The following is a 57,671-nucleotide window of genomic DNA, read 5'->3' on the forward strand; positions in this document are numbered from 1 at the left end:
GGACAACATTGTCCATCGGGTACAGGCAACCCTTGAAAAGTTTAGGGCTGATCCGAATGAAAAACTGATGCATGCTTTTCTGGCCATGCGGGTTGATGATCACACTGCCCATCACACACTGGAAGACATGCACCAACCCGCCAATGCCCTCTTACATCAGAAAAGCCTGAAGCAGCTGATACATTCCCTGGCACCCATTTTGGCTGACGTGATTCAGGAAGGGATCGACCAACAAATCTGGCGGTGTTCCCAACCTTTGCAGTGCATGCAGATTTTTCTGGCGGCAGCCCTATCGCTGACAGACGAAGGTATTTTTGAAATGGATGCCGATTCTCAAATGCTGATCATGACAGCACTTATTGGCACTCTGGAGAAAATGCTGGGAGTTCGTGAGAATGAGTTTCTGAAGCAGTATGGCGCCCACTGGGCCACTGAATAATGACCCTGTCGCTTTACCGCGCTTTTGAGAATGCTTTTGAGAGAAGGGTGGATAAATGCAAAGAAAGACGGATACCTATGGAGGAAGATCGATGAACTGGATCATCATTAAAAATGATTTTAAAAGAAACAAAGTGATTCATGCCGGCCTGCTGTTGTTCATTATTTTTTCAGCAAGCCTGGCTGTTTTGTCTGTGATGGTGGCGTCCCAAACCCTGACAGGTATTTCAGACCTCTATCGCATCGCCCAGCCCCCCCATTTTCTTCAAATGCATAAAGGAGAACTGGACCAGAGCGCCATCGATACCTTTATGACCAGCCAAGATAATGTCATTGACTGGCAAACCGTGACCATGCTGAACGTCTACGGCGACCATCTGACCATTGTGGGCACGGGTGATACCACCACCCTTTCTGATTTGCGGCTGGACATTGGTCTGGTGAGACAAAATGAAACCAGGGATCTGCTGCTGGATGCCGCCCATGAAAAGGTGGTTCTTGGCGAAGGCGAGGTGGGCATACCTGTTCTTCTCAGGGAAATGTACGGCATGGAAATCGGCGACCGACTGGTGTTTTTCAATGGAGATGTGATGAAAGAACTGGTGATTGCCACCTTTGTGCTGGACTCTCAGATGAATTCACCCATGACTTCTTCCACCCGAATCCTGCTGAGTGATCATGATTTTGAAGCCCTGTCAACTCATATCAGCGAACATGAGTATCTCATTGAAGCCTATCTCAATGATCCAAAGGAGGCTTCCGGATTAAAAACCGCCTATGAAAATGCTGGGCTCCCCCAAAACGGCCCCACCATTACCTATGCCATGATCTTTATTTTAAGCGCTCTGACAGATCTGGTAACCGTATTTGTCCTCCTTCTGGTGAGCCTTCTGTTGATCATGGTGGCTTTCATCTGCATCAGATTTACCATTCTGGCAACTCTCGAAGAGGAGATTGTTGAAATTGGTATTATGAAAGCCATTGGTCTTTCCTTTAAAGATCAGCGAAATCTTTACCTCCATAAATATCGATTGCTGGCTGCGGCAGGCATTTTATCCGGTTATGGCCTCGCCCTTTTGGCCAGTGGTTTCTTCACCCGGCACATCAGCACCACCTTTGGGAAAAACACACTCGCAGTATCCGCCATTGCCCTGTCCCTTGCCACAGCCTGGCTCCTGTATCTATTAATTATCCTCTACGCCAAAAGGATTCTGAAGCGAATCCGAAGGCTGACGGTTGTGGAAGCCCTGGTCAGCGGTAAGGGTTTTGGGAAAGAAAAGCAGTTTGAGAAACAGGGACTTTATCGTTCCAGAAAGTTGTCTGTCAACTGGCTCCTTGCCCTCCGGGAGGTTTATCATCATTTCAAGGACTGGAGCGTTCTCTTTGCTGTTGTGATGGTGACTGTACTCATGATGCTCATCCCCACCCATTTGATGAACACCTTTGAATCCCCGGTATTTATCACCTACATGGGCAGTTCTCTGAAAGATATTCTCATTGAGGTGGAAAGCGGCGAGCACCTTGCAACGGGCTATGCAAAAGTCAGGAATGTACTGGATGGCGATCCGGCCATTGCCAGTTATGATGCGTTCCGAAGGGTGCGTGTTCAGACGATTGATGGCGACCATCAGCCCTTCAATATTGATATTGACGTCGGCCTGCACGCCGGCAGCGGACTTCAGTACCTCACCGGCCAACAGCCTGAGGCTGCTCATGAAATTGCCCTGTCTTATCTGAATGCCAGTGAAATGAAGAAGGCACCGGGGGATACCGTCATTATTTTCCTTCACGGCGAATCCCGTGAGTTCATTGTTTCCGGAGTCTATCAGGATGTCACCAGCGGCGGTTTTACGGCAAAATCAGCCGATGTTTTCCCGGAACTGGCCAGTACCAAGTACGCTTTCTCTGTAAGCCTGAAGGATGGTGTTCACGCCGAGAGCAAGGCAGATGAGTGGTCGGCCATCATTGGCACCGGTGTCGAGGTGGATCCCATGGATCAGTTTATCAACCAGACACTGGGCGGCGTAGTCAGTCAGCTCAGGCTCATGGTTCTCGCCATCATTCTCATGAGCGCCTGCCTGGTGATGCTTCTCACCGCTTTGTTCATGAAATTGCGTATGGCCAAGGATATATGGGAAGTTGCCATCTTTAAAGCGGTGGGGTTTTCTGAAAAGGATATTCAAAAGCAGTACCTTATCAAAACAGGCGGCGTGGCCCTCATGGGCATTGTCACGGGAATCTTGCTGACCCGTGCACTGGGAAGCCGTATCATCAATGGGGCCCTCAGCTTTGCGGGCATCGGCATCAAACAGGTTGAACTCATTGCAGACCCGCTGGTCACCTATCTCATATGCCCCCTGTTGCTGCTGGCTCTGGTTCTTGTTGTCACAGGCATTTCAACAGGAGCTGCCAAAAGACACAGCATTATTTCGATGATGAGCCAATAGACATTTACCCGCACAGAATCGTCCCTTTATCGGAAAAACCAAACAATTATTCGAGGAGATTTGAGATGAAAACACTACTGGAAGTCACAGGGTTGGCAAAAGACTTTGATGGGGCACAGGTTTTAAAAGGGATCCATCTCACCGTTTATAAAGGAGAGCTGGTGGCCATCATGGGAAGATCGGGATCAGGAAAATCCACCTTGCTGTATGGGATCAGCGGTATGGACAAACCATCTTCCGGCAGCGTTTCATTATTTGACCGGGAGATCACATCCCTGGATGATGACCAGATGAGCGAGCTGCGCCTGAGGCACATGGGCTTTGTTTTCCAGCATGCCTACCTGCTTCACAAGCTTTCTGTGATGGATAACATTGTGCTGCCAGGGTTTAAGGCCGGGGTCCTCTCCCGGGACGAGGTGAATCAGCGGGGAAAGGATTTAATGGAAAAAACCGGCATTTCTTCTGTGGCGGCTCATGACCCGGGAAAGGTTTCCGGCGGCCAGCTGCAACGCGCAGCCATTTGCAGAGCATTGATTAATGATCCTGATATTCTGTTTGCCGACGAGCCCACCGGCGCATTGAACAGCCGCGCCACACAGGAAATCATGGATATCTTCAACCTCATCAACCGCGAGGGCACCACTGTTGTGCTGGTGACCCATGATGCCAAAGTGGCTGCCCGGGCAGACCGGATTATTTTCCTGGTTGATGGATTAATTCAGGATGAACTGGCTCTGGGAAAGTATGCGACGGATGATCAGGCACAGACTGCCCGGGAGAAGAAAATCTTTGAATGGTTGGAAAATCAAGGATTTTAGAAGCATTGCAGAAAATGATTCAAAAAAAAGATCCGAATTACCCCGGATCTTTTTTCTTCAGTTTAACGCAGGTATTTCTTCCGTTATCGCTTCGCTTTTCAGCGCTTCTTCGTACATACGGGAAACATGGTCGTCATCCAGCAGTGCAAGATACCCTTTGTTTCCCAAAAAACGGCGAACAAAGTCATTGGCCGGTTTCAACACCAGTTCCCGGGGGGTGCCGGTTTGTTCAATCACGCCCTGGTTCATCAGCACCACCCGGGTACCCAGCTTCATGGCTTCCTGAATGTCATGGGTCACAAACAAAATCGTATTGTTCATTTGCCGGTGGATGGCCCCCATTTCTTCCTGCAGTTGATTTCGGGTGCGTTCATCCACTGCTCCAAAGGGTTCATCCATCAGAATAATTTCCGGTTCAGCCGCCAGTGCCCTGGCTACTCCCACCCGCTGCTTTTGACCACCGCTGAGTTCACGGGGATAGCGGGGCATGAACTCCCGGGGCAGGCCCACCAGGTCCATGAGCATTTCTGCCTTTTGCTGCTGCAGTGTTTTGGGAGATTTCTGAAGCGACAGGACATAGGCGATGTTTTCCGCCACCGTCATGTGGGGAAACAGGCCAATGTGCTGAATCACATAGCCGATTTGCCGCCGCAGCTCCACAATATTCCACTCACTCAACAGTTTGCCGCCAATTTTCACATAGCCGGTGTCAAAGGGAATCATCCCGTTGATGATTTTCAGCAGGGTGGTTTTTCCGCAGCCGGATTCACCCAGCAATGTGATAAACTCTCCTTTTTCAACCTGCAGGTCAAGCCCTTTGAGCACGTCTCCTTCACCATAGGATTTCGTCACCTTCTGAAACTCAATGACAGCCATTATGGCAGCAGTCCCTTCTCTCTCAGAAAGTTTTCAGCCACTTCTCTGGGGTCTTTGTTTTCCACTTCCACCGCGTAATTCATGGCAATCATATCTTCATTGGTAATTTGACCTGTCAGCTTTTCCAGAACAGCTTCCAGCTCAGGATACTTGTCAAGCGTCTCCATGCGCACCAGAGTGGCGGCATGATAGGCGGGGAAAAAGTGCCGGTCATCCTCCAGCACCACCACATCGACTTCCTGCAGCTGGCCGTCGGTGGTGAACACTGCCAGGGCGTCCGTTTGGTTGTTGCGCACCACATCATAACGAAGACCAATGTCAATTTCCTTCAATGATCCAAACGCCAGCCCATACACCTCTTGCAGGCCTGGATAGCCATCTTCCCTTTCGAAGAAATCGGCGTTGGTGGCGAAGGTGAGCGTCGGGCTGACTGCCACCAAATCAGTAATGCTGTGCAGCTGGTGAGCCGCCGCCACTTCCCGGGTCACGGCAATGCCATAGGTGTTTTCAAAACCATACAACCCTGTCCAGTGAATCTGGTATGCTGCTGCATAGGCTTCTTTGGTGGCCTGGTACAGTGTCTGGGGATCAGCGATCAGATCTTCCTTTAGAACAAACAGCCATCCGGTACCGGTATACTCCGGGTAGATATCGATATCCCCCCGCTCCATGGCCGGGTGAATGTTGGAGGTGCCTCCGCCGATGCCATGGTTCAGCTCAACTTCAATATCTGTTTCTGCTTCAATGAGCAACCCCAGCATTTCAGCCAGCACATACTGTTCCGGCATGGGTTTACTGGCAATCACCACTTTGTTTGCTTCCCGGCTGCCGCAGCCGGCCAGAAGAACGGCCGTTACCAGCAGCGTCAACAGAAGGAATACACCTCTGAAACCAGGTCTGTGAACAGGGTGGTGGCTATGGTTGGGACTGTGGCTTTGGCGATGGTGATCCCGCTGGCCATCTTCAGGTTTTGACTCTCTCATGGTGCAGCTGCGTTTTTTCATGTTTTCCTCCTTCTCCCAGATAATGGGTTCGCAAGTATTGTTCGACTTTCTCCAGCATCATATCGGTGATAATGGCAAAAAGGGCGATGAGCAGACTGCCTGCAATGGTCATTTCCGCATAGTTGGTGGAAATCCCCCGCCAGATGGCACGCCCCAAACCACCTGCTCCAATAAATGAAGCAATGCCCCCCAGGGCAATGGTCATCACCACCATGGTGCGAAATCCGCTGAAAATCACCGGCAGCGCCAGGGGCAGCTGAATGCGCAGCAGCAACTGTCCAGGGGTACTGCCCATTCCCTCGGCCGCTTCCATAATCTCTGGGTCGACTTCTATGAGGCCGGTATAGGTGTTGCGAATCATAGGAAGCAGCCCATAGAGAATAATGGCGATGAGGGCACTGCGCAACCCAATGCCGGTGATGGATACCAGAACGCCAAAAAGTGCAATGGAAGGAATGGTGAATAAAAAACTGGTGAGCCGCAACAGCAACCCGGCCATCCATTTGTTTTTTGTCATGGCGATTCCCAACACCAGCCCCAGCACTGTGATAATTCCCACGGCGATCAGGGTGATATACACATGCTGAACAAAAAGCTCCCAAAAAAAATCGGAACGGTCACGATATAACTGCAGAATTCGAATGGGCATGTCATCAACTCCTTTAACCTGAACGTTCCCATTTTTACATCATACCCGAACCTCCAAAAAATAAGCAATTGCCACCCGCCTGTTCCCGGGAAGATTTCAACTGCACGATGAAAAAAACTTGACAGAAAACACGGAGGCGCGTATATTAATATTACTAGCTTACTAATTTACTAAATTAGTAAGCTAGTAATATTTTCTATTGCTTGCTTGGCACCTGATGAAGTCGACCCCTGGCAATGTGCCTGTTCCGTGAATGATTGGACTGGCAAGTTAGATGTTTCCTGGTTTCTGTGTTTTCCAAAGGAGGAAAATAAAATGAAGATCCCAACCAACTTAAAGCACAAACCCGTAATTGTTTCTGAGAACTATGGCAATGTGGATGGGCATTATGCCTACAATACCGATGCCCAGGGTTTATCACTGGGCCTGGCTCAATGGAATGACCGGGGCAAGGTGGATATCTCTGCCAAGGTGTGGCGCCACACCGGTGGTAAATGGTCACGGCAGTCGGAAGAGCTTCCCCTGCACCGGGTGCTGGATCTGGCGATTTTAGTATGCCGCACCAACCAGTATTTTCGGGATGCCTACCGGTTCGAAAAGCTGTATGACCCGGAAAACCCCACGCTGGATCGCGTGGGGCTTCAGGGAGATGCCATGACGGTGGCTGTATGCACCGATAATGAAAGAATTGACGAAGACATTCAACTGTTCAGCCAGGCATTGACGGAGGACGGTGAACTGATTGGTGAACGCCTCAGCACCCTGGCCCGGATTCTGCGGGAAATGGGGTATTAGCATGGACAGACAATGCCATTAGTCAATATTGATGGACTTCAACTCTTTGGATGAAGAGGACTCCCTGTCTTTGCGGACAGGGTTATCCCTGTATTCTGTCACTGCTTCCAGAATGGTGTTCCCCAGCTTTCGCACTTCGGCAGCCTCGTCTTCCGGCAGGTGGTCGATCACATTGTCCATCATGCCCAGTTTCAACTTCACCAGTCCTTTGATCAGGTTTTCATTCATTTGTTTCACCTCCAAACTCAATGCGAAGACTACTTTCCTCAAATTTTGCTTTCTGAATGGTATAGTTCAGCAGGGTGCGGGGTAATGTGATATTCCGTTTTCGGCTGCCCACCCTGATGAGCAGTTCATCACCCTTTTGGTTCAGGTTGATTTCACCCTTGTCGGCAAAGGGCATGTGAATCGTCAGGCGGTAACCCTGTTCCGTTTTTTCGATGACCTGAGACCTGCCGGTGTACATGATGGCTTCAGGTGTTTCGTCACCAAAGACGGCCTCTGCCATACGGTTCAGCATGTGCATCCCCACCACCTCTGTTTCGAAAAGGGGGGCGTAATAGATGGGCAGCGGACTGAAGCTGTCGATGATTTCTTTTCTGTATTTGTGCTGGATGTCCTTCCACACCATGAAATAATCGTCGGTGACTGTATCGGGAATCACCCGGTTGACCACAATGGCATCCACATTGAAGTCATAAAGATTCAAATAAGTGAAGCTGCGCTGGGCCTCCTTGATCACCATTTTCTCCGGATTCACCACCACCCGGATGCTGGTGATCTCTTTGTTTGAGAAGAGCTGTTTCATTTCGTCAAGATGATAATACAGGTTGTCGATTTCATTCATCACGTCACTGGAAGGCATGGGAATCCCCAGGAGTGGCTGCATCACAGGACCAAATACCTTAATGGCCTTTTTTTTAAGCGGAAACAGTTTTTCCATCCACCACCGGAACATATCGGGAAAACTTAAAAGGGCCAGGCTTTCACCCGTGGGGGCACAGTCAATGATAATCACCTCAAAGCGGCCTTCCTTATAGTATTGCAGTACCCGCAGCAGGCTGAGCAAATCTTCCATGCCGGGGAACATGGTCAGCTCTTCGGTGGTGATATCTTTCACTGCCTTGGCGGTGAACAGTTCGGTGAGGTAGTGCTGCACCTTTCCCCATCCCTGCTCCATTTCATGAATGCTGTCAATTTCCTGGGCCCACAGGTTGGGAGCCACTTCTTCCGGCTCAGGGGTCAACTTTATATCCAATGAGTCGCCCAAACTGTGGGCCGGATCTGTGCTGACCACCAGGGTTTTCAGGCCCTTTGCAGCACATTTTGCCGCCGTTGCCGCTGCTACACTGGTTTTTCCCACGCCGCCCTTGCCTGTGTACAAAATAATTCTCATGTGATCCTTCCTCTCTTTTCGCCTGTTTTTGATCAGTAGTTCGGGGTAATTGTTTCTTGTTGCGAATACTTCGTACCTCGTAATATTCAGGTAAAAAAAAGTCATTGTCATCTTATGAGCCGTTTCGCTGTCCCTTTTTCTTCGCCCATTGATTCATTAATTGATTGATTGATGAACATGGCATGTTTCTATTCAATCTCGATTCGTTTGATCCCGGTTTCCTGAACCACTTGTTCCTCTTCGGATTCTTTTCTTTGCTTCAGTTTCCGGAATACTTTAAGGGCAATGCGCATTAATAATTGGTGTTCTTCAACTGTCAGGTCATCCATGATCATGGCAAAGTATTCTGACATCACTTTTTTAAAGTTATCCACCAACTCCTGGCCAGCCTCTGTCAGCACCAGCACCACGATTCGCCGGTCTTCCTCACTTCGTCCCCGTCTGACATACTGCTGGCGCACCAGGCGATCCATCAGACCGGTGGCGGTGCTCATGGGAAGACCCATGGTTGCTGCCAGTTCTGTCATGGTGGTATTCTCTTTTCGGGAAAGATACAACAACGCAAACAGCTCTGTTTTGGACACTTTCATGTCCAGCTCAAGCCATTCTTCCGGGAAAAAGATTTTTTTCAGGTTGTCTGTCACAAATTGCAGAAATTCGTCTGATGGGTTCACTGTTTCTTCCTCCGAACATTTCGTTAACCGAAGTATTTATTTCAGTATATGCCTGTTTAATCTGAATGTCAATGGTTTTGTCAAAAATAGTTGACCCGCCCTTTTATTTCCCCAGTTTGAAGGGAATGGTACGCAAAGCTGCACCGATGAGAATGAGCATATAGAGGGCTATGTCCAGCATAAGTCCCACCTTCAGCCCCCAGGAAACCAGCGAGTATAAGGCGAATAGACCTGTTGCCTGGAGGAAGGTGCGCAGGTGCTGACTGGCAAAGCGAAGGCGTTCTTCTTCTGTTGCCGCCACTGCTTCTTTATACGAAACATAGTTGATGTAGTAAACTCGCTGGGTTTTTAAAATCATGTAAAACAGCCCTGCCAAAAGCAGATTCATCAGATTGAGCCACACCAGTGTAACTGCCTTAGCGCCCAGTACTTCTCCCCACCTGGGAGTAACGATGGAGAAAATACCGGCACATACGAAAAATACCAGAAACCACAGTCCCAGCATACCGTATGCCTTCACCGGGTATTGGTTTCGGTTCCCGCTTTTCTGAAAGACCTGCTGCTCATTCGATTGACGTTCCATGGTGATTTCCTCCCTGACTGTCGACAAAACAAAACGAGGATATGGGATACGCTTCGTCATCTTAACCACTTACCCAATATGCCACCGATGCCTGATGACCACGGGGTTTTATCATATCCTTCATCCGGCTTCTACTTGATCTTTTCCAGCCTGAAAATCACGTGGTGATACTGCTCTTGTCCCTCTTTGGGAATTGACCTAACGCCCACCTGGTCAAACCCACTGCGGGTCACTTCGTTGGTGATGCGCACGCCGGCAATTTCACGGGCATAGCTGTCCCGCTGACTCAGCATTTCCTGTAATCCGGACCCGAAGATCAACCCATAACCGCTCACGTTCTTCTGGGCACCTACAAAAGCCATCACCATCAGTTCTTTCTGGTGACTGTAGGTGGGCTGCCAGAAATCTGTGTCGGTTCGTTCCACCTCAAAGCTGACACCTGTCACCACTCCGTTTTCAACGGTAAGCTCATGCTTGGGAGGCGGCCCGTCAAAGTCAAAATCAAAATAGTAGCGGTTGGGGCGATGATCCTCAATTTCCACCCACTCCCCTGTGGCTGTCATGCGACGACTCCAGGCGCCTCTGTTGGGACGGGTTAACATGTCGTTTACATTGGCTGCATAGGTTTCCGGTGTCAAGTCTCCCCGGTGCACCGGCAGCTGGGCCTGCATGATGATCCAGAAGGCCGAGGCCAACACTGTCACATAGGCAATCGCCATGATCCAGCCCCGTAGTTGCCGGGTATCTTTCAACTGATAGCTCAGCCCTTCATCCCATTCCAGAACCTCCCCCTGCAGGGTGGCTTCGCTGCTGCGCCAGCACCTCACCAGATTATAGATGGGAATGCCATAACCCAACCCCTTGGCGAATACGCCCAGCATCCGGCTGAACCCCTGCTTGTAAGTAAGCAGGGACCCATCGGTATTGCGAATCTCCAGCCCGAATATGAACTTCCCCGGAGTGGTTCCCCAGAAAGCCAGCAGGGCCGGTTCGATCACCATCATCATGCCCAATATAATGTAGCTGTCCAACAGATTGATGAGAAAATGGTTTGGCGGATGCCACCGGATGATAAAATAATGTATGGCGGCCCACAAGATACCGTACAGAGACTGATCAAAAGACCGGGCGATCAGCCGCCGCCAGGGGTGTCCCACAACGGTTGATTCAACTTCTTTCACAGGTTTCCCATCATCAGCCATGATCTGTGTTGTTGTCGCTTCTGTCATTGTTATTCATTCCCTTCTTGTTGTCTTCACATGTCAGCTGTTCTCCATACAGTCATTTAACCCGCTCATCTCAGGAATTTTTCCCACCCATTTCCATTTCATGAGACAACTCTCAACATGACCCATTCTACGCGTTGGATACAGGCGCGTCAAGTCAACCGGGCTTTTGGAGAGTCTTTTAAATTGCGCTCTCAAAACCGTTCGCAAATTGTCGTGCTATCATGAATGACGCAAAAAGAGAACTTCTTGTTACCATCCAAAGAAGTTCTCTTATAGGATCACCACTTTCAACACGTCATGCTTTTACAAGTGAGCAACAATCATCTCCATTTCCCCTGCCATTTTCATTGAACCAAATTGTTGGGGCACTATAAAATGATCGCCTTTATTTACCTCTATCCCAGCAACGTGCCCGCTGCCTTTGATGACACTCACCAGTTTAAATATTTCATCATGCTCAAAAATTTGATTTCCGCTTACCGCCAGCTTCCACACCGTAAAATGTTCCGTTGCCACTAAACGTGTCTGACAACCACCTGCCACATGCACCATCTGCGGTATCGACTCATGGTCCTGATGGGGTATGCTGATCACATCCAAGCTCTTATGTATATCCAACTTCCTTGGCTTGCCTTCTTCCAGCCGGTTAAAATCAAATACACGATACGTCACATCACTGGATTGCTGAATCTCCAGCAGCAGGGTGCCTTTTCCGATGGAGTGGATCGTCCCTGCAGGAATGTACAAAAAGTCCCCTGGTTTAATTCTCTTTTTTTTCAGCAGCTCTTCCCATCGTTCTTCCCTGATCATGGTTTCCATTTCATTTTTGTTTGCCGCACGATGACCCAGAATGAGCTCAGCGCCTTCTTCGCAATCCAGGATATACCAGCACTCTGTTTTTCCCCGTTCACCATTCTCGTAGTGGTGGGCATAGTGGTCATTTGGGTGCACCTGAACGCTTAAGTCCTCTTTTGCATCAATGATTTTTATCAGCAACGGAAAAGTGGCTCCTTTTAAATTTCCAAAGATAGACTTTTCATGTTGCCACAGCCAGCTGAGTGTTCGACCTTCATGCATGCCATTGATGATGGTGCTGTCTCCATTTGGATGTCCGCTGACCGTCCAGCATTCACCGATCTTATCGCTTGCAAGGGTCGTATCAAAGTACTTTGCAAGCCGGTTTCCACCCCATATTTTTTCATAAAACAGTTTATCTAAAAAGAGCAGCTCCATCAGATTCTCCTTTTATATCCTTTTTGTGTTATATAAGTTGATGCGCCAGTATCAGTCCGCCTGTAATCCCTGCATTGTTCCCCAGTGACGGCAGCACGATATACTCATCTACCGCTGGTATCTCCACATAGTCTGCCAGCATCAGAGAGAACTCTTTTTTGACAAACTCCAATACCTTGCTTTGGCTCATGACGCCTCCTCCCAGGACTATTTTTTCCGGCCGAAGTATGAGGGTGTAATTCACCAAGGCCTGGGCCAAGTAATAGCCAATCATCTCCCATATGGGATGATTTTTGTCCAGTTCTTCCGCTTTTACTCCACATCTTTTCTCAATGGCAGGGCCCGAAGCGAGTCCTTCCAGGCAGTTTCCATGGTAAGGGCAACTTCCTTGAAACGGGTCTTTGGAATGATTTCTTAAGAGGATATGTCCCATCTCTGCATGGCCGAAACCTTCTAGAAATCTGCCGTTAAAAATGGCACCACCTCCCACTCCAGTTCCAACAGTGAGGTAGAGGCAGCTGTTTTTATCTGTCGCACTGCCTAAATGGTATTCTCCCAGACAAGCCGCGTTCACGTCGGTGGTCCAGCCAATGGGGCACTGATAATGCTTTTTCATTTCGCCCAGGAAGTTGTAATTTCTCCACTTTGTTTTGGGGGTAGAAGTAATGTACCCGTAGTTAGGCGCCTGATGATTAATGCCAATGGGTCCAAATGAACCAATCCCCATGGCTTGAATGTCTTCGCAGGCATCAAAAAAACCAATGATCTTTGCCATGGTTTCCTCTGGACAAGTTGTTGGAAAGGAAGTTCTGTCTATGATATTAAACTGGTGATCCCCTACTGCACACACAAATTTAGTTCCACCTGCTTCAATGGACGCCAACATATTGATCGCTCCTTCGTGGTATCTCTCATACCCCCGGCAAGCCCATGTTATCACATCTCTATGGGCGATGGATACTTCGCTAAGTTTCACAAGCATCGCGGCCTGTCTCTTAGAAATGAAAACCCAGCAACCACAGACTGTACCATGTGTCAGGTTGCCGGGTTTTCTATGAAAAAAGAGAAGGCATTTTAACAGCCCTGTTTATTACAGGGATGACTTGTCAATCACCGACACACCTGTGTCAACTAATTCGTCTGCAATCGTCTCTCCTTTAAGTGCTTTAACTGCAGTTTTCATGCCTTCGTAACCCATCACATCAGGATTTTGTGCCATTGTCGCCAGTAATTGTCCTTCTGAAATCAACTGCAGGATGGTGTCTGATTTGTCAAAACCAACACCTACAACGCCGCCGCCAGCTTCTTTAATGGCATTTCCTGCGCCCACTGTTGAACCTTCATTGGCGCCAAAGATTCCCACGACCCCTTCAGTAATGTAGTTGGCCGCAATGTCTTGTGATCTCGCCGCGTCCCCTTCGCCATACTGTGTCTGCAAAAGCTCAAAGGCTGTGCCTTCAAATGCTGCTCTAAATCCATTTTCTCTTGCCACGACTGATGAAGTGGATGCATTCACATTCACGATACCAATTTTTCCTTCTGTGATGCTTTGTGCTTCCAATGCTGCCAGCATTTCCATGCCGGCTGTTTTTCCAGCCGCTTCGTTGTCTGTGGCCAGTGTCTGCACCGCAGGAAAATCTGCCGGCGAATCAACGTAAACGATTTTGATGCCTTCATTTTCCGCTTCCCTCAATGCCGAAGTAACCGCATTGGGTCCGTTGGCTGCCAACAGAATGGCTTGTGCACCGCCAGCAATCGCATTGTTGATACTCTCAATTTGCTTTGCATCATCTTTCACGTCAGGCGCCAGCCACGTGTAGCTCACATTGCCCAGTTCCTCAGCCGCCTTTTTTGCCCCTGCATCCACTGTCACCCAGTGCTGATCCATTTGATCCATGGTGATCAGGTACACCTTGAAGCTCTCCTCCGCTGCTGCCTGCCCTGCCGGTTCGCTTGTGCTGGTGGATCCAGTATCATTGGAGCATCCAACCATGGTCATCAGAAGCATCAAAACAAGAACTGCTGTCACTAACTTTCTCATCATGTTAATCCCCCTTGATTTTATTTTAAAGCTTTCGCTTTAAAGACAGTTTCAGGTGCATCGAAAAGAGCCGGGTTGTCTTCACGCTGCCGCTTTCCCTTTTTTGTTTTTTCTGTTATTGGCTCTTAAGACAATGTCTAAAAGAACAGATATAATGACGATGACCCCAATCACGATGTTTCTGATGGCCACCGGTGCACCTGCGAATTGAAGCCCGTTCTGCAACACGCCCCATATGGATGCGCCAACGATTGTACCCAGGAGTATGCCCTGACCACCCAGGGTACTGACACCACCAATCACCGATGCTGCAACAGCGTATAATTCATAGGTGGTCCCCGCATCCATGGTGCCCATACCGCTGATGGCCGTCATGATCAGGCCCACGGTTGCTGCACAAACAGCACTGACAAGATATGCTTTTGTAACGGTCTGTGCAATATTCACGCCAGATAAGTGTGCTGCATGGGCATTGCTGCCGACCGCATAAATATGCCTGCCTGTTCTGGTTTTGCTCAGGATAAAGTTAAACACCAGCCATAATCCAAGGGCAATCCAGATGGTATTAAAGAGCCCCGCTGTTTTCCCATAATAAAAGAGTTCTCTAAACCCTTCAGCCCCTGCTCCAATCGAGTCTGTATTGTAATTGTTGTTCACAATTTGGGCGATCCCCCGGGCAATGGTCATTGTTCCCAATGTGGCAATAAATGGTGGCAGTTTTGCTTTTGACACCAACTGACCATTGAGGATTCCCATGGCCAGTGCCGCCACATAGGTGAACCCAACTGCCAACCAGGGGCTCATGCCTTTGGTCATTAATGTGGCCGAAATCATACAACTCATCCCCACCACTGATCCAATTGACAAATCAATATTCCCGGTGATAAGTACATAAGATTGTCCTATGCCAATCAATATGATGGGGGCGATTTGTCTAAGCAGATTGGAAACGTTTCTGCTGGAAAAGAAGTTGGGATTTAAGATGCCGAATACAACAACCAGCACCACCAACCCCACAGAAGCCGTAATCACCTGCCCCATCCCTCTTTTCGAAAACACTTTTAGCATTTTTTTGCCGAGATCCTTATTTCCCATACCCAGTCTCCTCTGCTTTTTTTACGCGATGTCATGATGAATCTTTTTATCAAACTGCGTTGCATACGCCAGAATGGAATCCTGTGTTGCCTCTTCGATATCCAGCTCTTTTGTAATTCTTCCATCTGCCATTACCAATATTCTGTCGCTAATTCCAAGTATTTCCGGCATTTCCGACGAAACAAAAATGACACCGATTCCCTGGCTTTTTAACGCATTCATGATATTGTAGATTTCCACTTTGGAACCAACATCGATGCCCCGAGTCGGCTCATCGAATATCACCACTCTTGAGTTTCTTGCAAGCCATTTTCCCACCACTACTTTTTGCTGATTACCACCCGACAGGCTCTCTGCATCCACATCTGAGTTAGCCAGTCGTATATCTAAATTCTTAATCGCTTTCACGGTCATTTCTTCTTCTTTTGTTGTGTTCACAATCCCCATTTGGTTAACCATCATATCCAAATTGGGTAAAGCGATATTATCCTTAATGCTGAGCTTGGTGCACAATCCATCTTTTTTTCTGTTTTCAGGAGCCAGAACGATCCCCGCATTGATGGCATCGATGGGCTTGTTGATTTCCACCACTTCACCATCTATGAGAATGGTGCCTGAATCCTTTGGGTCTGCTCCAAAAATCGCCCGGGTCGTTTCTGTTCTGCCCGCTCCCATGAGCCCTGCAATGCCCACAATTTCCCCTTCGTAAAGCGAAAAGCTGATATCCTTCACCAGTTTACCCGCATTTAAATGCTGTACTTCAAAAATCTTGCGTCCCACACTTCGGTTAACCCTTGGGAACTTTTCTGTAATTTCTCTGCCAACCATATGGGCGATCACTTCTTGAATGCTGGTATCCTGAAAATCCATGGAAGTGATGTATTGCCCATCACGTAAAATCATCACGCGATCAACAATATGTTGCAGTTCTTCCAACCGGTGAGAAATATACACAATGCCACAACCTTCATTCTTTAAGCGATTGATGATGGCAAAGAGCTCGTCGATCTCCTGAGAGGTTAATGCTGAGGTTGGTTCGTCCATGATGAGTATTCTTGCATTGGTGGACAGTGCTTTTGCTATTTCCACCATTTGTTGCTTTGAGACAGACAGATCTCCCAGTACTGTGTCTGGATCAATATCCATGCTCAAGCTGCTGAGAATTTCCGACGCTTTCCGATTCATTTCCGCATCTGATAGAACACCGTTTTTAGTCACTTCCCGCCCAAGAAAAATATTTTGTGCCACAGTGAGGTGGTCGCACATATTCAGTTCCTGATGAATAATGGCTATTCCAAGTTCTTGTGCCGCGACAGGATTCATTTCTGTCACCATTTCACCAAAGATCTTCATTGTCCCTTCATCCATTGTATAGACACCTGACAGAATTTTCATGAGGGTTGATTTGCCGGCACCATTTTCTCCCAGCAATGCCAGCACCTCACCAGCTCTTAGCTGAAGCGACACCTGATCCAGTGCCTTCACACCCGGAAAACCCTTGGAAACGTTTTCCAATTCCACAATAAAATTGCCCATAAGAAACCCCCTCGTCCTGCTTCCGTCACATTGTCTTAAAAAGATACCATACTTTTTAAAAAAATGAGGTAGGAATTCTTTTGAAATAGGGGGACATTTTTTAGATATTTCGTTTTATGACTGCTTTTGATATGATTCTTCACCTTTATGTTGTTCTTCATCTCTATACTGCCTTGCAAGACCCGGTTCACTGTTGAACTGACATTCTATCATCTGACATGGGACAGTTCACTTTTGTCATAGTTTTTCATGAATACGCCGTTCTCCATCCTTAGCAGCCTGTCCGACACCGTTAAGGTATCTGCAATATTCACCGCCAGTATAATGACAGCACTTCCCTTATTTTTCAGCATATTGATGAGTTTGACAATACTGCCGCGCAAATACATGTCGGCATCAGCAAAGGGCTGCATAATAAACACCACTTTAGGATTAAATAATTCAACTCGATAATATGCCAGCTGATACAAGGATTTTGCATCCAGCGTTCTGATGTCTTTGACATCAATATCGTTTCCCATCAATAGATGGTATTCTTCTTTTATGCTTTTTAGAACTCTTTTGGGGATCACATATGTTTTCAGCTTGTAGTCCATCAGAAACGTCAGGTTTTCCAGGTATGACATATGATAAAACAGCATATTTTTGACAGGATTCTCCGGAATAAACACCACTTTGTTTTCCAGCAGGTTGCCTACGCTGATGGGATCAATGCGTTGACCGTCCAACAACCATTCGCCGCTGATCGGTTGATAAGACCCCTGAAGAATTTCGGCGATATCTTGAATGCCCTTATTATTCACATCAAGCAGCGTCACACACTCCCCTCTTCTGACTGAGAAGCTGATGTCGTCAAGATGTTCTGTCTTAAAGTGATGACATTCAAAAATGCCTTGATGCAGCTTACTTTCTCGGGTGTTGCTGTGACGGTCAAAGGCGATGATATATGGCTGCATCGTTTCCACAGAAAAATCTTTTTGATCAATCACCTTGATGACGCTGCCATTTTCCAGAAGACATACCCGATCACAAATTTCAAATGCCTCTTCGTGATGATTCGCAATATAGATGAAAGCGGTTCCTTTGCGGGCATAGGGGAGCATCAGCTCTTGAAACACGCCCAACTCTTCAATGCTTAGAAAGCTTGCCAGCTCATTAAGTATAATCAGCTGGGCGCCGGTGATCAATGCCTTGATTAACTCAATAATCGTTTTTTCAAACATGGATAACGCTGAAATGTATTCGTTGGCTCGAATCTTAACGCCCATTTCTTTTAGCAATTGATCGGTTTTCTCCTGAAGTTTTTTTTCATGAATAATGTGCTCATTAAACTGATTGTTGAGGACATTAATATTATCCGTTACTTTCAAGCTTTCGATCAGTTTTGTCTCTTTATCAATGACATACACTTTGTTGTTGGTCATATTGCTATGTTCATAGTAGTTGACTAATGTTTCGTTAAAGTAGATTCTGCCAAACTTGATGGATTTGTTTTGAGCGATCAGTTCTATCAACTGTTTCTTGCCATGATTGTTCAAGGGGATTAATCCCATTATTTCGCCTTTGAAGACATGAAAGTTAATATTGTCCAAATAAGTAATCCCGTCAATTCGACTGGTGACATTTTCCACTCTCAGAATTTCTTCCTTTATCATTGGCACCACACAACACCTCACCTTATTGGGACTCCTTCATCAGCGGCATGGTTATTTCCACATCTGTTCCTGCCCCCACACGGCTATAGATGTAAACCCCGTACTCATCGCCAAAAATTAGTTTGATTCGATTGTTGACATTCAGCAAGGCAATCCCTGCCTGGCTTTTATCTTCTTTCATGTACTCCAGCGAAGCTCCTCGAAGTTTTTTGTTCAGACTTCGCACTCGGTTCTCTTCAATGCCCACCCCATTATCCGAAATGACAATCATCAATCGTTTCTGGGTGGCTTGAATTTTTAATGCCAGCATTCCCACTCCCATTTTTCGCTCTACTCCGTGGAAAATGGCATTTTCAAAAACTGGTTGCAATGTAAGCTTTGGTATTTTTGCTTTCAAAATTTCTTTTTCTTCCCCTTGTTCCACTTGATACTCCGTATGAAAATTCAGTTTCTCTCCAAACCTGAACTTTTGGATAAGATAATAGTTCTCCACATTTGCAATCTCATCTTCAAGGCTGACAAGCTTATCGACGTTGGAAATGGTATACCTGAAGAAAGTGGCCAAAGCTTCTGTCATATTGGCAATGCTATCCACCCCTTCAATCAATGCCTCACTGCGAATTCCTTCCAACGTGTTATACAGAAAATGTGGGTTAATCTGATTTTGAAGCGCCAGGTATTCAGCATGTTTTTTAGAGCCTTCAATGAGTTCTTTTGTGTCAATGATTTCCTGAAATTTTTGAAAGGCAAGGTGAGAAGCTTCGTTAAAGTGTACCCTCACGTCAAAGACACCTTTGAAAATGTACCCTTCCTGAAACAATCTAAGTACCTTGCTTGTTTCTTTGTACGGTCTGTAAATCCATTGATATGAGAGGTAAATTCCTCCAATGATCAACGATGCATACAGCGCCAGCCACGCATAACTGCTCCGGTTTGTTGACATAAAAATCAACCGAAGACACACGAGTGTCAACAGCGAACCCATCACAAACAACAGCACTACAACTCTGGTCAATAGGTATGGTCCCCGGTTATCTCTCATTTTTTTCTCCTAAGCAAATATTTTTCGGTATTCATTGGGCTGCAAACCCGTGTGCTTCTTAAATGACTTGGTAAAATATTTCACATCGTTATATCCCACCATCAAAGACACGTCTAAAATCCTTAAATCAGATTCTTTAAGCAGTACCTTTGCTTTTTCGATTCGGGTCTTTGACAGATACTCAATGAAAGAGCTGCCTGTCTCTTTCTTGAACACACTGCTAAAATAGCAGGAGTTAAACCCGATATGTGTGCCTACTTCTTCCAGTGTCAGCGGGTTCATATAGTTCTCTTCAATATATTTCTTCGCCTGTCTGATTGATTTTAAACCGCTGCGAGATCCATCTTCGATAAACGCGCTGATGGAAGATGTGATATGGAAACTGAGGGCCTCAAATAGTTCATCCATAGAGCCTGCTTGTTCCAGACGGCGAATCAAAACGTTTTCCTTTTCTGAAACAATACTGAAATGCGTATGACTGCTCTTCATTGTCCGATGGAATAGTTGAATTGTTTCATGAATCATCTGTTTGAGATAAGCACCGCCGATGGGAATCTGTGCGATTTCATTCTTAAACCCTTCAATGGCCCTTTCAACACCTTCCATATCCAAGTGTTCTATTTGGAGAGTGAGTGCTTTAGAAAAACCATGGTACAGATGATCCACTACAGCCTGATCCATCATCTGATGGTTTGGCATAATAACGCTGCCGCTTCCCGTCACGATTCGGTCTTCCGCTAACAGACTTGCCGACCCCAGGGATTCCACCAAACCATTCAGGCTCTGCTTTTCTTCCCCTATGGCGATGGTCACAACAAACCCTTGCTTTCTTCCTTCCATTTGATTGCTCTGTTTCAAGATCTGATGTAGCGTCTCTTTCATGTTGCTTTTCTGATCTGAAGAATAGTTCATGATCAAGTAGAGCGTTCTCTGTTTTCTGACAACCTCCCCTTCATGCACTAAGTTTTGAATAGAGGCTGTCAGACGGGCAGTCATTTCATCCATCAACTGCTGAAGGCTTGGTGAATCAATCTTTGCTGCCTGATCAATCTTAATACAGGCCACGCTAAACAACCCTTCTCGAAATTCGAAGTGATACGTCTCGTTTATGTCACACAACCGATGCTCGTGATAACTTCGCGCATTTATAAACATAAGATCATTTAAGAACCATTGCCTTGTCTTACTCACATCGTCTTTAAGCATCATTACGTAGTCTTTTTCCAAATCAATTTGGTCATTTTTCCTGTTAACACACGCGATCACCTTCATCAATGATTTAAGCAGTTCGTTTTGATTAATGGGTTTAAGCAAATACTCCTGCACACCTAAAGCGATTGCTTTTTTAGCATATTCAAACTCACCATAGCCACTGATGATAATAAACTCGACATCATTTCTGATTCTTTTTATTTTCTCGATCATTTCCAGCCCGTCACAACCAGGCATCCTAATATCTGTAATGACAATATCCGGCTTTTCTTTTTCTGCCAGAGCCAAAGCTTCCACGCCATTATGCGCAGTCCCCACCAGGCACATCTCAAGCTTCTCCCAGTCAATTAACTTGATAATCAATTGACAAATCCGCACTTCATCATCCGCAATGATCACGCGCACCATTTACTTCAGCTCCCCCATCATCAGGCTTCAGTTGCAACCACCTCTATTAGCTTGAACCAGACTATGTCACATGTCCACAGGCTGATTATACCATTACCACTACGCATCACAAAATATTCTGTCTCATCCGCACGTGCTGACAGATGAATTTCCCCTTGGAACACCGCAAGATTTCATTGCCAGCATGACTGCTTTTTGCCGCCACGTTTTTTTGACAACGCGTTATTTCTTTTATCTCTTCCTGCTTTTTGATAGAATGGATATCGAGTTGTTTCATCAACTATTTCTGGCACCTATTTCAAACAAACTTTCCGCCATAGGAGGCGTCAAGCATGCAGAAAAAAGACATTTTGGAACTAAAGAAACGGTTTAAGAAAAACGACTGCACCTTCACCAAGGTGTGTGGCTGTTATGTAAGTAATGACCAGCGCATCCTGCTGCAGTTTCGGGAAACTTTTCTCACCCTGGAAGAAGAGGATGCTTTCAAATATCTGGAAATTGCAGGAAAAGTCATGTCCGGTGGTATTGATAATCAAATTTTAGCATTGCAGTTTCCTTTGGATGATACCCTTGAAAATCAGCACCAGGCTTTTCTTTATCAGCTGAAAAAAAGTCAGCTGAAAGACGATGAGCTATTACACACCTTCTATCAGTCGGTGATTGATCAGTATGATCACGATAACAGCAATTATCTGATTTTGTTGTTCCATGATGCCTACGATGTCATCACCAAAACCAGCGACAAGGCCAAGTTGGATGAATCGGAAGAGGTGTATGAGTACCTTTTGTGCGCCATCTGCCCCGTCACCCTTTCTGAGCCAGGCCTGCGTTATGATGAGCAGGTGCAGAAAATCAAGGCGCGGGCACGGGACTGGGTGGTGGAAAAGCCTGTGGTGGGCTTTGTTTTCCCCGCCTTTATTGAGCGCAGCCCCGATGTGAACACAGTGATGTACTACACCAAGAACCCCAAAGCACCTCACCCGGAAGTGATGGCCGGTGTACTGGGCTGTCTTCCCAGGCAAACAGCCACTTTGCAGCGGGAATCCTTTCAGATGATTGTGCATGACTGCCTGGGACCAGACGAGGAAAAGGGCGAGCGTGCCCTGCTGGAAATTCATGAAAACCTGCGCACCATGGTGGAAGACCATGAGTTTCAATACGAAGGAATGGAAGAGCCTCCTTTTCATTTGAATCAGGAACAGGTACAGCGTTTAATGCAGGAAAGCGGCATTCCCGAAGAGGCGGCTGCCAAAATTGAACTTTCTTATCGCCAGTGTTTTGAGGAAGATCTGCCTCTGGCCAAGCATATGATGGACCCCAAAATTCTGAAGGCCGGCGAACAACGCAAAAAAGAAACCCGCCTGGAGAGGCAGGTGGAATCGCTGCAGACAGAGCTGGAAAAAGTCTCCAGCGATCTTCAGCCCGATATGAATGAAGTGATTTTGCGGGTGAATCCCAGTAAGACTTCCCAGATTTCCACTCAAATCATTGACGGCCAGCGCTGCCTGGTGATTCCCCTTGACGCGCACGAGCAGGCCACCATCAACGGCCAGCGGCAAGAACCGGAGGTGTAGCTGGCCGAAAATGTTCCATTAGCTGATGATGCACCATCACTTGTTCTCTCATCTGTTGCGCATCACCTGCACCATGCCCGGAACCACTTTGAAAGGAGCCGGGGCCCCCATCACCTGGCTGACAGTACCGGTATAAATCATTTGTACCTCACGACAGTAAAAGAGCCATGAGCCCACTGCTCCAGTGTGACCCATTAAGGGAGGCACCGGTTTAAAGGGGGTCATCAACCGGGGGATTTCAAAACGCATCATTCCCATCCCATAGGCGATGGGCCAGCTGGGGGTAATGGGACTGAGGGCAAAGCTCAGTGTCTTCCAGTTGCCCATCATCAAATGCAGGGTTTCCGCGTTCTGAAAAACCTGCCCTTGAATCAGGGCTCTCATGAAAGCTGTCAGGTCGCTGAGGGTGCTGTTTAAATCACCGAAGGATCGCATCACCCGGGGCTCCGGCTGGAAGGGCTCACTCCCATTCCATACCGTGGCTGTGGGTTTCGTTGGCTGAAGAGGGTGATCACCTGGGTGAAAGGTGTGCCCAAGTGCCAGAGGCTCAAAAATTTCTTCCCGGAAGACCTGACCGATCCCCTGGCCGGTCACTGCTTCCACCACCGCCACCACCAGCTGGTAGTTGGTATCAGAGTACCGAATTTTGTAACGGCTGCTGCCTGGCGTCCGGGGCTCAAAAAGAGGCTTGCCAGCATCTTTCACAATTTTCAGGACGGAGTCGATTGTCCACGGACCCTGATCGCCTGCAACCACACGATCAACCAACGTTCTGCCGTCATTGCCTTTCAGTTCCAGATAATCTGGCAGGCCTGATGCATGACTCAACAGATGCCGCAGGGTCAACCGATTCCCATAGTCCACTCCCTTTACCACGTGAACTCCCTGAAGCCATTCTTCGGGCAGGTGTGCCGCCACCGGATCATCAATGGATAGTCTGCCGGCTTCCTGCAGTTTCAGCACGGTGACTGCTATAAACATCTTGGTGATGCTGGCAATCCAGAAGGGCCTGTCTGTTTCCATCGGGGTACCGTCGGGATGCGCAATGCCGGTGGCCGCCGACCATTTGCAGCTACCATCCAGACTTTCCACCGAAGCCACTGCATGCTTCACATGCTTCATGGCTGTCAGCTGATGCAGCAGATGCTGATAGGCTTCTGCATGGGATTCAGTAAATGGGTTCCTGCCACCTTGCTTCTCGTTCACGATGTGATCCTCCTAAGCTGTTCTCTTCTAAGGGCCCTTGCTTCATCAAAGGTCTGACATTTCAGCACACTATTGCAAGTAAACAATTAACGTTTCTCGGGCCACCACACGGGAGCCGCTGCTGCCTTCAAAGGTGATGACATGAAAGTTCCCCCGGTCTTCGGTATTGCCCCGGTTCAGCAGGGGGGTTGGCATCTCCAGAGAAAGGGTGCCTGTTGCTGCATGCCACTCTGGTTCATAGGGAATGCCGTTGACGATCACCCGAAAGGTGGCGGCATCAACAAAGTGGCCGCCATGGCTGATCACTTGAGCCGCGAAGCGGGGACGGGTATCGTGGATGATTTCCCCTGGCTGAAGTTCCGGCAAAATGGTGAAGCCCAGCCCCCTGGGGGAATCAGGCTGTTGGGCCTGTGCTTCCACCTCCCTGAAAACCCGCAGCGCATTGCCCCCCAATATTTTCTTCAGGTCTTCCTCGGAGTATCCCCGGCGCACCAGTTCTTCTGTTAAATGGGGAAGATGGGATGCATTGGGCAAATCCACCGGCATGGGCGCCCCGTCGAAATCGGAGCCAAGCCCTACATGATCCACTCCAATGAACCCAGCTACATAATCGATGTGATCTGCCAAACGGGCGATGGTGGCCGTCTGCCCCACGTCTGCCACAGTGGTGGCCCAGAAGTTGATATGTGCCACTCCCCCGTTTTCTTTCAGTGCCAGTAACTGATCGTCCGACAGATTTCGTACATGGGGCCGCACACCGTCCACGCCGGAATGTGAAGCAATCACTGGCGCCTGAACGATGGCCATGGTGTCGTAAAAAGTGGTTTCATTCATGTGGGAAACATCCACGATGATTCCCAGTCGGTTCATTTCCCGAATAACGGCTTTTCCCAGATCTGTGAGTCCTGCATCAGGGTCCTGGTTGGCAACATGGGCACCGGCTCCCAGGGAATTGGGGGTATTCCACACAATCCCGGCTGCTCTAACCCCCAGGTCATCATACTGATGAAGGAGTTCAATGGCGTTTTCATCAGTGAAGGCATACATGCCCTCCAGCGTGGCCACAGCCACATGTTTTCCGTCTGCCAGACCCTTTTCCAGTTCACTCATACTGCGGGCAATGACCATGGTGTCCCTGTTTCGCTGTGCCGTCCAGTGCAGGGCGTTGATCAGTGCCAGGGTGCGGCTGTTGGTGCGGGGAATGATGTGCGCGCTGTCGGTCTGGTACACGTTATAGGCGGCATAAAAGGCCACATCAAGGCCACCGGCCTTTGCTTTTGCAATGTCCAGCTGAAAATCTGCCGGCGTCGTGCCACCGATGTCAATCACCGGCAGCCAGGTGCGTTCATCCACCACTTTCATCATGGTGTCGTTGTGGGTATCGATGACACTGGCGTTCAAATGAATATCTTCTGCCCTCAATGCCGGCGAAGTCACGGCAACCGCCGTCACACTGAAGCATAACACCAGTAAAAGAACTAAGATGTATCGCCCTCGAATCCTATGCATTGATATTCCTCCAGTTCATCTGCTATAACAAACGGCTGTCCTTTGACGCTTTTAAACCTTGCAGGTATTTTACAGAAACTTTTTGGCAAGCTTTAGTTTTTCCTCATCATAGGGCGCATAGCGAAGGGATGGATCCAGCAGCGTGCTGCTGCGCATCATTGCCTTCATGTTGGAAAACAGCTGAAAGGAAGCTTCGCCGTGGTAGCGACCCATGCCGCTGCTGCCCACGCCGCCGAAGGGCAGGTGGGGGTTGGCCACGTGAACGATGCAGTTGTTGATGCATCCTCCGCCAAACTCAATGGCGCTGATGATCTGTTCTTCAATGCGCCGGTTTTCTGTAAACAGGTAGAGGGCCAGGGGGTGGCGATGACGGCGGACAATGTGCACCACTTCTTCCAGATCATTAAAGGTCATCACCGGCAAAATGGGGCCGAAGATTTCTGCCTGCATGATGGAATCCTCCGGGGTAATGTCGTCCAGAATCGTGGGCGCCATGTAAAGCTGTGCCGGATCGATTTCACCCCCGGTGATCAGCCTGCCATCTGTCAGGTAGCTTGTCAGCTTGTTAAAGTGACGTTGGTTAACGATACGCCCGTAGCTGTCACTGCGGGAGGGGTAGGGGCCATAAAAGGCGTGAATGGCTTTCACCATATGGTGCATCAGGTCTTCTTTCACGTCCTGGTGAACCAGCAGGTAATCGGGAGCGATGCAGGTCTGGCCCGCATTGTAGTATTTTCCCCAGACAATGCGCCTGGCAGTTACTTCCAAATTGGCATCCTTCGCCACAATGGCCGGGCTTTTGCCGCCCAGTTCCAGGGTGACGGGTGTCAGGTGAGGGGCTGCCATGGCTAGAATTTCTTTTCCCACCCCAGTGCTTCCGGTGAAGAAAATGTGGTCAAATCGGTGGGGTTCAATGAGTTTTGGCCCCACTTCGGCACCGGGACCCCGGACCACCGTTACATACCGGGATTCGAAGGTGGTTTCAATCATGGTTTCAATCAGGGCTGCTGTGTGAGGTGTCTGTTCCGAGGGTTTCAGCATCACACAGTTCCCTGCCGCCAAGGCGCCAATGAGGGGCACCATCGCCAGCTGAAAGGGGTAGTTCCAGGGGCCGATGATAAGCACAACACCCTTGGGTTCCGGCTGAATATAGCTTTTGGAAGGTTCCAGCACCAGGGGAGTGGATACCTTCTTCGGTTTCACCCAAGAACGCAGGTGGCTGATACTTCGGCTCAATTCGTCGTAAAACAGGGCCAGTTCTGCGGTATAGGCTTCGAAGGCGGGCTTGCCCAAATCTTGATGAAGGGCTTGCATCAGTGCTTCTTCGTGCTTTTTCACTGTTTGCTTCAGGGCCCGAAGCTGCTTCAAGCGAAACAGGGTGGTACGGGTGGCACCGCTGTCGAAATAGGTGCGTTGCTGTTGAAATTGTTCTGTGATGGTTGATTTCATGGAACGGCCTCCTGTTCACCAGTACATGATTAATAAAATAAATAGCAATGATTTCTTTTCTTAAATTGTTTTTGATTTATACCCATTATCTATGAAAACATAAAGATATTGTGTATAATTTCATTAAATCATTTAACGAAAAGGAGGTCTGTCTGATGGATCAGATTGATAGCCATATTCTTGAGATCATGAAAGCAAACGGACGAGTAACTGTTTCAGAAATCAGCAAAAAGGTGAATCTTTCCATCCCTGCAGTCTCTGAGCGCATTAGAAAACTGGAAGAGAGTCAGGTAATTGAGGCGTACAGCATCAGAATCAATCGCAGGAAGATGGGCTACCACCTGCTGACCATTATTTTTGTCAACATTGATCACACAGTACACATCAGCGACTTTCGGGAAACCATTGTTGCATTTGAAGAAGTCATTGAATGCCATCACATGGCCGGCGAGTATGATTATATGCTGAAGGTGCTGCTGAAAGACACTGCTGAACTGGAAGTCTTTCTAAGTCAAAAGCTGAAGGGGATTCCGGGCGTCCAAAAGTCAAACTCATTCATCATTCTATCCACCTTAAAAGAGATTGCCAACAGATAGGAGGGTCTTTATGGTGTCCAGGGGGTTCAAATTTGGAATGCTGTTGCAGATAGCCGTCGGCCCCATCTGTCTTTTTGTGTTTCAAACGGCTGTCAGTCATGGTTTTCCCGCCGCCATGGCTGGCGTCACCGGTGTCACGCTGATTGATGCCTTATTCATCCTGGCGGCCATCCAAGGGCTGGGAACGCTGCTGCAACGCAGCAACCGCATCAAAAAAGCCCTTCAAACTATCGGTGCGTTCATTCTCATTGTTTTTGGAATCAGTATCATCACCGGAACCTTTGGACTTTCCATTCTCCCCAGTGTCACCTTTTTATCACTGCACACCGTCACTCATCCTTTTTTTAAAGCTTTGTTGCTGACCCTTTCAAATCCATTGACAATTCTGTTCTGGGCCGGCGTTTTCTCCACAAAAATGATTGAAGATGAGCTGCGCCTGGGTGATATGTATCTTTTTGGTTTTGGAGCTGTCTTGTCAACGGTGTTCTTCTTATCCATGGTCGCTGCCATTGGTCATTCTGTCAATGCAGTTCTACCAGTTTTGCTGTTGACAGGTTTAAATGTATTCATCGGCCTTGTGTTGATTTTCTTGGGCATCAGGGCTTTCAGAAATGCTTCAAATAAAAAATGGCCAGTTGGGTGCGATCCCGCAGAGACAGTTTATCCAAGAGAACGGTGATATAATTGCGTACGGTGCCTTCACTTAAATAGAGCTTTTCTGCGATTTCACGGTTGGAGTGGCCCTCTCCCACCATTTCCAGCACTGCCATTTCACGATCGGTGAGCTGCAGATCTGTCTGGGTCATCTTTTTTCCCTCACGAATCATGTGGGTAAGGCTGCTGGCCACCTGGGCCTCCAGCACCGTATTCCCCCGGGCCACGGCCCGCAGGGTTTCCACAATGCTTTCTGCCGGCTGGCTCTTGAGAATATAGCCCGAAGCACCATGCTTCAGGGCTTCTTTGATGTAGGCTTCATCTTTAAAGGTGGTCAGAATCACCACTTTGGTAGCAGGGTACTGCTCCCGAATGCGCCGGGTGCCCAGCACCCCGTCCATCACCGGCATGCGCACGTCCATGAGCACCAGATCCGGTTGTGCGCTTCCGCAGAGGGCCACGGCCTCTTGCCCGTTGCCAGCGGTTCCCACCACCTGAAAATCAGTTTCCATCTCCAGTATTAACGTCAAGCTGTCCCGAATCAGGGCGTCGTCATCCACGATGATGATCTTCAGCATTTCCTTCGCCTCCACTCTCATGGTCTCTGGGCAGAATACACACAATCATAAATCCTTCCCGGGCGTTCACTGAGAAGCTGCCTCCGGCATGGTACACCCGCTCCCGCATACCGCTGATGCCCATCCCTTCACGAATTTGCCGGCAGCCGCTGCCGTTGTCCTGGATGAGCAGGCGAATGATTTTGTCCCGTACATCCAGTTCCATGGTCACACGACTGGCACCGGAATGGCGGGCGGTGTTGGTGAGGGATTCTTTGATGATGGTGGTTAGAATGGCCACCTGGTGGGGGGTGATCAGGCTGAAATCTCCCTGGTGGCGAAAATCAACAGGGCAGTACTGAAAATTGTCGATGATTTTCTGGAAGTGTGACCAATCCTGTACCTGTCGGGGACGAATGTTGTGAACGGTGTTGCGAAGCAGTTCCACCGAACCTGCCAGGCCAATGACGGTTTTTTGAATCAGTTCTTTGGTTTTTGCCGGGTCTTTTGCCATCACCCGTTCAGCCGCCTGGAGCTGCAGCAGGTTGCCTGCCAGATCATGGCCAATGCTGTCGTGGATTTCCCGCGCGATCCGGTTACGCTCCCTGATTTCTGCCAGGTGGGTGGTTTCTTCTGCTGCCTGCAGCAACTGGTTTTTGGTCGCTTCCAGCACATACCGGTTTTGGCGTTCCTGGTCATAGGCTTGCTGGTACGTGCGGCGGGCATTATCCAGCTGTTGTTTCTGAAAGCCGGCATAGGTGCACACTGCCATGAGCAGCAGATAGGCCATGAACCACCGTCTGTCAAGAAAGAAAATACCCGGCAACAACAGTACTGGAACCAGCGGTACCCATCTCCGGGCCACCAGGTCATGGGCTGTTATCCCCAGCAATGTGACATATAGAGGATTTGCAGCAGACAGGATCAGTACCAGTATCCCCTCGAAGGCGATCATCACCAGGTTACTGAGATACCGGGCGCGCACCACATAAAAGGCTGCTAAAAGCAGCAGCCCGGCAAACTCCTGCAATGGCACCGTTTCTCCAAACTTCAGGCTGGCGGCAACCCAGATGAGTAACAGGATTTTCAGTGGATCCCTCATGGCATTCCCCTGCCTTTATTATCAGCTGTCCCGTTGGCTATTAATTGATTGATCTTTGCTTACTCCCATCATAATGGTCTCAGCTGCTAATGTCTACCCGTCGCCACCCACCCAGAAGAAAAAATACCAGGGCAAAGAGCATGAGGATGATGAGTTCCCAGGTTGCATCCACCAGCCGGCCAGTTTCAATGACTTTGCCGGCAGCCTGCATCATCCATGTGGTGGGCAGGAACAGACCCATATGCTGGAGTACTTCAGGCATGATTTCCCGGGGCCACAGCAACCCTCCCAGCATGGCCATGGGGGTCACCAGTAAAGACGACAGGGTCCCTGCATGCCTGGTACTCTTCACATTGGCGGCCACAGCCACTCCCAGGGAAATGCATACCACCGCAAAGACCATCATGACTCCGAAAAGAGCAGCCATATTGGCTCCCAGGTACATTTCCATCAGCCACCGGGATACCACAAAGACCCCTGCCACCTGAATGAGCATGATAACAATGAAGCAGGTGATCATCTGAAACAGATAGCTGCGCTGGGTCAGCGGTGTGATCATCGCCCGGTGGAATGTTCTGTTTTCCCGGTCTTTCAGTAAATACATGGCTGCATAAAAAGACAGAAAGAGCATGTTCATCCCTAAAATCCCCATGGCACTCACCGCGTCCCAGGCCTGTTGGGGCGAAGTGCCGTCTGCCTGGGCCACCACCACTTGCATCTGTGTCTGGCGCAGGGCATCCATCCGCTGGTAAAAAACATTCTCATTACCCTTAGCTGCCAGGCCCTGGCTGCGGGCAGTGGCAATGAAACCCTCCGCTGCCATGCGCACCGGCATTGAAAGGTTGGAGGCCTCAATGCTGTAACGATATACCTCTGGCTGGCGCCCTGCCAGCACATCGCTGGTAAACCCTTTTTCCACCACCAGTACCATGCTGACCTGGCTTCTGGCCAAGGCTCCCCGTACCGCGTCTTCTTTCATGGGAATCACTGATACCTGATGGCGAAGGGTTTCTTCCAGTTGCCGGGTCAGCGGAGTTTGGTCCTGATCCACCAGGCCCACGTTCATGGCATCACTTCCCGTCATTCCCAGCCCGAAAAGCAGGCTGATCATCACAGGTGGAATCACCAGCACCAGCAACAGGCTCAGTTTATTGCGAAGAAGCCGTCGAAAAATGGTTGCTGAAATAATCATATGCGGGCCCTCCTTTCACTGAGCAGGGCTGCCAAAAAAGCGGCACCGATGAACAGGCCCATGACTCCCAGCGTGACCATGATGGTCAGATTATCGCCCCCATAGATGGTGGTGAAGAGAGCCGTTTGTGCCAGATAATTGGGTGAAAGATACTGCAGGTAGCTGATCCAAGAACCGGCAGAAAAAGTGATTCGGAAAAAACCACCGGCTAAAAATGTCATGACCGGTACCAGCACATTGATGATATTACCTGCCAGGGTCTCATCCTGCACGATCATGACAAGCGCTGTGCCCAGCCCGGTGGCCACCAGCCCCGCGAGTAATATAATGACACCCACCATAAGGGCATTGTTGCCCCAGTTGACGCCAAATGCCATTCGAGTGAACACCACCACGATGACAGATTGCATCAAAATGGTGGTCAGGTTAGCCAGCACCAGCCCCCAGTAGTGCTGCACCGGCAACAGGGGCGTACTGGCAATGCGCTTGCCCACCGGCCCCAGATAACAATGTTTCATCCCATACACAGAATAGATGGCACCGTACATGATAAACATCACCATCATGGTAACGGCGTAATAATCCATGGCTCCCGGCAGTACTTCACTGGCCGCCAACGACCTGGGAAGAATCTGCTCCGGTTGAATTTCTGAGGAGAGGCCGATGACAAAGCTGTTCAGCAGACTCTCCAGCACACTGGTGCGCAGGGAGTTTTGTGAACCGGCCAGCAGCTGAATAGCCGCCGGCTGAAGTGCTGTGCCACCGCCAGGCAAATGGATGAAGGCATGACTTTCCCCTGTTTTTACCCGTTCCTTCCCCGCTTGCTCTGTTACAACCGGCTGAATTTTCAGCAGGCCTTCTCCTTCCCTTTCCTGAAGAAACTGCTTCAGACCCATTCCTGCGGGTCCCTGATCTTCGATGAAAAGAGCTGTTTCAATGGCGGGCAGCTGATTGACTTGAAAAGCCGGGGCCAGAGATACCCCCAGAATAAAGATCAGTGCCAGTGGCAGCAACAGCATTTCCAGATAGGTGGAACGGTCTCGCCAGTTTTGTTTCAGGGTGTACCAAAAGATGGTGGCCACACTCATGGCATTTCCCCCGTTCCGCTGTCACGAAGGCTTTTGCCTGTCAATGTTAGAAAGACGTTTTCAAGGGTGACTTTTTCCACCTGCAGAGAACGGATTTCTGAATCAAAGCGTCCAATGATCTGACTGATTTTTCCAATGAGACCGCTGTCCTTCTGTACCAGCACCGTCAGTTTTTTCCCCTCCAGATGACACTCCAGCACACCCGGGAGCTGCTTCATTTCCGCCACCAGTGAGTAGTTGACTTCTGAGAGAATGATATCGATCCTCTCTTCTGAAGAAATCATGCTTTTCAACTCTTCTGAGGTGCCCTGGGCAATGATGCGTCCCTGGTCCATAATGGCGATGCGGCTGCAAAGATCATCCACTTCTTCCATATAATGGGAGGTGTACAGAATGGTGGTGCCTTTCTGTTGAAGGGTGCGCACGGATTCAAGGATATGGCTGCGTGACTGAGGGTCGATGCCCACTGTCGGTTCGTCCATAATCAGCAGGCGGGGCTGATGAACAATGGCGCAGGCAATGTTCAATCGCCGCTTCATGCCGCCGGAGTACTTTTTGGGAAACTGTTTTTCGTGGCCAGTCAGACCTGAAAAAGCCAGGGCTTCTTTGACGCCTTCCCTTAAGAGGTTCCCTCTAAGTCCGTAAAGTTTCCCAAAAAAAGTGACGTTTTCTTCTGCTGTTAAATCATCGAAAACTGCGATCTCCTGGGGAACCACTCCAATTTTCCTTTTCACGTCACGGCTGTTTAGATGTAGTTCTTCCCCAAAAATGCGAATGGTCCCTGCATCTATTCTGGCAAGCCCGGTGATCATGTTCAACGTGGTTGTTTTTCCCGCCCCGTTGGGCCCCAGCAGCCCCATGATTTCCCCATCTTTTATCTTTAGATTGAGATGATCCACTGCCAGGTGATCCTGATAGCGTTTCACCAAACTTTCCAGTTCCAGCAGCATGGCTGCCCCTCCTTTCGGTCTGTTTGACTCTGTAAATGACAGTTCGGCCTGTTGTGATTCAGCTTGTAGTCATATGTGCTGAAGTTCGTTGTATATTCATGAACCCTGCTCCATCAAACCTGATGAGCCTGCAGTCACCGCGAAGTTCCTTTTGAAGGGTTGACGCCTTTTGTAAGTTAATGATCGCCACAGCCATTCCATGGGTCCAAATTGGTACCGGTTCAGCCACCAGGTGCTGAAGGGAATCTGCAGCAGGTAAATGAGGAATGTGATGCCCCAAAGCCCCGCCGGACCCACCTGTTCATAGAATCCCAGGCCATACCCGTTAAAGATCAGTGAGCCAATAAGGGAGTGCATCAGGTAATTGGTCAGCGCCATGCGCCCCACCCGGCCCACAGGGGCCAGCCATTTGGCTCCCCGGGGTTTCAGGTATAAAAGGCACAACCCAGCCACATAGACACTGGCCAACAGAGGTGCCCCCAACACCCAAAAGAAGGTGGATATCCAAGGCAGTTCAGCAAAGAGAATAAATGCGCCATTGAAGGAAAGTCCGAAGATCAGCCCCCACAGAAACAGGGTTTTCAACGCCCCTTTCTTTTCCGGCAGCTTCTGAAAGATTTCTTTTCTGCCCGCCAGCAGTCCCAGTAAAAACATGGCCATCACCACGCCCCCCTGGGAAAGAAAGGTGATCACCAGGGAAAAGAGGCCTCCCATCGTTTGAAAAATCAATAGAGATAGTGGGCTGCTGCTGGTGTGTGCCTCCCGTGCCATAGGAACAATATAGGCCATTTCTTCCGGCACTTCACCGCCGGTGGCCAGGGGCCCGCCCATGATCCCCAAAGTAAGCACCCCAATCACCAGGAAGATACCCGCCCAAATGAGCAGGGCGCGGTCACTCCGTTTTCGAAATGCCATGAGGAGAAAACCCAATAGTGCATAGTGACGGAGAATGTCACCAATGAAAAAGAAAGCGGTATGAAGCATTCCTAAGCCAAATAGAATCCAGAGGCGCCGGGGATAAAAGCTTTTCAACGACTGGCCCTTGGCTTCAGCCCGACTCATTTGAAGGGAGAACCCCAGCCCAAAAAGAAACGAAAAAATCACGTAGAACTTTCCCAGTGCCAAGAAGTTCACCAAAAAGGCTGCTATCTGGTCATACCAGGGCAAAGCTGGTGGTTGGTAGCCCGGCAAAAAGGCGGGGCTCGCCATACCCGCAATGTTCACCGCCAGAATACCAAAAATGGCAAACCCCCGTAAAATGTCAAGTATGTCCATCCGTTCACTGGCCTGAACTGGTTGATGTGTCGTTATCATAATCAAACGCTCCCTTCATGTGAATACCGATTATCAAAGCAAACACCTTCACCCGGGCATCTTGAGTTGGTTGGTGTGCACCGCTTATCTCCAGTATAGTGATTTAAAAATCCACTGCCAGTGAGCATTTACCAGTCATGACATGACAATTGTCATTTATGGTGCCTTTCAGCGCTTTTCGCCAGTAGTGGTTTCACTGAAATTGAAAATGAAGCCCTTCAGGCACACGAATCCACTGAATAACACGAAATTCCGGAAGCATAAAATGAAAATCCATCTCTTGTGAATGACTGCCATTCTTTATGGCACTGTGCTTCTCCTTAAAATGAAAGAATAAAGGATTTGGTGTCAGCCTGTGCTGAACAATCTCCGTTTGATGAATCTCCGGTTTCAAGCGGCCTTCTGTCATGGTCCATGACCAGGGAGCCAGCTCCAGGCTGATCTCCACCTGGTCAGTATAGGTTCGCTGTACAAATTGTGATATTTCCACGTTTTCAACTTCATCTGTCACTTCCACCATCAGCTGGTATCGATACCTGTGGTCGAACTGGTCATGATCCCGATGCCGCGAGGCAATTTCCAAAGGGCTGTCCTTTGAAAAATCGTTGAGGAACACGGGAATCTCTTGCACATTAAGCAACACGAAATGTTCATCCCTGACCAGATCTTCCAGTGTCATGGTTTCAGCATTCTCCACCACACTCATAAAGTAAGCATCGGGCACTCTGACCGGCTCATTTATTTTGTCTTCACCCCGCATCATGGCTGCCATGAGAGGTGAAAAAACCAGCACAATGAAGTACATTGCCATTACCCAGATCGAAATCTTTTTAGAAATGCGACTTTTTAGTATTTTACTGATTCCCAGAACTAAAAGAACCAGAAAGAGAAGATTCAGTATGACCCAAAACCCCGCCATTGACATCACGCATTCACCTCCAGATTACGAATTCCCAGATAACTGATCCCATAAAGCGCTCCAATGGTGACGGCCATTTTCAGAAACCAGATCCCGCCCCGTGTTTCGCGAAGATAGAAGTTGACTGCTGATTCGAGAGTGGCTCCAAATGAAGGGCCCAACAGGCGGGCTGCCAGTACACTTCCGATGATAAGCAGGGCAATCAAAAGAAAGAACCCCAGAAAGAAGCGGCCTTTAAATCGAGCTCTGAGAATGCCCACCGTATAGGCGGCTGCCCCGAACATCAGCAAGTACAGCGTGGCAGTGACAAAAAGAATCACATAATTGATGAAGCCCACCTCTGAAAAAGATGTCTGCAAAGTGACATTTTCATACAAGACAGCGACCATCACCTGAAGAAAAGACTCCGCCAGCAACAGAGTGACGCCTCCCGTCACTGCAAAGATCTCCAGGACGGCAATATCAGAAAAGTAGGCGGTAAAGTTATTGGAGACAAGGTAGTACTCCCTGCTTTTTTCTCCGGCCAGATGCAGCCCCTGCAGGAGCATCCAAATGATGGTGAAAAAAATCAGGGGGACGCTGCTGGCGATGCGTACCGTATACCTAAAATATTCTGTTCCAGACCCGCTCATACCCACATTATTGGCAAGGAAATATCCCAGCAGCTGAAGAATGATGAGATAAATAAACGCATTGGCATTATGATAGAGCTTGTCTCTGGTTTGCCGGAGGGCGATGGTCATCTGGGTCTCTTTATGAATGATAGAGTTCATCGATGCCGCCTCCCTTTCGTTGTGTCAGATAGATAAAGCTGTCTTCCAGGCTGATGCCTGCGATTTTTAGCACCTCAACATCTTCACCTTGCAGCTGTAGCTGTTGAAACGCTTCTCTTTTAACGACTATCTGCCGGATTCCCGGACCAAAGTCTTTTCCTTCATACACCTGCAGTTTTTCTTCAATGGGTCTGATCGCCTGAGGCGAACCCTGCAAAGCCACCAGAAACGTTTGAAAATCTTCCAAAGCGCTGTGAAGCATGACTTTTCCCCCATGGATCAGCAGCATATTTTCCAGTATCTGTTCCATTTCCCCCAGATAATGGCTGGCAATGAGTATGATTCTGGGTACCTTGATGTAGTCCTTTAAGATCACTTCATAAAGATCTTTCCTCACAGTGGGGTCCATCCCGGTGGCAGGTTCATCCAGAAGCGTGATGGGGGCCCGTGCAGCCAGGGTGATGATGAGCCGAAAAGTACTGGCCATCCCCTTTGACAGATGAGAATACTGCCGCTTTTCATCCAACTGAAAATAATCCAGCAATCCCTTTGCCAGTTTTTCGTCGAAATTCAGGTAGAAGCGGCTGTAAGAATGCATTAACTCCTGCAGCGTGGCATTGGCATAGAAGGTCATTCTTCCTTCGTTCAATACCACATTCTGAGCCACATTGATATTTTGAAAGGCTGGCTCGCCCAAGACAAAGGCTCCGCCACTACTGGGCCTGAGAAATCCTGCAAGGGTTTTAAACAAGGTGGTTTTCCCTGCTCCGTTCACACCGATGACACCGGTTAGCGAGGGCCCTTCAATCTGAAAGCTGCACCCATTCAGCGCTCTTGTGCCGCCAAAATCTTTTGTCAGTTCTTCGCATCGAATCATTGTATCTTCCCACCTTTTCTCATTTCATTTTCGATGGCCCTTATCAGTTCTTCCCGTGAGATTTCAAGTCGTTTGGCTTCTTCCACCAGGGTTCTGATCTGCTCTTTCATCAGCTGCCCCCGCCGCTCATCTTTTACGATTTTCAGTGCATCAGCAGCAACAAACATTCCCAGTCCTCTCTTTTTATAGACAATGCCCTTCTCCACCAGAAGATTCAACCCCTTGAGAGCCGTTGCCGGGTTAATTCCGAAGATCTCAGATAGCTTGTATTGGGAGTATATTTTTTCTTCAGGCCTGACGTGCCCTGAGAGAATTTCATTCTCCAACCAGTCTGCTATTTGTAGATAGATGGGTTCTGTGCCCTCCAGCTGCTTCACCACTCACTGCCCCCCTTCAATGCAACTTACTAAGTTAGTGTTGTAACTCAGTATATAAACATGCGCTTTTTTTGTCAACACTAAAAAAGACCCAAGCCGCCTTCAAACTGACGTCATGGGTCTTGCCGTTACTGGTGTTGAATCGCTTTGACTGCAAAAGATACTTACCTTTGCAGGATACTTGTCTCTAAGGAAAGCTGTGGGATCTGTTCATTGCTGTCAACTTTTTAACAGTCTGCCCATCGGCCTACCTGACGGGCCATGGCAACATGAGGGTAATGCTCCCTGAAGATCCTGTAGTAATATAGTTCTTCCTTTGAACGTATTCTCATGCCATCTCGTTTCATAATATCTGCCACTGCCTGGTGATATTTGTCTGTTGTGATGCTCTCTTCCATATAGGCTTCGATGCAGTCTTTGGCACCGCTGCCTTCAGAGAACTCTTCCTTGTCTCGCCAGAGAATGGCCGAAGGCAGATCTGTTTCCCCGTCAAACGCTTTTCTCAAAATCCACTTTTCTATGACTTGATTTCCCTGTGTCAGCAGTTTCCATTGAACGGGAACTCTCAACGCATACGCCATCAGCTCTTTGTCCAGGAAAGGGGTTCTTACTTCAAGACCATTGGCCGCACTCATTCTGTCACCCCGCTGCAGGCCAATTGAATGCAGCCCGTTGATGACACGAATAAGTTCTCTATCCAGCGCCTTTGGATCCTTTATGTCTTTCAGGTAGGTGTATCCGCTAAAGAGTTCATCTGCTCCCTCGCCACTCAACACCACCTCAACATGCTCTGCTGCCATTTTAAAAGCAAAATAATTGGGCACTGCACTTCTTACCAAGGAAGGTTCAAATGATTCCAGGTAGTAAATAACCTTTGGCAATGCTTCCACCATTTCTTTAAGGCTGTACTCGTACTCATAGTGATCGGTTCCCAAAGCTTCAGCCACTTTTCGGGCAGCAGGGATATCAGAGGAATCCGATGATCCCACGCAAAATGATTTTGCCGGCATTCGACCAGTTTCTTTGGCAATGGCTGCCAGCAGGCTGCTATCCAACCCTCCACTGATCATCAAGCCCAGGTTTTTATCACCGTCAAGGGCACGGTCAACCGCACGTCTCGTCAGGCGGCGTACTTCGCGAATCACGTTGGTCTGGTTTCTTTTGTCGGGTAGTATTTTGTCATCTGACACAACCACTTCGTTATATTGGATAAACCCTTCGTCAGATGTATAGTAATGGCCCGGGGGAAAAGGCTTGGCTGTTTCGGCCTGACTTGACAACGATTTAATCTCGGAAGAAAACACAAGTGCGCCTTTTTCACCGGCATAATAGAGAGGCTTCGCGCCCAAGGTGTCCCGGGCAGCATAGAGAACAGGGGCTTTCCCGCGATTATCAATCATCATCAAGGCAAAAGCGCCCTTGAGCTCAGCAACAAAGGCAATGCCCTTTTCCCGAAATCGTTCCACCAGTTTTTCCATATCACTTGCCACAGTCCGTTCCAGTTCTCCGTCCCAGATGAGTGTGGTTTTTCCGTCATGGCTGACATATGCTTCTTCAGGCTGCTTCTCATTACCCGATGCATTGGTTCCCAGCCCCATTGCGGCTACGCCATCATAAAAGTAATGTTGGTGATGACTTCCCCGGTGCTCCATGAGTCCCAACAAATTGGGCAGTTCGGTCTTCTCCTGTTGATTTTCTTTCAATTGTCCTGCAATTGCAGACATACATAAAACCACCTTTATGATTGTGTGTTGCTTACGAAGTCAAGGCTATCATGGTGGCTTCCCGTCTGCAACCCGAGAAATGTCAGGCAGCCTGTCTGTCACTGATTCAATATGGTTAAGCTATCCTGTAAGTGTATTAACCCTTCGATGGTGGATCATCTGCCTGTATCCGCTGTTATTCTGCTGTTTTCACGAATGAAGGCTTTTTCCTGCAGCTTCTGTTTATGTGGTGTCCATGGCCATTTCAAAGCCATTGGTCGTTTTTCTTTCGTTTCGGCAATCAATCCATTTCGCTTCCGCAACCTGTACAAAATCGGTTCTCATATTCATTCCGCTCGCCACATTGCGTGCAGAACCGATGATGATTCACCCTGGTTTCCATCTGTTCCACCGGGCGATGACCCATCGGTGTGTTTGTTGAAGGCGAACCCACTGTCTGCGGCTGCTTTTCCTGGCTGAAATGGTAGTAGCCCATCAGTGCCGCCGCACCCACTGTGAGGAGCAGCGTGATCCAAAACCCGCTTTCCATCTTAATCATCACCGGGTACACCTCGGCAGCACTTCTGCTCATTTCTGTTCGAAACCCTATCAGCGACAATGTGCCGGCTATGGCCACGAAGGCTGCATACAGATATTTACCCATGAATCCCAGCACCAGGCCTGCAACTGTCGCCAGCGCCGCTACGAGAATATAGGGGTTTGATTCCACTTCCTCGGTGGAAAATCCGCCGCTGATATCAGTGCCTGTGATTAAATCCAGACCCGATAAGCTGGCAATGGTTTCATTGTCGCAGGATATGGATATGAAGGGCATAAGAAAGCAAATGAGAATCACCAGGAAAATGGCAGGTGCAAACTTCTTATTCTGTTGCATGGGTAGTGTCCTCCTTCGGTGATGCTGCCGTTATTTGATCCGCCAGGTTTTTTCCGCATCCACCACAAAACCGCATGTTTTCTTTGATCGGTTTTCCACAGTCACAGCGCATTTCGGCTGAGATAACAGCGGCTTGACTTTCAGTCTGAGGGGTGGCCATTGATTCGACTTTTGTGCCACAGCGTTTGCAGAACAAAGTACCCGGCTTAATGATTTCGCCGCATTGGCAAGTAATGGTTTTCATGCTGTTCACCATTGCTTCTTCTTCCTGCTGAATGGTTTTAATGGCTTCTTCTTTTTCCCGCACATTTGCATCAATGGATGCAATGGCTTCACAAACAGTTTTGATGGTCAGTTGTACTTCTTCTGTCTCAAGGCTTTCACTGCGGTAGCCCCGGTAATAATGCGCCCCCAGCTCTTCGATCTGGTCTTTCTTTTTTCCTTCCAGGGTGCTGATCTGATTTTTTAGCTTGGTGATTTCAATCAGGTTTTTTGATTTGATGCTGGCAATGGCTGCCCCATCATTCACCCCTTTTTTCAGCTTTTCAAGAAAATCCGCCATAATGATTCCTCCTTTGGTTTTTGGTTCAATCCCACTTTTGCAACTTTCTCCCGGTTAGTTTTTATACCAGCGTATTTCAACCCAGTCGCTGCTGGGTCCATTGAAACCGCTGATATCCACCACATAGGTCTCATCAATGGTGTACATTAGAAACCAGGTGTTATCCATTTCTGAAATCCCTTCTGCATCAGGTTCACCGTAAATCTCTTTGATTTTTTTGAAAGATGTCCCTACTGGTGCATCAGGAAGATCACTGAACAACACGGCCGACACCTCCTGGTTATGATCCACCACCAGAACGATCTCATCATACTTGAAATATGTTCCGCCATTGTAATAGCCTGTGTCCATGGGAGTTCCCATTTCATAAAGAATGGTGCTTTCATGAAGACCAAAATACTTAAAATAAGGGCGATTTACCTGTGCGATGCGCCGCTCATCAAACTTTTCCACTGCATACCGGCTGACGATTTCACCTTCCAGAGGATCCACCAACAGCTCTGTGGCAACAAACCCGCCGTCTTCCCAAATATAATCCACCTCGATGTTTGCCACAAAATCACTGTTGAATAATCCCCCCACAGCACCTGTTGCATACCTGAGGCCTGACTGATCTGAATGATCCAATGGAAAAGTACTCAGGTACATGCCTCTGAAATAGCCACCATCTTCAACAAATTGACCGTTTCTGTAATAGCCTGCTGCTTCATAGGCCTCTTGATGTTCATCACCTAAACGAATGTCAATGCCTTTCCCTGATTCTCTGCAGGTGATGCTGACAATGTAGTGATCCTTGAACTGAAAGTTGACTGAAATCTGGAGCTCTTCCAGAAGATCCACTTTGACCCCATTTTTCAGTGAATAGGCATAGTGATCCATGAATCCGGCAGTGCCGCCGCTGTGAATGCTGAACATGTAATCTGAAACACCGTCGCCGGTGAGATCAGCTGCGATTAGCTCCATGAAAAATCCCATGTAGTCAATCTCTTCAATGTCCAGCACCTCGCCACTTTCCGGTTGGCGAATCACCATCACAAATCCTTCTGTCACGCTGCCTTCGTTACTGTCGGCGAAAATCATCAAATTTTCCACACTGCCATCACCTGTGACATCTGCCGTTTTCATATCAACTAACACCTTGTTTTCAAAAGCATATGCAAATCCTTCCAGGTGGGGCGACGACATCCCCCGGTTAATGGCATCCCTGGCAACTGTCACAGCTTGCTGAGATTGGTGATTTTCCATGAGCAAGGCAGTCAAAGCCTCAAACTCAATCACTTCACTGAATGTTTCCAGGTCTGTCATCACCAGTTGATACAACAGCTCATTGGCTTCTTCATACTGGCTTTCCTGTTGAAGCTCTCTCACTTTCCCGATTTTTTCCATGACAAGGCTATTCGCTGCTGCAGGCTTATCTACAGGTGTCTTTGTTTCCGCAAGCTCATGATCAGCCCCCGTGGCTACCTGATCAGATGTTGATCGGTCTGAAAAAAACAGGTAATAGGTACCGGCAACCGCCGCCACTAAAAGTACGATGATAAGCACCACTGCTGCAGCTCTTTTTTTGCCATGTGCTTTCACTGTCGATTCCTTCTCAGTGGGGTTTGCTGCCGCACCACAAAATGGACAGAACCGACTGTCCGTTTCAATCTCCTTGCCACAATGACCACAATACACCATGCCATCACTTCCTTTTCCAGTATTATGCGCTTTTTCCTTCACCGATGCCCGTTTTTTGTGAAATAATCACACTCGCCAAACCCGCCCGGCGCGCACAAAAAAGCCTGTTCTCAATCTGAGAACAAGCCAATCCTCAATGATCATCCGTAAACGGTTCATTACCCTACCCTATCGTGTGCGGTAACCGGCTGCCATGACATTACTGTTTTAGGCCCCTGGCTTTGCGTCTCCATCTTTCGGTGGATTTGCTTTTCTCATCATATGAATGTTTCATGTGGGAAAAGCATACCATACTATCACTAAATAATATAGTCCTTGATTTTTTAGTGCTGTGGTACCGGTTTTTTGCTGCATCCAGATAGATTCCCATTCATTTGATATGAAAAGTGTTTAGATCAACTATAGCAGGGTAATTATCAGGTAAGCCTTAACATTTATTGCTGGCTATCCTTGTTTTTAGAGAGGGTGTTTTCTAATGAACCGGGGGGAAGAAGATTACCTGAAGGTGCTTTATGAGCTTCAGACAGCCGATGGAAAACCTGTGAGCAATGCAACACTGGCACTCACCCTGGATCATTCTGTCCAGTCTGTGAACGAAATGATCAAAAAACTGGCAGCAAAAAACTTCGTGGTATACACCCCCTACCTGGGTACCCGGTTGACCCAAAGCGGAACCACCGCAGCCGTTTCGCTGCTGCGAAAGCACCGGCTATGGGAATACTTTCTCCATGAAAAACTCCATTATTCCTGGGAAGAAATTCATGAAGAAGCTGAGCTGCTGGAACACGTCACGTCAACAAGGCTGGAAGAAGCTCTATTTGATTTTTTAGGCAGACCTTCCTACTGTCCCCACGGCAACCCCATTCCCACCTTAGAAGGCCTCATGCCCCAGCTGCCTCTCATCTCATTGATGGAAGCTGAACCAGGAAACAGTTACAGGCTGGTGCGGGTACCAGATGAACAGCAGGTACTGACTTATTTGCTGAACATCGGACTAGCATTGGGAAACAGCATGCAAGTGGTTCGTCAAGACACCGTTAGTGATATTATCACCCTGAAATTAAGGCATGAGCACATCGCCATTGGTTTTAAGGTGGCCCAGTTGCTCTACGTCGAACCTATTCCGAATAAAGTACAATCAACACACCCTGATGAATAAACACCAAGAATGGAGGATCTCACATGAAAAAATGGCAACGTCTTATCATCCTTGTCACCCTGGTGGCCCTGGCATCCGTTGGCTGCACATCGGCCCCCGTATCAGAAGAAAATGGCCAGTATCAAGTGGTGGCTACTACCACCATGCTGGCAGACCTGGCCCGGGTCATCGGCGGCGACCATGTCACTGTCACCGGTCTCATGGGACCGGGCATTGACCCCCACCTTTACAGTGCCAGCGCCGGCGATGTGGAAACCATCAGTTCGGCTGATCTGATTCTTTACAACGGTTTGCAGCTGGAGGCAAAGTTGGGTGAAGTGTTCAGTCAGATGAGAAGTCAGAACAGGAAAGTGGTGGCTGTTGCGGAAGCAATGCCAGAATCACTCTTCCTGGAATCAGAGGAGGAAGACGAAATCTACGACCCCCATATCTGGTTTGATGTACAGCTGTGGAAACTGGCTGCCGAAGCTGTGCGAGACGCCCTGATAGATCTGGACGAAGCCAATGCAGATGCCTACCGGGAAAATTATGAAGCCTATGCCGTTGAGCTGGATGAGCTGCATGCTTACGTGTTGGCAAGAGCAGAAGAGCTTCCCGCAGCCTCTCGCGTACTCATCACCGCCCACGATGCCTTTGCTTATTTTGGTGAAGCCTACGGATTTGAAGTGCTGGGACTGCAGGGCATTTCAACTGTCAGCGAGGCGGGCACTGCCGATATTCGAGAACTGGCCGACTTTATTTATGAAAACCAAATTAAGGCCATTTTCATCGAATCATCTGTTCCCACCCGCAGCATTGAAGCCGTTCAGGAGGCTGTTCGCTCCCGAGGCTTTGAAACCGCCATTGGAGGCGAGCTGTATTCAGACTCCCTGGGTTCAGCGGGAACCGATGCAGCCACTTACATTGGCACAGTAAGGGCTAATATTGACACCATTGTAGATGCATTGAAATAGGAGGTACAGCCATGAACCAGGAACATGCATTGATCATTGAGGACATGACCGTTGCGTATCAGACAACACCCGTTCTTTGGGATATTGATGTGAAGGTACCCCCAGGCGTTCTCATGGCCATCGTGGGTCCCAACGGTGCAGGAAAATCAACACTTATCAAGGCAGTTTTGCAATTGATCAAACCCATTTCAGGCACCGTGACCATCCATGGCAGCTCCTACGAAACTCAGCGAAAAAAAATCGCTTACGTGCCTCAGCGGGGCAGTGTGGACTGGGATTTTCCCACCAGCGTGCTGGATGTGGTGCTGATGGGGCGTTACGGCTTTCTGGGCTGGATCAAACGCCCCACCCATCAAGACCGTCAGCTGGCCATGGAGGCCCTTGAAAAAGTAGGCATGGAAGCCTTTGCCCAACGTCAGATCAGCCAGCTATCAGGCGGACAGCAACAGCGGGTGTTTCTCGCCCGGGCCCTGGTTCAGGATGCGGCCATCTACTTCATGGATGAACCTTTTCAAGGGGTAGATGCCAAAACAGAACAGGCCATCATTGTCTTGCTGAAAGAGCTGCGGGCTTCCGGCAAAACCGTTGTGGTGGTGCATCATGACCTTCAAACCGTTGCCGATTATTTTGACTGGGTAACCTTGCTCAACACCCAATTGATTGCCAGCGGCCCTGTGGCAGAAGTATTCACCGAAGAAAACCTAAAAAAAACCTACCGAAGCACTGGCAAGGTGCTGAAGGGCGAGGAGTGATGGGATGCTGACAACATTTGGCCTTGATTATACCTTGTTGGTTGTTTCTGCAGGATCAGGTCTTCTGGGACTTGTCAGCGGTGTCTTGGGTGTTTTCGCAGTACTGCGGAAACAATCTCTGTTGGGAGATGCCGTGGCTCATGCGGCACTCCCCGGCATTGCCCTGATGTTCCTGATGACCCAGACCCGTCAGACAGAGCTGCTTTTGCTGGGTGCCACCCTCACCGGTGTTCTTGCCACCAGTGCCATTATCGCCATTGACCGATTTTCCCGCATCAAGTACGACAGTGCCCTGGCCCTGGTTCTTTCAGTGTTCTTTGGTTTTGGGCTGGTGCTCATCACCTTTATTCAAAAAATACCCACTGCCAATCAGGCCGGACTTGACAAGTTTATCTTCGGCCAGGCTTCCACCATGCTGATGCGGGATGTACGACTGATGATCTGGGTCACCCTGGTGATGCTTGGCCTGACCATCCTGTTCTGGAAAGAGCTGAAAATGTTCTCCTTTGACCCTGGATTCGCAGAGGTGGCCGGCTTTTCCACACGCCGTATCAATGCCCTTCTTTCCGGAATGCTTGTGGCAGCCATCATGATTGGTCTGCAGACTGTTGGTGTTATTTTAATGAGTGCCCTGATTGTGGCGCCTGGAGCAGCTGCCAGACAGTGGTCAGATCGGCTGTGGGTGGTGGCCATGCTGGCCGGCTTTTTCGGGGCTGTTTCAGGTCTCATCGGTACACTCATCAGCTCTTCGCTGACTAAAATGCCCACCGGCCCTACCATTGTGATTGTCTTAAGTCTCTTTACCCTCACCAGTCTGGTAGCTGCCCCAAACCGGGGCCTGTTATGGAAACACCTGCGCCAGCGGAAAAGCCAGCAGTTGATCTCCGCCGAGAAAACACTGAAAGCCATCTATCTGTTGGCTATGAACCACGACAACCACCATCACAGCCATGACATGGCCATGATTAAACCTTCGAAAAACATCTCAGGCAAGCCGTCTCCTGCCCTTCACCGAGCTGTTGAAAGTCTGGAGCATCAGGGGCTGGTGCGTCGGGATGCCGACAACCAAGTGGCCATTACCCCCCAGGGGATCCAGCACGTCAAGGTGCATCTTATGGAAGGAGGAGAACAATGAGTGCACAAAACGAAATTCTGCTGATCGCCATGATTGTCTCCACCGCCTGCACCATTCCCGGCATGTTTTTGGTGCTGCGTTCCATGGCCATGATGTCTGATGCCATTACCCACACCATTCTTCTTGGAATTGTCATTGCCTTCTTCATCGTCCACAGCCTCACTTCTCCCCTCCTGATTCTGGGGGCGGCACTCATGGGCTTGCTGACGGTGTTGATGGTGGAATCCATCACCAAAACCCAATTGATGGCAGAGGATTCAGCCATTGGCATTGTTTTTCCATTTTTATTCAGCATTGCCATTATACTCATCACCCGCTATGCCGGTTCAGTCCATCTGGACACAGACTCTGTGCTGTTGGGAGAATTGGCTTTTGCCCCTTTTAGCCGCTTCGTGCTTATGGGAAAAGACCTGGGAGCCAAAGCCATTTATGTGATGGGAACTGTTCTGGTGATGAACCTGCTGCTGGTGATCCTGTTCTTTAAAGAGCTTAAAATCGCCACCTTCGATCCGGCACTGGCAGCTGTATTGGGGTTAGCCCCCACATTGATTCATTACGGCTTAATGGCTGCCGTTTCCATTACTGCTGTGGCTGCCTTTGAAACAGTGGGGTCCATTCTGGTGGTCGCCTTCATGGTGGGACCGCCGGTCACAGCCTACCTGTTGACAGATGACCTGAAAAAAATGATGCTCATCAGCTTTGCCATTGGTGCCCTCAATGCTTTTGTGGGGTTTCGGGCAGCCCTCTGGCTGGATGTTTCCATCGCTGGTTCCATGGCCACTGTCACAGGCATTACCTTCTTCCTGGTTTTTTTAACCGCTCCCGGCAGAGGCATGCTGTCGGTTTTCATGAGACGCCGCAGGCAAAAGGTGGACTTTGCCGAAAAATCACTGCTGTTCCACTTGCACAACCATGAGGGTGACCCGGATGAAGCCCTGGAAAACGGAAGACACACCATCTATCAGCATCTCCACTGGCCCCATGATTTTCTGGACCGCCTGGTGCGGCAACTGATTCAACATCATTATGTAGTGGTTGAGAATGATGTGCTGAAGCTCACCGATCAGGGGCGGGCGTATGCCATAAAAAGCTACGAAGAGATCGTTGCAGGCATCCAGCATAAGGAAGCTTAACGCTGCTGTCTTCACCTCTGAAGCCACCCGATTTCCTTAAACGACTATTGAAACACCAAAAGCCGCAGCACTTTTCAGAACACGAAAAGACACTGCGGCTTTTTTCGACTGATTACCCAGCTAACTCCCTGCGAAGGTGCCGCCATAGGGGAAGAAATCGGTCCATCAAACCCTTAAAACGTTGATTATGGTGGCGTTCCAGCAGGTGGACCATCTCATGAACCACAATATATTCCAGGCACTCAGGGGATTTTCTGGCCAGCTCCAGGTTGATCCAGATGCGCTTTGCCTGAATATTGCAGGTGCCCCACCGAGTCTTCATTCGTTTCACTCCCCATTGGTGAACCTTCACACCCATCACTGGTTCCCATTTCTGGATACAGGGTGGAATCAGTGCCTTTAACTGTTCCCGGTACCATTGGTAAAGAAGGGCTTCCCGGTCTTCACCGGTGTGCCCCGGCTTTACGTACAATTCCAGGAAATTTTCCCGCTGCCGCACCCCTTGCTTTGCCGAAGACTGGTTCATTTCCACCACCTTCAGTTCATACATTTGACCCATGAAAGCATGGGCCTCCCCGGTGACAAATTGCCTGACCGGCGGTGGTTTAACAGCAGCGAGCCGGCTGCGGTGCTTGTTGATCCAGGGCATTTTGGCCCTGGCAAAAGCCTTGATGGACTGATCGTCCACCCCCCGGGGCACCGACATGCTCACCTGGCCTTCCGGCCCCTGCACTCTCAGGTTGATGTTTTTAATATTTTTACGCACCACCTGAATGGAGATGCCGTCCATCATCAGTTGTTCCGTGCTGTTCTTCAACGTTTTTCGCCACCTGTTCTGTCATCTTTAAAGTCAGAACCGTTCTGATCCCTTACTTTAAGTCACATTGTCTCCATCTCTCCATCACCACTTCACTTCATTCAGCATTCCATTTTATCAGATCAATCAGTTCCCTTGCCTCTCGCGGCAAATAGCGGTCCCGTGGATATACTACTGATATTTGAGAGGCCGGGGTTGGCCCACTGATTTTATAATAATGCAGTCCTTCCACTAACAGAGCCATTAAGTCAGGAATCACAGCGATTCCCACACCTGCCTTCACCATGTGCAGCGCTGTTTCAAGATTATAGCACTCCACCACTGTTCTGGGAACAAACCCACACCGCTTACAAAGGTCATGGGTAACATGGTAAAGAAATTGACCTTCTTCCATCATCACAAACGGCGCCTCCGAAAAAGATGCCAGATCCACCTCATCAACGTCAGTATCCACAGGCAGAAAATCATGTGTTGTCGCCAATACAATCTGCTCATCATACAGTGGTTCATTACAGTACTTAAATGTATCAGGATGCGTAAGCCCAACGATAAAATCCAGTTCGGCATTTTCCAGGCTTTTTTTTAGATCACTGCTGCTTAACTCCCTGATTTGAACACATCGGTTGGGGTTTTTCTCCCGAAAAGCTTTCAGTGGTTCCGGGAGTATGAAAGCACTACATTCAGGGAGAATCCCCATTCTGATAATGGAAATACCGTTTTGTGAAAAATCCTGCAAACGCCGTTCCATGTTTTTCTGTATTGACAACACTTGGCGAGCCCACAGCACGTATTCCTGGCCTGCATCTGTCAGCATGATGGGGCTACAGCTCCTGTCAAAGAGCGTTATTCCCAGCTTTTTTTCTTCACTTTTGATGATTTGACTCAAGGAAGGTTGGGCAATGAACAGCTTTTGGGCAGCTTTGGTAAAGCTTCTTTCATCAGCCACAGCAATGATGTAGCGCAGGGTATTGTGATTCATGATGCCCCTCCCATAAATGATTGGTTAATATGTGACATCATCACTATCATGAATGTCATTCTGTCCGTCAATGCCATTGACTTTACCAGCTTACATCCTCATTTATTATAGGATAAACCTATTAATTGTATTATATTATATATATTATACTCTATCATCACAAGATGCTATACTGAACGCAAACAAAAAGATTCAAAATAAAAAGATATTTCCGCTTGATCACAGAGCCTTCTGATGGTTTTCTTCATTGGTTCAATGATTCAACTGCGGGGATGGGAGTGATGTCAGATCTGAATCATTTTTTCAAGAAACCCAGCACAGCGATCTTTTAAAGGGGGTATTTGAATGACTTTTCAAGACATTTTGGCAGCAATTGCAGTTGTGATTAACGGACTGCCCCAGGGACTTCTTGCTCTGTCTTACGGATTTGCAGCTTTCCCCACTGCACTGGCCTTTATTGCTGGCGTGGGTGGGATGGTTTTCTTCGGTCAGGTGGCACCCATCTCATTCCAGGCAGAGACCATCGTTCTGGCAGGCACTCTTGGCAATGATCGAAATGAACGCCTGAACATTGTTTTCTACACAGGGATCATTATGGCCATCGTTGGAGGCATTGGCTTATTGGAGCCCATCATCAGCTTTATAGGACCCACCATTCTTAACGGAATGATGGCTGGTGTGGGTATTATGCTGGCCAAGGTTGGTATCGATATGTTCAAGCAAAATAAGTCAGTGGGTGCCATATCAGGATTTGTCGCTGTTTTTGTATATTTTCTCACCAATGATCTTGTCTATACCATTGTTGCCAGTGTCTTTGCCAGCTCTGCTTATGCCATCTTCTCCAGAAAAAAAACTGCCGATGAAGATCATCCCATCGATCTGAGCATGGAAAAATTTGAAAAAATATCCTTTAGAGTAAACGCTCGCATCATACGCAGCGTTTTAGCAGTCACCACTTTGCAAGTGGGAGGAAATATTGCTTATGCCAGTATCACTGCCGGTATTGCCGGTTCTCCCATTAACGTGGACCAGGTAACCGTTTATTCCGGTATCGCCTCTGCTGTCAGCGCCCTTTTTGGAGGCGGACCTGTGGAGACCATCATTAGTGGAACTGGAGCAGCCCCCAACCCGCAGCTCAGTGGCATGCTGATGATGGGCATCATGGCTATCATTCTTCTCCTTAAACTTTTGCCAAAAATTGCCAGGTATGTACCCAGTCAGTCCATTGCCGGATTTTTATTTGTGCTCGGAGCTATCGTGGTTTTCCCCATTAATTCAGGCATCGCCCTTGAGGGCGAACCAGTTGTAGCTGGTGTAACCACCGTTGTGACCGCTTTTTCTGATCCTTTCATTGGCATGGTGGCTGGCGTAATCGTTCGCTTTTTACTGGTAGCGTTTTAAGTCGCTGCCACTGGCATCAACATGATCTATCATATACCAACAGGAGGCGTTATTCATGTCCATCAGTAACCTGGATAAAGTCAAGAAGGATCAATGTGCCGTCATTGTCATTGATATGCAGCATGATTTCATTTCTCCCGGCGCCCCCATTGAATGCCCCGGAGGCAGGGAAATCGTTCCGCAACTTAAATCTTTCCTTGACTGGTGTCGCACCCATCATGTACCTGTCATCTACACCCAGGAAATGCATCGTCCAGAAAAAGTTGATTTTGGTTTGGAACTGGAACGAAGCGAACCCGAACACTGTCTTGAGGGCACCAGAGGGGTTGAGATCATCGAAGATTTGACACCACATCCCCAAGATTTCGTCATTCCAAAACGGCGGTATAGTGGTTTCTACTTAACCGATTTAGAGATTCTTCTGAAAGGCCTTGACAAAAAGGTGCTCATCATCACGGGAGCAGCAACCAATGTGTGCGTTTATGCCACCACTCTGGACGCTCAACAACGCGACTATCATGCCATTGTTTTAAGCGATTGTGTTGCTGGTACCGATGTTGAGTTGCATCATGCATTTCTCAGAAACATTGACTATGTGCTGGGAGATGTCGTTGACTCACCCACTTTGATGCGTCTCTTGCAGAAAAGTTAGCGCCTCATTATTCAGCTTTCATCGCAACTCTTAACCAAAATTGACAGAAGACTGCCAAGCGCAGGCTTCTGTGAGGTTGAAGACAAAGGGCTTTGGCCCGGCCAGCTGACTCCAATCTTGTGTGTTTTTAGTCGAAAGTCTCGAAAACAGCGCCTGAACTCGCTGCGCTCAAACAGCAGGCGCTGGCGGTTTTCTCATCTTTTCGAAAAAACACTGACAAGATTTCCAAGGCTGCCCTTTACCAAACCCCTTGTCTTCATCTTATTTTGTCTACAGTCTGACAGAAGCCTGCCAAGCGCAGGCTTCTGTTTTTTATCCAAATGATGTTTTATCATGTTAAGCCGCACTACCTTTTCTTGTTGGATATGAAGCCTTGTGAGCACTTTGAAGGCAAACACTCGTCTGATGATTGACTGATATTTATCAGGCAGATATAATTGATTTGTTGTTCATTTCCCGTATAAAGGAGCCCTTCATGGATAAAAAATCAAATGTCGCTACTCATTCAGCGCCGCTGGATCTGCTGGGCATCGCAAAGTTTGCCATTAACAGCACCATCGGCATATGTATCTATTTCATCCCCTTTACCATTGCCGGCAGAAAAACCATTTTGCTGGATCACCTGGTCACCGCCATTACACGTAATGCCCTGACTTTTGGTGCTTTGGTGACGCTGGGGATGATTCTTGCAGGAAGTCTGCTGCCATTTTATGAAAAAAGCTGGAAGCGGGATGTGCCCTCGGTGATGATCACCTGCCTGAAATTGCTGGGAGCAGTTCTTGGGGTAATGGCATTTTTTCACCTGGGCCCTGAATGGTTGCTGGCGTCAGACATGCTGCCCCTCTTGTTCTATACCATTGCCACTTCAGTTGCCCTGATAGTCCCCCTGGGATCTTTTTTCTTAACCTTTTTAACCGACTATGGCTTAATTGGTTTTCTGGGTGTTATCCTGCAGCCAGTGATGCGGCCTGTTTGGAAGATTCCGGGAAGTGCCGCAGTGAATGTGGTTGCTTCTGTTGTGGGGAGTTTTTCCGTGGGCATTTTCATGGCAGATCAGTTTTTCAGGGATCAGATGTACACCCGTCGGGAAGCTGCCATCGTCATCACCGGATTTTCAACGGTTTCAACCGCATTTTTCGTCATCGTTGCCCGCAACCTGGATCTGATGTCCATATGGCCTATTTTTTTCAGTGCTTCAATCGTGGTCACCTGTTTGGTAACTGCCATCACCGTCCATTTGCCTCCCCTCAAGCATTTTGGAGAAGAAGCACCACCCGAAAAAAAAGAACAGGTGACGAAAGGCCCTCTTTTCTCACGTGCCTTACACCAGGCCACTTTGGAAGCTGGAAATAATCAGCATGCGCTGAAATGCATGCTGAAAAATGTTAAGGATGGCATTATGATGAGTCTTCGGTTCCTGCCTTTGATTTTATCCATTGGTACCATCGCGTTCTACATGGCCAGAATGACGCCATTCTTCGATTGGGCCGCCACTATGTTTCATCCCCTTGTTCGTCTTCTGGGCATTCCAGATTCACTCACTGTTACGAAGGCCATGGTGACGGCAGGCGTTGACGTCACCATGCCTTCATTGATGATGGCTGGTATGGACGCCTCTTTGGCCGCACGGTTTACCGTGGGTGTGTTCTCTATTTCGTCGGTTTTGTTTCTGGCAGGCACCATCCCCTGCATTCTGAGCACCAACATTGGATTAACTCTCAAGGACCTGATGATGATTCTTGCACTGAGAATGTTTTTTTCGCTGATCCTGTTGAGTCTGATAATTCGATTGATTTTTTGACCATAGCCCAGCCAGTCGCTTTTTTTCTTTTTCATCCAGTCTGTTCCAGCAGGTGTATGGCAGGAACTGCCTTGACTCCATTTTAGCACAAAGCTCCGTCAAATGATGGCCCTCATCTTTGCATCCCGGTTGATTCGCAAAAAACTCCTCTGCCGACATCTTTATTCAAGAGTGTATGCAGAGGAGCGTCTCCACCGAGGTGTCTCTCGGCATTCTTCAAGAATCATCGTCGTAAATTTGCTAATATCCACCTCTATTCGATTTATTTATCTACCCTGAATTTCAAAAGTGTAACACTGGATGCCGCTGTCCCACAAAAGATTGAATGCGAATCTGAATGCCGTCAGCATTTGGAAAACAAAAAAAACCCACGTCACAGGCACATTTCCGGCGCCCACTTCCCTGGGATCTTTCATTTTTGTTCCTGTTTATCTGAATCACTGCAGAGATATTAACGGCTAGAGGTTCATCGACCAAGCAACTCTCTATTTTCTTCCAGTGATCAGAGAGATGACTAACAGAATCAAAAAGACGAAAAAGAGAACTCGGGCAATACCGGTTGCCGCCCCGGCAATGCCGCCAAAACCAAAAACTGCGGCAACAATGGCAACGATTAAAAAGATGAGTGAATATCTTAACATAAAGTCAACTCCTTTTACTATTGAACAGTTTGCGGGAGACATTATGTTAATACCCGTATGAGCGAAACCCAAACAAAAGCGAAAACATTTGTTCGGCAATTTTTTATGTCAACTTCTTCGTCAAGGCTCTCATTTCCACCTTCTCCCAAGCTTTCTGTTCTCCTTGAAAAACGACTGGCAAGATGTTGAAATGTCACAGAGTTGGTATTGAAATGTCGTTGAATCACTGGTGCCATAAGTCTACATTATTTCGAAACGATTTTATCAAACCTGCTGTCCATGCATACACTGACATCAGATGTGATGAATTCTCCATTATGAAATAGCGAAAAAATGGTTGCAGGTGTCGGGGCCGATTGAGCTTGCTCCATTGTTTCCAGTTTAATGACTTTTACATTTAACTGCCTTTTTTCAGCAGTAACCGCCAGCGACTCCCTCACATGATATTCGGTAAAGGGACAACGGTTGGAAAAGTAAATCACATAGCCATTTTTTTCCGGGCATTCACCCTTTTTCGCCTCATGATTAAAAGAAGGCATCGGCGAGTTCTCCCTGAGCCTTCGGAACAATAGCGAAAAACCGGCAGGCGTGGTGTCGCATTGTGTAAACCCCTGCTTCAAAAGCCACTTGGTATCACTCATAAAGTGATATTTTTTCGTTCCCACAACGGTGACAACCCCCTCTTTGCCCTGCTGTTCGGCAGCGGTGATGACCTCTTGCAACAACGCTTTTCCATGACCTTTGCCCTTGTACTTCCCAGAAACCCAAAAACAGCCGATCATGAGATGATTGGGAGCTGTCACAGGCACCCATGACAGCTCTGCCGGGCCATATTCAATAAACACCTTTGCGCGATCATTAATTCTTCGAAAGACAAAGTCTCTTTCAAACTCATTCCTGAGCCACTGCTTTTTTAATTCATAGCTCTTCGCACACTTCTTGTCTGAAATGGCACAGCAAATATGTTCCCTGTCAATATTGGTTTGATCAATGGTGATGTAGCTCAATGCATCTCCTCCTTAAGACCAGCATCATGAACATCGGCATCATGCATGGAACTTGCCGGCACATTGGCACCTACAACTTTTTGCTTTTTTTATGTATGTATGCCTGCCAGTAGACTTCCACAGAACGGTTGCTTTCCCGGGCAAAGTCGGAGTCATATTTACGCTTAAAGAAGGCTTCCAAGTTCTCCCGGTTGCTAACGGCATTTTTACTGTTTTCATGCAAGCCATGTCAGCAAACCCACCAGTAAGGCAATGGGTAGTCTGGCTAATCCAATTTTAATCCAAGCTTGATCTCCAGAGATTTCGGATACAACCGCCCTCCCTTTTGGGTTGAAAATAACAACAACAGCTTTCAATGCCCATATGCCTGGAATGGCCACCATCATTATCCATCCAGCTATCGTTTTTTGACTTGAAGTAAACTCCATCAATGCAACGGCGTAAAAAACCAGCAAAAAAATGGAGATAACCATAAACCACCAGGGTCTTTTTTTAGCTGCGTAAGCAGCTCTTTCGATCTTCTGCCATTTTGCACCCATTGTCATCATGGCAATGCTGGTGATTAAAGCAGCGATTGACAAAGTTGCTCCAAAAGCTTTTACAAACATACATGATCCCTCCATTGTCATATGAGCCTCTGGTCAGTACAATGATGTTATGATTGACTCAGCTTTAGGTCGCAAGCTTTGATCCATCGCCATCATGGTTTCCCTCCACCATGCAAGCCATTGATCACTCTGTTTGACTGGTTGACGTGATATAAGTCATGGCTTCTGCTATGTTGCTGGCATTTCCAGCGTTGATGGCCTCTTCCATAAGTTCCAGTTTGGGCAGTGTCAAAAACTCTTTGCCAATGACGCCTTCGTATTCTGTTGAAATTTTTACAGAGAGTCTGTTGAGCTTCTCCAGGTTTTCTTTGCCCTGATCATACACTTCCTGATATTCAGTCTTGAGAGACTGTAGCGTTTCTTCATTGGTCGCGATAATCTGCTGCTTGATTTCTTCGGCTGTCGCATTGTCAAACTCACGCAATGCCTTAATCTTTTGCTCCATCAGTTCATTGACTGCCTGTTTATAATTCTCTATTTCCTGATCAAAATCGCCTAATTCATAATGACTCTCATCTTTATCCTTCATGATCTGGCGCTTTATTTTCCGCTGTCTTTTCTTGCTTTCCTGAATGCTTCGGCGCATGGCCCGCACTCTGTGGAGCGCCTCTAAATGCTTATACTTTGTTTTGCCCACCGTCAGGTAAATACCACCAAAAACGAGAATCACACCCATATAACTGAGTGCCAGGTAGAGCATCCCCATACCTTCAAAAAAGGCATAATAGAGACCGAAAGGGATGGCGAAAAAAGCTATTACCAAGGTAAGCAGAATGATGCCTGCGTCGCCTATTCCACTGGGAAAATAAAGGGCAAAAAACAGTCGATTGTTATATAGGAATGGGATCTTTTCTTGTTTAAAAACCGACTTGCCCGCCAGATGCAGTTCTTCATCCTCGCTGCGAAAGTCAGCCGTTTCCATATCAATTCGTTGCATGATCGCTTTCTTTTTTGCTTTTTCTTTATTTGACTCCACATTCTTCAGCTTCACACTGACAGTGTCAATCTGCTCATCAAAAGCAGCTTCCAGTTGTGTCTTGCGTTGACGTGTGACTTTCTTGATTTCGTCTTCTATGGCATTTTCTTTTTTGGAAATGCTTTTTTCCATCTGAATTTCTCTATCGCGCAGAAGTGCATTCTGCTCGATACAGTTGTCCAGTTCAGCGACGTTTTCTTTAATGACTGCAATTTCCTGAATGCCACCTTTTAATACTGATGACTCCATTTTTCTCACCCTTTCACGAAATTTGATCTGTCATAAACTTAGTCTGCCTGCAAGCAATGCCCGCCATAGCGTCTGTTTTTATTTCTTCCACATTCAGCTTCATGGCTCCTGTTTCATTTGCTGGATAAAAAGATCCACAAGATTGGGATCGAACTGGGTGCCGGCGCACAATTTCAACTCTTCCAATGCTTCTTCTTTGGTTTTGATTTTTTTGTAGGGTCTTTCGTTGGTCATCACGTCATAGGCATCAACAATGGCAATAATACGAGCTAACAGAGGAATTTTTTCCCCTTTTAATTGATGCGGATATCCCTTACCATCCCACCGCTCATGATGAGAGAGTATCCCTTCCGCGATCTGTGCCAGCTTAGGTGATGTATTGGCAATTCGAAACCCCAAATCCGGGTGTCGCTTAATCCGTTCCCATTCTTCTTCTGTTAAGGGACCTGGTTTTTGAAGAATTTCTTCTGGTATAGCTACCTTCCCCAAATCATGTAAATCAGCCAAAGAGACCAAAGCATTCAAGTCTCTTTCTCCCAAACCAAACGCTTTCCCCAGGTTTACTGCCATTGTTTCCAAACGGTGGCAATGCTCAGATGTTTCAGAAGTGGTTTCCCGAAGCATGGTCTTCAGAGAGCCTAAAATGCTGGCATTGGCACTCTCACTCTCATACATTTTGTTTTCATACATGTTGTCTTCCGCTTTTTTAAACACCGACTGAACACTTTGGCTCGCCACTTTTTTCGTGGCAAACCCCAGAGCCAAAGAGGGCTTAATCGGCTCATCCTTTGCCTGGCGACAAGCAGTTTTGATGTTTGCACCTATTTTTTCAGCCGTCTCTTCAGTAGCATCTGGCATCACAACAACAAATTCATCTCCCCCTATGCGTGCCACCAGATCTTCAGGGCGGACACTGGCTTTCAGAATACCTGCCACCCGTACCAGCAGGCGGTCTCCTTCTTCATGCCCCAGTGTATCATTGGTGATTTTAAGTCCATTTAAATCGGCCAGCAAAATGGAGAAAGGCAACTTTCCTTCCTGTTCAAAACCGTCGAGCACTTCGCTGTAATAGGCACGATTATAGAGTCCTGTCAGAGAATCATGATAAGATTTGAATTTAATTTCTTCCTCTGAACGTGTGCGAATTTTAATTTCTTCACGAAGTCTGATCTCTGTCTTCTCCAACTGCTGGTTTTGAACCATGAGCTGGACTCGGGATTCTTCCAGAGCCTGGGTTTTTTCTTTCACCACCTTTGTCAGAGTACGGTTCCAAATGGTGATTAAAATGATGGCACCACTT

General features: G+C 48.1%; 57 protein-coding genes and 1 riboswitch (2 of these 58 cut by a window edge). Of the genes, 16 read left to right on the forward strand and 41 right to left on the reverse strand.

All coding sequences use genetic code 11. The features are described from left to right. From AAIG11_RS07385 to AAIG11_RS07395, 3 genes are all read left to right on the forward strand, one after another. Window positions 1-439, forward strand: partial view of a TetR/AcrR family transcriptional regulator gene (locus tag AAIG11_RS07385; RefSeq protein ID WP_343185601.1) — the 3' portion only. 197 nt of this gene lie to the left of the window's left edge; only the last 439 of its 636 coding nucleotides appear in the window; the start codon falls outside the window, past its left edge; its stop codon occupies window positions 437-439. A 91-nt stretch (window positions 440-530) separates the two neighbouring features. Next, window positions 531-2,885: an ABC transporter permease gene (locus AAIG11_RS07390; protein ID WP_343185602.1), complete on the forward strand. Its 2,355-nt coding sequence runs from the start codon at window positions 531-533 to the stop codon at window positions 2,883-2,885. 65 nt (window positions 2,886-2,950) lie between these two features. Further along, window positions 2,951-3,703, forward strand: a complete 753-nt coding sequence (locus tag AAIG11_RS07395; protein WP_343185603.1) for an ABC transporter ATP-binding protein — start codon at window positions 2,951-2,953, stop codon at window positions 3,701-3,703. A 57-nt stretch (window positions 3,704-3,760) separates the two neighbouring features. Here the strand turns inward: AAIG11_RS07395 and AAIG11_RS07400 are convergent, their stop codons facing one another. Genes AAIG11_RS07400 through AAIG11_RS07410 form a run of 3 tightly spaced genes read right to left on the reverse strand, consistent with a single transcriptional unit; the run spans window position 3,761 to window position 6,232 of the window. Beyond that, window positions 3,761-4,579 (reverse strand): ATP-binding cassette domain-containing protein, encoded by an 819-nt coding sequence (locus AAIG11_RS07400; RefSeq protein WP_343185604.1) that lies wholly within the window; start codon window positions 4,577-4,579, stop codon window positions 3,761-3,763. Next, the gene (locus AAIG11_RS07405) at window positions 4,579-5,583 is read right to left on the reverse strand and encodes a glycine betaine ABC transporter substrate-binding protein (RefSeq protein WP_343185605.1); all 1,005 of its coding nucleotides are present in this window, start codon (window positions 5,581-5,583) and stop codon (window positions 4,579-4,581) included. The genes AAIG11_RS07400 and AAIG11_RS07405 overlap by 1 nt, the downstream gene beginning before the upstream one ends. Beyond that, on the reverse strand, window positions 5,543-6,232 hold the full coding sequence (locus AAIG11_RS07410) for an ABC transporter permease (RefSeq protein WP_343185606.1): 690 nt from the start codon (window positions 6,230-6,232) through the stop codon (window positions 5,543-5,545). Before AAIG11_RS07410 ends, AAIG11_RS07405 begins: the two co-directional genes overlap by 41 nt. Before the next feature lie 315 nt (window positions 6,233-6,547). On the opposite strand from AAIG11_RS07410, the gene AAIG11_RS07415 reads away from it, so the two are divergent. Next, on the forward strand, window positions 6,548-7,027 hold the full coding sequence (locus AAIG11_RS07415) for a DUF6530 family protein (RefSeq protein WP_343185607.1): 480 nt from the start codon (window positions 6,548-6,550) through the stop codon (window positions 7,025-7,027). A gap of 18 nt (window positions 7,028-7,045) precedes the next feature. Here AAIG11_RS07415 and AAIG11_RS07420 read toward each other — a convergent pair whose 3' ends face one another. The 13 genes from AAIG11_RS07420 to AAIG11_RS07480 all read right to left on the reverse strand — a co-directional run bounded on the left by AAIG11_RS07420 (window position 7,046) and on the right by AAIG11_RS07480 (window position 21,131). Further along, the gene (locus AAIG11_RS07420; protein ID WP_343185608.1) at window positions 7,046-7,255 is read right to left on the reverse strand and encodes a hypothetical protein; all 210 of its coding nucleotides are present in this window, start codon (window positions 7,253-7,255) and stop codon (window positions 7,046-7,048) included. Next, window positions 7,248-8,423 (reverse strand): ArsA family ATPase, encoded by a 1,176-nt coding sequence (locus tag AAIG11_RS07425; protein WP_343185609.1) that lies wholly within the window; start codon window positions 8,421-8,423, stop codon window positions 7,248-7,250. The genes AAIG11_RS07420 and AAIG11_RS07425 overlap by 8 nt, the downstream gene beginning before the upstream one ends. Before the next feature lie 188 nt (window positions 8,424-8,611). Next, window positions 8,612-9,097: a MarR family winged helix-turn-helix transcriptional regulator gene (locus tag AAIG11_RS07430; protein WP_343185610.1), complete on the reverse strand. Its 486-nt coding sequence runs from the start codon at window positions 9,095-9,097 to the stop codon at window positions 8,612-8,614. Between the two features lie 103 nt (window positions 9,098-9,200). Continuing rightward, the gene (locus AAIG11_RS07435) at window positions 9,201-9,680 is read right to left on the reverse strand and encodes a hypothetical protein (RefSeq protein ID WP_343185611.1); all 480 of its coding nucleotides are present in this window, start codon (window positions 9,678-9,680) and stop codon (window positions 9,201-9,203) included. 131 nt (window positions 9,681-9,811) lie between these two features. Further along, on the reverse strand, window positions 9,812-10,909 hold the full coding sequence (locus AAIG11_RS07440) for an RDD family protein (RefSeq protein ID WP_343185612.1): 1,098 nt from the start codon (window positions 10,907-10,909) through the stop codon (window positions 9,812-9,814). Window positions 10,910-11,212: 303 nt separating this feature from the next. Beyond that, window positions 11,213-12,142: a mannose-6-phosphate isomerase, class I gene (gene manA / locus AAIG11_RS07445; RefSeq protein ID WP_343185613.1), complete on the reverse strand. Its 930-nt coding sequence runs from the start codon at window positions 12,140-12,142 to the stop codon at window positions 11,213-11,215. Window positions 12,143-12,170: 28 nt separating this feature from the next. Beyond that, complete coding sequence (locus tag AAIG11_RS07450) at window positions 12,171-13,028, reverse strand: ROK family protein (protein WP_343185614.1); 858 nt, start codon at window positions 13,026-13,028, stop codon at window positions 12,171-12,173. Window positions 13,029-13,232: 204 nt separating this feature from the next. Continuing rightward, window positions 13,233-14,186, reverse strand: coding sequence for a substrate-binding domain-containing protein (locus AAIG11_RS07455; protein WP_343185615.1), 954 nt, complete (start codon window positions 14,184-14,186; stop codon window positions 13,233-13,235). A 78-nt stretch (window positions 14,187-14,264) separates the two neighbouring features. Continuing rightward, window positions 14,265-15,278 carry an ABC transporter permease gene (locus tag AAIG11_RS07460; RefSeq protein ID WP_283409942.1) on the reverse strand — a complete coding sequence of 338 codons (1,014 nt, stop codon included), beginning with the start codon at window positions 15,276-15,278 and terminating at the stop codon, window positions 14,265-14,267. Window positions 15,279-15,299: 21 nt separating this feature from the next. Beyond that, on the reverse strand, window positions 15,300-16,814 hold the full coding sequence (locus AAIG11_RS07465) for a sugar ABC transporter ATP-binding protein (protein ID WP_343185616.1): 1,515 nt from the start codon (window positions 16,812-16,814) through the stop codon (window positions 15,300-15,302). Window positions 16,815-17,023: 209 nt separating this feature from the next. Further along, complete coding sequence (locus AAIG11_RS07470) at window positions 17,024-18,469, reverse strand: ATP-binding cassette domain-containing protein (RefSeq protein WP_343185748.1); 1,446 nt, start codon at window positions 18,467-18,469, stop codon at window positions 17,024-17,026. Between the two features lie 22 nt (window positions 18,470-18,491). Continuing rightward, window positions 18,492-19,511, reverse strand: coding sequence for a sensor histidine kinase (locus AAIG11_RS07475; RefSeq protein WP_343185617.1), 1,020 nt, complete (start codon window positions 19,509-19,511; stop codon window positions 18,492-18,494). A 9-nt stretch (window positions 19,512-19,520) separates the two neighbouring features. After that, complete coding sequence (locus AAIG11_RS07480; protein WP_343185618.1) at window positions 19,521-21,131, reverse strand: response regulator transcription factor; 1,611 nt, start codon at window positions 21,129-21,131, stop codon at window positions 19,521-19,523. 133 nt (window positions 21,132-21,264) lie between these two features. On the opposite strand from AAIG11_RS07480, the gene AAIG11_RS07485 reads away from it, so the two are divergent. Both AAIG11_RS07485 and AAIG11_RS07490 read left to right on the forward strand, forming a co-directional pair. After that, window positions 21,265-21,504, forward strand: coding sequence for a hypothetical protein (locus AAIG11_RS07485; RefSeq protein WP_343185619.1), 240 nt, complete (start codon window positions 21,265-21,267; stop codon window positions 21,502-21,504). Further along, entirely contained in the window at window positions 21,464-22,705 is a 1,242-nt protein-coding gene (locus AAIG11_RS07490; RefSeq protein ID WP_343185620.1) for a DUF4317 domain-containing protein, read from the forward strand. Before AAIG11_RS07485 ends, AAIG11_RS07490 begins: the two co-directional genes overlap by 41 nt. 48 nt (window positions 22,706-22,753) lie before the next feature. Here AAIG11_RS07490 and AAIG11_RS07495 read toward each other — a convergent pair whose 3' ends face one another. The 3 genes from AAIG11_RS07495 to AAIG11_RS07505 all read right to left on the reverse strand — a co-directional run bounded on the left by AAIG11_RS07495 (window position 22,754) and on the right by AAIG11_RS07505 (window position 26,869). Further along, window positions 22,754-23,911, reverse strand: coding sequence for a serine hydrolase domain-containing protein (locus AAIG11_RS07495; RefSeq protein ID WP_343185621.1), 1,158 nt, complete (start codon window positions 23,909-23,911; stop codon window positions 22,754-22,756). Window positions 23,912-23,980: 69 nt separating this feature from the next. Next, a complete protein-coding gene (locus AAIG11_RS07500; protein ID WP_343185622.1) occupies window positions 23,981-25,420 on the reverse strand; it encodes a dipeptidase in 1,440 nt (479 codons plus the stop codon). A 69-nt stretch (window positions 25,421-25,489) separates the two neighbouring features. After that, window positions 25,490-26,869 carry an aldehyde dehydrogenase gene (locus tag AAIG11_RS07505; RefSeq protein WP_343185623.1) on the reverse strand — a complete coding sequence of 460 codons (1,380 nt, stop codon included), beginning with the start codon at window positions 26,867-26,869 and terminating at the stop codon, window positions 25,490-25,492. A 155-nt stretch (window positions 26,870-27,024) separates the two neighbouring features. Between AAIG11_RS07505 and AAIG11_RS07510 the strand changes: the two genes are divergently transcribed. Together AAIG11_RS07510 and AAIG11_RS07515 are read left to right on the forward strand one after the other, a co-directional pair. After that, entirely contained in the window at window positions 27,025-27,465 is a 441-nt protein-coding gene (locus AAIG11_RS07510) for an Lrp/AsnC family transcriptional regulator (protein WP_343185624.1), read from the forward strand. Window positions 27,466-27,502: 37 nt separating this feature from the next. Further along, window positions 27,503-28,144 (forward strand): LysE family translocator, encoded by a 642-nt coding sequence (locus AAIG11_RS07515; RefSeq protein ID WP_343185625.1) that lies wholly within the window; start codon window positions 27,503-27,505, stop codon window positions 28,142-28,144. On the opposite strand, the gene AAIG11_RS07520 is transcribed toward AAIG11_RS07515, so the two are convergent. The 14 genes from AAIG11_RS07520 to AAIG11_RS07585 all read right to left on the reverse strand — a co-directional run bounded on the left by AAIG11_RS07520 (window position 28,071) and on the right by AAIG11_RS07585 (window position 42,150). Next, window positions 28,071-28,694 (reverse strand): response regulator transcription factor, encoded by a 624-nt coding sequence (locus tag AAIG11_RS07520; RefSeq protein WP_343185749.1) that lies wholly within the window; start codon window positions 28,692-28,694, stop codon window positions 28,071-28,073. The genes AAIG11_RS07515 and AAIG11_RS07520 overlap by 74 nt on opposite strands. Beyond that, the gene (locus AAIG11_RS07525; protein WP_343185626.1) at window positions 28,672-29,778 is read right to left on the reverse strand and encodes a sensor histidine kinase; all 1,107 of its coding nucleotides are present in this window, start codon (window positions 29,776-29,778) and stop codon (window positions 28,672-28,674) included. The genes AAIG11_RS07520 and AAIG11_RS07525 overlap by 23 nt, the downstream gene beginning before the upstream one ends. Before the next feature lie 79 nt (window positions 29,779-29,857). Beyond that, window positions 29,858-30,970 carry an ABC transporter permease gene (locus AAIG11_RS07530; RefSeq protein ID WP_343185627.1) on the reverse strand — a complete coding sequence of 371 codons (1,113 nt, stop codon included), beginning with the start codon at window positions 30,968-30,970 and terminating at the stop codon, window positions 29,858-29,860. Further along, window positions 30,967-32,058, reverse strand: coding sequence for an ABC transporter permease (locus AAIG11_RS07535; RefSeq protein ID WP_343185628.1), 1,092 nt, complete (start codon window positions 32,056-32,058; stop codon window positions 30,967-30,969). The genes AAIG11_RS07530 and AAIG11_RS07535 overlap by 4 nt, the downstream gene beginning before the upstream one ends. Further along, on the reverse strand, window positions 32,055-33,008 hold the full coding sequence (locus AAIG11_RS07540; RefSeq protein WP_343185629.1) for an ABC transporter ATP-binding protein: 954 nt from the start codon (window positions 33,006-33,008) through the stop codon (window positions 32,055-32,057). Before AAIG11_RS07540 ends, AAIG11_RS07535 begins: the two co-directional genes overlap by 4 nt. A gap of 96 nt (window positions 33,009-33,104) precedes the next feature. Next, window positions 33,105-34,322 carry a DUF418 domain-containing protein gene (locus AAIG11_RS07545; RefSeq protein ID WP_343185630.1) on the reverse strand — a complete coding sequence of 406 codons (1,218 nt, stop codon included), beginning with the start codon at window positions 34,320-34,322 and terminating at the stop codon, window positions 33,105-33,107. Between the two features lie 193 nt (window positions 34,323-34,515). Next, complete coding sequence (locus AAIG11_RS07550; RefSeq protein WP_343185631.1) at window positions 34,516-35,250, reverse strand: hypothetical protein; 735 nt, start codon at window positions 35,248-35,250, stop codon at window positions 34,516-34,518. Next, window positions 35,247-36,014, reverse strand: a complete 768-nt coding sequence (locus AAIG11_RS07555; RefSeq protein ID WP_343185632.1) for a hypothetical protein — start codon at window positions 36,012-36,014, stop codon at window positions 35,247-35,249. The genes AAIG11_RS07550 and AAIG11_RS07555 overlap by 4 nt, the downstream gene beginning before the upstream one ends. Beyond that, window positions 35,995-36,891 (reverse strand): ATP-binding cassette domain-containing protein, encoded by an 897-nt coding sequence (locus AAIG11_RS07560; protein WP_343185633.1) that lies wholly within the window; start codon window positions 36,889-36,891, stop codon window positions 35,995-35,997. Before AAIG11_RS07560 ends, AAIG11_RS07555 begins: the two co-directional genes overlap by 20 nt. Continuing rightward, complete coding sequence (locus tag AAIG11_RS07565) at window positions 36,888-37,268, reverse strand: GntR family transcriptional regulator (RefSeq protein WP_343185634.1); 381 nt, start codon at window positions 37,266-37,268, stop codon at window positions 36,888-36,890. Before AAIG11_RS07565 ends, AAIG11_RS07560 begins: the two co-directional genes overlap by 4 nt. 227 nt (window positions 37,269-37,495) lie before the next feature. Next, on the reverse strand, window positions 37,496-38,992 hold the full coding sequence (locus AAIG11_RS07570) for an asparagine synthase-related protein (RefSeq protein WP_343185635.1): 1,497 nt from the start codon (window positions 38,990-38,992) through the stop codon (window positions 37,496-37,498). A gap of 280 nt (window positions 38,993-39,272) precedes the next feature. Then, entirely contained in the window at window positions 39,273-39,866 is a 594-nt protein-coding gene (locus AAIG11_RS07575; RefSeq protein WP_343185636.1) for a hypothetical protein, read from the reverse strand. Beyond that, complete coding sequence (locus AAIG11_RS07580) at window positions 39,853-40,428, reverse strand: zinc ribbon domain-containing protein (protein WP_343185637.1); 576 nt, start codon at window positions 40,426-40,428, stop codon at window positions 39,853-39,855. The genes AAIG11_RS07575 and AAIG11_RS07580 overlap by 14 nt, the downstream gene beginning before the upstream one ends. Window positions 40,429-40,482: 54 nt before the next feature. Further along, on the reverse strand, window positions 40,483-42,150 hold the full coding sequence (locus tag AAIG11_RS07585; RefSeq protein ID WP_343185638.1) for a zinc-ribbon domain-containing protein: 1,668 nt from the start codon (window positions 42,148-42,150) through the stop codon (window positions 40,483-40,485). Window positions 42,151-42,284: 134 nt separating this feature from the next. Continuing rightward, window positions 42,285-42,368, reverse strand: a riboswitch (cyclic di-GMP riboswitch). A gap of 215 nt (window positions 42,369-42,583) precedes the next feature. Here AAIG11_RS07585 and AAIG11_RS07590 point away from each other — a divergent pair. The 5 genes from AAIG11_RS07590 to AAIG11_RS07610 are packed head-to-tail and all read left to right on the forward strand — an operon-like array spanning window position 42,584 to window position 47,240. Beyond that, a complete protein-coding gene (locus tag AAIG11_RS07590) occupies window positions 42,584-43,267 on the forward strand; it encodes a metal-dependent transcriptional regulator (protein WP_343185639.1) in 684 nt (227 codons plus the stop codon). 23 nt (window positions 43,268-43,290) lie between these two features. Beyond that, complete coding sequence (locus AAIG11_RS07595) at window positions 43,291-44,220, forward strand: metal ABC transporter solute-binding protein, Zn/Mn family (RefSeq protein WP_343185640.1); 930 nt, start codon at window positions 43,291-43,293, stop codon at window positions 44,218-44,220. An 11-nt stretch (window positions 44,221-44,231) separates the two neighbouring features. Then, window positions 44,232-44,972 carry a metal ABC transporter ATP-binding protein gene (locus AAIG11_RS07600; RefSeq protein ID WP_343185641.1) on the forward strand — a complete coding sequence of 247 codons (741 nt, stop codon included), beginning with the start codon at window positions 44,232-44,234 and terminating at the stop codon, window positions 44,970-44,972. A 4-nt stretch (window positions 44,973-44,976) separates the two neighbouring features. Then, the gene (locus AAIG11_RS07605) at window positions 44,977-46,107 is read left to right on the forward strand and encodes a metal ABC transporter permease (RefSeq protein WP_343185642.1); all 1,131 of its coding nucleotides are present in this window, start codon (window positions 44,977-44,979) and stop codon (window positions 46,105-46,107) included. Next, entirely contained in the window at window positions 46,104-47,240 is a 1,137-nt protein-coding gene (locus AAIG11_RS07610; RefSeq protein WP_343185643.1) for a metal ABC transporter permease, read from the forward strand. The genes AAIG11_RS07605 and AAIG11_RS07610 overlap by 4 nt, the downstream gene beginning before the upstream one ends. 112 nt (window positions 47,241-47,352) lie before the next feature. Here the strand turns inward: AAIG11_RS07610 and AAIG11_RS07615 are convergent, their stop codons facing one another. Both AAIG11_RS07615 and AAIG11_RS07620 read right to left on the reverse strand, forming a co-directional pair. Beyond that, on the reverse strand, window positions 47,353-48,057 hold the full coding sequence (locus tag AAIG11_RS07615) for a M48 family metallopeptidase (protein ID WP_343185644.1): 705 nt from the start codon (window positions 48,055-48,057) through the stop codon (window positions 47,353-47,355). Window positions 48,058-48,154: 97 nt separating this feature from the next. Next, window positions 48,155-49,036, reverse strand: coding sequence for a LysR family transcriptional regulator (locus AAIG11_RS07620; RefSeq protein ID WP_343185645.1), 882 nt, complete (start codon window positions 49,034-49,036; stop codon window positions 48,155-48,157). 345 nt (window positions 49,037-49,381) lie between these two features. Here AAIG11_RS07620 and AAIG11_RS07625 point away from each other — a divergent pair, with 345 nt between their 5' ends. From AAIG11_RS07625 to AAIG11_RS07635, 3 genes are all read left to right on the forward strand, one after another. Then, the gene (locus tag AAIG11_RS07625; protein WP_343185646.1) at window positions 49,382-50,437 is read left to right on the forward strand and encodes an NCS2 family permease; all 1,056 of its coding nucleotides are present in this window, start codon (window positions 49,382-49,384) and stop codon (window positions 50,435-50,437) included. 55 nt (window positions 50,438-50,492) lie between these two features. Continuing rightward, window positions 50,493-51,089 (forward strand): cysteine hydrolase family protein, encoded by a 597-nt coding sequence (locus AAIG11_RS07630; RefSeq protein WP_343185647.1) that lies wholly within the window; start codon window positions 50,493-50,495, stop codon window positions 51,087-51,089. A 475-nt stretch (window positions 51,090-51,564) separates the two neighbouring features. Beyond that, on the forward strand, window positions 51,565-52,890 hold the full coding sequence (locus AAIG11_RS07635) for a YjiH family protein (protein ID WP_343185648.1): 1,326 nt from the start codon (window positions 51,565-51,567) through the stop codon (window positions 52,888-52,890). A gap of 485 nt (window positions 52,891-53,375) precedes the next feature. Here AAIG11_RS07635 and AAIG11_RS07640 read toward each other — a convergent pair whose 3' ends face one another. The 6 genes from AAIG11_RS07640 to AAIG11_RS07665 form a co-directional block, all read right to left on the reverse strand. After that, on the reverse strand, window positions 53,376-53,531 hold the full coding sequence (locus AAIG11_RS07640; RefSeq protein WP_343185649.1) for a DUF1328 domain-containing protein: 156 nt from the start codon (window positions 53,529-53,531) through the stop codon (window positions 53,376-53,378). A 245-nt stretch (window positions 53,532-53,776) separates the two neighbouring features. Then, window positions 53,777-54,538, reverse strand: a complete 762-nt coding sequence (locus AAIG11_RS07645) for a GNAT family N-acetyltransferase (RefSeq protein ID WP_343185650.1) — start codon at window positions 54,536-54,538, stop codon at window positions 53,777-53,779. 70 nt (window positions 54,539-54,608) lie between these two features. Next, window positions 54,609-54,761 carry a hypothetical protein gene (locus AAIG11_RS07650; protein WP_343185651.1) on the reverse strand — a complete coding sequence of 51 codons (153 nt, stop codon included), beginning with the start codon at window positions 54,759-54,761 and terminating at the stop codon, window positions 54,609-54,611. Further along, window positions 54,754-55,146, reverse strand: coding sequence for a hypothetical protein (locus AAIG11_RS07655; protein ID WP_343185652.1), 393 nt, complete (start codon window positions 55,144-55,146; stop codon window positions 54,754-54,756). Before AAIG11_RS07655 ends, AAIG11_RS07650 begins: the two co-directional genes overlap by 8 nt. Window positions 55,147-55,270: 124 nt before the next feature. Then, the gene (locus AAIG11_RS07660; protein ID WP_343185653.1) at window positions 55,271-56,371 is read right to left on the reverse strand and encodes an AAA family ATPase; all 1,101 of its coding nucleotides are present in this window, start codon (window positions 56,369-56,371) and stop codon (window positions 55,271-55,273) included. 99 nt (window positions 56,372-56,470) lie between these two features. Then, window positions 56,471-57,671 carry the 3' portion of an HD domain-containing phosphohydrolase gene (locus AAIG11_RS07665; protein WP_343185654.1) on the reverse strand. 887 nt of this gene lie beyond the right edge of the window, so the window shows 1,201 of its 2,088 coding nt (coding positions 888-2,088); the start codon falls outside the window, past its right edge; its stop codon occupies window positions 56,471-56,473.

Origin of the sequence: Anoxynatronum sibiricum (assembly GCF_039414295.1) — a bacterium.
GTDB lineage: Bacteria > Bacillota > Clostridia > Peptostreptococcales > Tindalliaceae > Anoxynatronum > Anoxynatronum sibiricum.

Bases quoted from the DNA above. Each gene is read 5' to 3' on its own strand.
- AAIG11_RS07390 (WP_343185602.1), top strand. From the start codon at position 531: ATGAACTGGATCATCATTAAAAATGATTTTAAAAGAAACAAAGTGATT.
- AAIG11_RS07395 (WP_343185603.1), top strand. From the start codon at position 2,951: ATGAAAACACTACTGGAAGTCACAGGGTTGGCAAAAGACTTTGATGGG.
- AAIG11_RS07400 (WP_343185604.1), bottom strand. From the start codon at position 4,579: ATGGCTGTCATTGAGTTTCAGAAGGTGACGAAATCCTATGGTGAAGGA.
- AAIG11_RS07405 (WP_343185605.1), bottom strand. From the start codon at position 5,583: ATGAAAAAACGCAGCTGCACCATGAGAGAGTCAAAACCTGAAGATGGC.
- AAIG11_RS07410 (WP_343185606.1), bottom strand. From the start codon at position 6,232: ATGCCCATTCGAATTCTGCAGTTATATCGTGACCGTTCCGATTTTTTT.
- AAIG11_RS07415 (WP_343185607.1), top strand. From the start codon at position 6,548: ATGAAGATCCCAACCAACTTAAAGCACAAACCCGTAATTGTTTCTGAG.
- AAIG11_RS07420 (WP_343185608.1), bottom strand. From the start codon at position 7,255: ATGAATGAAAACCTGATCAAAGGACTGGTGAAGTTGAAACTGGGCATG.
- AAIG11_RS07425 (WP_343185609.1), bottom strand. From the start codon at position 8,423: ATGAGAATTATTTTGTACACAGGCAAGGGCGGCGTGGGAAAAACCAGT.
- AAIG11_RS07435 (WP_343185611.1), bottom strand. From the start codon at position 9,680: ATGGAACGTCAATCGAATGAGCAGCAGGTCTTTCAGAAAAGCGGGAAC.
- AAIG11_RS07440 (WP_343185612.1), bottom strand. From the start codon at position 10,909: ATGACAGAAGCGACAACAACACAGATCATGGCTGATGATGGGAAACCT.
- manA (WP_343185613.1), bottom strand. From the start codon at position 12,142: ATGGAGCTGCTCTTTTTAGATAAACTGTTTTATGAAAAAATATGGGGT.
- AAIG11_RS07450 (WP_343185614.1), bottom strand. From the start codon at position 13,028: ATGTTGGCGTCCATTGAAGCAGGTGGAACTAAATTTGTGTGTGCAGTA.
- AAIG11_RS07455 (WP_343185615.1), bottom strand. From the start codon at position 14,186: ATGATGAGAAAGTTAGTGACAGCAGTTCTTGTTTTGATGCTTCTGATG.
- AAIG11_RS07460 (WP_283409942.1), bottom strand. From the start codon at position 15,278: ATGGGAAATAAGGATCTCGGCAAAAAAATGCTAAAAGTGTTTTCGAAA.
- AAIG11_RS07465 (WP_343185616.1), bottom strand. From the start codon at position 16,814: ATGGGCAATTTTATTGTGGAATTGGAAAACGTTTCCAAGGGTTTTCCG.
- AAIG11_RS07470 (WP_343185748.1), bottom strand. From the start codon at position 18,469: ATGATAAAGGAAGAAATTCTGAGAGTGGAAAATGTCACCAGTCGAATT.
- AAIG11_RS07475 (WP_343185617.1), bottom strand. From the start codon at position 19,511: ATGAGAGATAACCGGGGACCATACCTATTGACCAGAGTTGTAGTGCTG.
- AAIG11_RS07480 (WP_343185618.1), bottom strand. From the start codon at position 21,131: ATGGTGCGCGTGATCATTGCGGATGATGAAGTGCGGATTTGTCAATTG.
- AAIG11_RS07490 (WP_343185620.1), top strand. From the start codon at position 21,464: ATGCAGAAAAAAGACATTTTGGAACTAAAGAAACGGTTTAAGAAAAAC.
- AAIG11_RS07500 (WP_343185622.1), bottom strand. From the start codon at position 25,420: ATGCATAGGATTCGAGGGCGATACATCTTAGTTCTTTTACTGGTGTTA.
- AAIG11_RS07505 (WP_343185623.1), bottom strand. From the start codon at position 26,869: ATGAAATCAACCATCACAGAACAATTTCAACAGCAACGCACCTATTTC.
- AAIG11_RS07510 (WP_343185624.1), top strand. From the start codon at position 27,025: ATGGATCAGATTGATAGCCATATTCTTGAGATCATGAAAGCAAACGGA.
- AAIG11_RS07515 (WP_343185625.1), top strand. From the start codon at position 27,503: ATGCTGTTGCAGATAGCCGTCGGCCCCATCTGTCTTTTTGTGTTTCAA.
- AAIG11_RS07525 (WP_343185626.1), bottom strand. From the start codon at position 29,778: ATGAGGGATCCACTGAAAATCCTGTTACTCATCTGGGTTGCCGCCAGC.
- AAIG11_RS07530 (WP_343185627.1), bottom strand. From the start codon at position 30,970: ATGATTATTTCAGCAACCATTTTTCGACGGCTTCTTCGCAATAAACTG.
- AAIG11_RS07535 (WP_343185628.1), bottom strand. From the start codon at position 32,058: ATGAGTGTGGCCACCATCTTTTGGTACACCCTGAAACAAAACTGGCGA.
- AAIG11_RS07540 (WP_343185629.1), bottom strand. From the start codon at position 33,008: ATGCTGCTGGAACTGGAAAGTTTGGTGAAACGCTATCAGGATCACCTG.
- AAIG11_RS07545 (WP_343185630.1), bottom strand. From the start codon at position 34,322: ATGATAACGACACATCAACCAGTTCAGGCCAGTGAACGGATGGACATA.
- AAIG11_RS07555 (WP_343185632.1), bottom strand. From the start codon at position 36,014: ATGAACTCTATCATTCATAAAGAGACCCAGATGACCATCGCCCTCCGG.
- AAIG11_RS07560 (WP_343185633.1), bottom strand. From the start codon at position 36,891: ATGATTCGATGCGAAGAACTGACAAAAGATTTTGGCGGCACAAGAGCG.
- AAIG11_RS07570 (WP_343185635.1), bottom strand. From the start codon at position 38,992: ATGTCTGCAATTGCAGGACAATTGAAAGAAAATCAACAGGAGAAGACC.
- AAIG11_RS07575 (WP_343185636.1), bottom strand. From the start codon at position 39,866: ATGCAACAGAATAAGAAGTTTGCACCTGCCATTTTCCTGGTGATTCTC.
- AAIG11_RS07580 (WP_343185637.1), bottom strand. From the start codon at position 40,428: ATGGCGGATTTTCTTGAAAAGCTGAAAAAAGGGGTGAATGATGGGGCA.
- AAIG11_RS07590 (WP_343185639.1), top strand. From the start codon at position 42,584: ATGAACCGGGGGGAAGAAGATTACCTGAAGGTGCTTTATGAGCTTCAG.
- AAIG11_RS07595 (WP_343185640.1), top strand. From the start codon at position 43,291: ATGAAAAAATGGCAACGTCTTATCATCCTTGTCACCCTGGTGGCCCTG.
- AAIG11_RS07600 (WP_343185641.1), top strand. From the start codon at position 44,232: ATGAACCAGGAACATGCATTGATCATTGAGGACATGACCGTTGCGTAT.
- AAIG11_RS07605 (WP_343185642.1), top strand. From the start codon at position 44,977: ATGCTGACAACATTTGGCCTTGATTATACCTTGTTGGTTGTTTCTGCA.
- AAIG11_RS07610 (WP_343185643.1), top strand. From the start codon at position 46,104: ATGAGTGCACAAAACGAAATTCTGCTGATCGCCATGATTGTCTCCACC.
- AAIG11_RS07620 (WP_343185645.1), bottom strand. From the start codon at position 49,036: ATGAATCACAATACCCTGCGCTACATCATTGCTGTGGCTGATGAAAGA.
- AAIG11_RS07625 (WP_343185646.1), top strand. From the start codon at position 49,382: ATGACTTTTCAAGACATTTTGGCAGCAATTGCAGTTGTGATTAACGGA.
- AAIG11_RS07630 (WP_343185647.1), top strand. From the start codon at position 50,493: ATGTCCATCAGTAACCTGGATAAAGTCAAGAAGGATCAATGTGCCGTC.
- AAIG11_RS07635 (WP_343185648.1), top strand. From the start codon at position 51,565: ATGGATAAAAAATCAAATGTCGCTACTCATTCAGCGCCGCTGGATCTG.
- AAIG11_RS07640 (WP_343185649.1), bottom strand. From the start codon at position 53,531: ATGTTAAGATATTCACTCATCTTTTTAATCGTTGCCATTGTTGCCGCA.
- AAIG11_RS07655 (WP_343185652.1), bottom strand. From the start codon at position 55,146: ATGTTTGTAAAAGCTTTTGGAGCAACTTTGTCAATCGCTGCTTTAATC.
- AAIG11_RS07660 (WP_343185653.1), bottom strand. From the start codon at position 56,371: ATGGAGTCATCAGTATTAAAAGGTGGCATTCAGGAAATTGCAGTCATT.